Genomic DNA, 54,248 nt, shown 5'->3' with positions numbered 1-54,248 from the left:
ATTGGAATTTTCTGACTATTGCTCTATACGCAATAGTTAAATCATTTTCTTAAGCACCTGCCGGATGTGGATGGATAGTGGAATTTTCTGACTATTGCTCTATACGCAATAGTTAAATCATTTTCTTAAGCGCCTGCCGGATGTGGATGGATAGTGGAATTTTCTGACTATTGCTCTATACGCAATAGTTAAATCATTTTCTCAAGCGCCTGCCGGATGTGGATGAATATTGGAATTTTCTGACTATTGTGTATAGAGCAATAATTTCATTTTATGAAGCATTCGGCAAGATGAGATGAATAATGTACCATTTTAGGTGTGTCGGTTCAGTACTGGATTTCCTTCTTCCTCCTTCTTCAATATGTCAAATCTTCTTGAACAAGCAAAAATTGCAGCCCAACAACAAAATTGGTCTTTAGTTAGTTATTATTTACAGCAATTTATTTCAGAGAGTAACTCAAAAAAAACTACTTCAACATTTCAAAATGATAATGTCGATCTAGATGCAGTAATTGACCTAGGAATAGAAGTTCTGGAAAATGGTGATTTTCAAGAAAAATGGGATATTGATAAACTGTTTAAGCAAATTGGAAAACCAGCTATATCTCCGTTAATTGAAATTCTTAAAGATCGAGACATAGACCTAGAAGAGCGTTGGTTTGTAACTAGGATATTGGCAAAGTTTAACAGTGAAGAAGTCCTAGAAGTTATGGGAAATATAATTGTTAGTTCAGAGGCGGAAGATTTACAGGAAATAGCAGCAGATACTTTGGCAAATTTTGGTGAATCAGGAGTTGATTTATTAACAAATTTATTGTCAAAGCCAGAGTCACGATTATTGGCAACGAAAGCTTTAGCTAAAATTAACTGTATCAGCATAATTACCCCATTGTTAACTGTTGTAAAAGATAAAAATAATGATGTGAGAATTGCAGCGATATCTGCTTTGACTAATTATTCTGATTCACGAATTCCTCTTGTGTTAATTTCTGCTTTAAAAGATACAGTGGCAAAGGTTAGAAAAGCAGCAGTAATTGGTTTAGCTGGTTATGCTAATTTACAGAAAGAATTAGGTTTGGTGAAGTTGCTACAACCTTTACTGTGGGATATAAATTTTGAAGTTTCTCAACAAGCAGCGATCGCTCTGGGAAAAATTGGTACAAATTCAGCAGCGACGGGTTTATTTGAACTGTTAAAAACTGCGACAGTGCCAATTTTTTTAAAGATAGATGCAGTGCGTGCTTTAGGTTGGATTGAAACTCAAGTATCCTTAGAATATTTACAAAATTTGCTGGGATATAATTTCTTAGTTGAAGAAGATGCTCGGGAACAAATTGTAAATGAAATTATCAGGGCATTGGGTAAGTTGGAAAATCCCGAATTAAAACCGCAAGCAACAGATATTTTGATTGAATTTATTGCAAGTAGTAATCCTAGTTTAGAAAGTGCTTGTGTGAAAAAATCTCTAGCTTTAGCTCTGGGATATTTAGGTAATATTCATGCCTTAGATTATCTAATTCAATTATTAGAATATGAGGATAATAGTGTCAGACTTCATTCTGTAGCAGCCATGAAACAATTAAACCTAGAAAAAGCATATCAAAAACTTATTTATTTGTCTGGGCAAGCAACCCTAAACTCACAGTTAAAAACAGGAATAGCAATAGCTATTGCAGAGATGAATAAATTTAATAAAATTTAGACTAGAATCAAAACCAAAATTACTTGACTTATATAGAATATTCCTGGTTAATGTAATACTATTGATAGATGAGAGAATAAATATTTTTTATCTGTTTCCAATCACCTCATATCCTCGTCTCCCTATTTCCCTAAAACCATAAATATATTTACTTTTAGATAGTAAGAAATTGCTGTAAGTAGGTAGGCAAAATTCAACTGAAAATATTTGTACAGGTAATTTATGAACTAGACAGTGCGAAGTTCTTTGAATAACTATTGCTAGCTAAGGCTTTCAGCAACTCAAGCTTAGAAACTATCCATTCATACCTGTAGGTGCTGTAAGCCCTTTCCAGTAAGACTTTCAGTCAGATAAGCAATCGTTTTTTAGAAGAACTTTGTACTCTCCAGTTATGAATTATCACTACTCTTACCAACAGCCTCACAATTTATAGCCAACTTTTTTCCAATTGGGATTATATCCGTCTATCGGCTATATTAACTCTTATGTGATGTGGAATTTTAGGGAGCAGCTCAAATCCTGAATCCCCGATAAAGATCAAGTCTCATTAATTAGCCATAATCAAAATGTTATTCTGTGTCAAATTGCTCCCTATTCCCTATTCCCTATTCCCTATTCCCTATTTCCTATTCCCTAAATTGATAGATGAGAGAATAAATATTTTTTGTCTGTTTCCAATCACCCCATCTCCTCGTCTCCCCATTTCCCTAAAACCATAAATATATTTACTTCCAGAGAGTAAGAAACTGCTGTAAGTAGGTAGGCAAAATTCAACTGAAAATATCTGTACAGGTAATTTATGAATTATCACTACTCTTACCAACAGCCTCATAATTTGTAGCCAACTTTTTTCCAATTGGGATTATATCCGTCTATCGGCTATATTAACTCTTATGTGATGTGGAATTTTAGGGAGCAGCTCAAATCCTGAATCCCCGATAAAGATCAAGTCTCATTTGAAAATATCTGTAGAGGTAATTTATGAATTACCTCTACTCTTACCAACAGCCTCACAATTTGTAGCCAACTTTTTTCCAATTGGAATTAGATCTGTCTATGGGGAATATTAACTCTTATGTGATGTGGAATTTTAGGGAGCAGCTCAAATCCTGAATCCCCGATAAAGATCAAGTCTCATTAATTAGCCATAATCAAAATGTTATTCTGTGTCAAATTGCTCCCTATTCCCTATTCCCTATTCCCTATTCCCTATTTCCTATTCCCTAAATTGATAGATGAGAGAATAAATATTTTTTGTCTGTTTCCAATCACCCCATCTCCTCGTCTCCCCATTTCCCTAAAACCATAAATATATTTACTTCCAGAGAGTAAGAAACTGCTGTAAGTAGGTAGGCAAAATTCAACTGAAAATATCTGTACAGGTAATTTATGAATTATCACTACTCTTACCAACAGCCTCATAATTTGTAGCCAACTTTTTTCCAATTGGGATTATATCCGTCTATCGACTATATTATAGCGCTACTTGAATCGGGAATAGGGAACACTTAACTGGGAACAGGAGACTATCAAAGGATTTGAGGATTTATAAATGTCCTAACCTTAATGCGTAGCGCTATAACTCTTATGTGATGTGGAATTTTAGGGAGCAGCTCAAATCCTGAATCCCCGATTAATATCAAGTCTCATTAATTAGTCATAATAAAAATGTTATTCTGTGTCAAATTGCTCCCTATTCCCTAATATGAAATACTGGAAATCAGGTAAACAACTACAAGATGGTAAATATATCATTCAAGACCTCCTTGGTATTGGTGGTTTTGGTACTACTTATCGTGCTTTAGAACAAAACTATAATCAATTAGTTGCGATTAAAACTCTCAATTATCGAGTACAAAGAAAACCAAATTTTGATAAACTCCAAGAAAATTTTTTAAATGAAGCCTTATGTTTAGCAAAATGTCATCATCCCAATGTAGTAGAAGTTCACCGCCTTTTTAAAGAAAATAAATTATGGTGTATGGTGATGGAATATATAGATGGAGATGACTTAGGAATTTATCGTGAAGAGCAAGGGGGAGTTATATCAGAAAGTGAAGCAATACACATCATTAAACAAGTAGGAAAATCACTAATATTTGTACATAACCAAGGATTTTTGCATCGGGATGTCAAACCTCAAAATATTATTCTCAGGCGGAATACTTTAGAAGCAGTATTAATTGATTTTGGTTTAGCGCGAGAATTTGATAGTGGCAGTGTACAAAGCCATACAACAGATAGTACATTATATTTTGCGCCAATTGAACAGTACGAAAGACGAGCAAAACGGGGAGCTTTTACTGATATTTATGCCTTAGCAGCTACTCTATATGTTTTATTAACAGGTGAAATGCCTACCCCGGCAAAAATTAGACAGGAAGGAAAAATACCATTAATAGCACCAAAAGAATATAATTCCCAAATTAGCGATCGGGTCAATAGTGCAATTATTAGAGGTATGAAATTAGAACCGGAAGAACGCCCTAAATTTGTTGTTGAATGGTTAACTTTATTATCACAACCACAAGAATTTTTCACGACTAATATAGCCTCAAACTTGCCATCAACTCTACCAATGATTACCGAAATTCCCACAGAATTAGTAACTGTTGATGCGAGTTTTGAACCAGAATTACAAACTTTTAAATTTGAAGTTTTAACAATCAAGATTAGCTCTAGATATGAAATATCTGACACAATAAAAGAGCAACGAGAAGCTCAACAATTTATCGAAAATCTTGGCAATGATATTACCTTAGAAATGGTATCTATTCCCGGCAATACTTTCTGGATGGGTTCCCCAGAGACAGGAATAGAAAAATGGGAAATAGAAACCCCCAAACATTTAGTCACAATAGCACCTTTATTGATTAGCAAATATCCCATTACTCAATCACAATGGCAAGCAATTATGGGAAAAAATCCTGCTAATTTTCAAGGAGAAAATAGACCAGTAGAAATGATATCTTGGTATAACGCAATTCAATTCTGTAGTCGTCTGTCTGCTCAGACAGGAAAAGTTTATCGGTTACTATCAGAAGCAGAATGGGAATATGCTTGTCGCGGCGGGACAACTACATTATTTCACTTTGGAAATATTCTGACACCTGAGCTAGCTAACTATAACTCGGAAGAAGCTTTTGCCTGTACATTGCAACAAAATTATTATGAGCAGACAACACACGTAGGTAGTTTTCCTGCCAATGCTTTCGGGTTATACGATTTTCATGGCAATGTCTGGGAATGGTGCGCCGATCCCTGGCATGATAATTATCGGGACGCCCCTTCCGATGGTAGTGTATGGGAAAAAGATGGAAATTCTGCCTACAGAGTATTGAGAGGTGGTGGGTGGTTAAACTATCCCAGGGGTTGTCGGAGTGCAAATCGAAATTACAAAAATCCTAGGGGTAGGTATAAGTCTGTGGGGTTTAGGGTTGCCCTTTCTCATTCCATATAGCTGAAGTCAGAAGTTAGAAGTTGGAAGTTATACCAATTTAATCAATAGACATCTGGTGAAAAAGATATAGACTTTTTGTAAGAGTAGGGAACAGGGAACAAGGAACAGGGAACAGGGAACAGGCAAGATATTTTTAGGAAAAAGTTACGGAAAATGATTTTGCGAGGAACTTTTACTTTTATTACTTGTGCTAAATATAAGGGTAAGTTTATTTTCTGGAGATGTCTAATGTTTGTTACAAATTTTAGGGACGTTGCATAGAACATCCTTCAACAATTAATAATTAATAATTAATAATTAATTATTACTTCTTCTTATAACGGATAGGATTGACATTCAAGGATTTTTTTTCTTCTCTTGGTTGATTGGGGGCCAGCGAGGAGACCTCGCCATCCCTCAACCGCTTTTTTCTCCATGAATGGAGAGGCTTTATACCTTAAGAGTTCCGTAAGTCAGAAGGAAGACCAAAGTTGGAAGGTAAGCATTCAACTATTAGTAATCAGCTCTCAGTTTCTTATGAATTAAGTGAGGATTTGTTTAAGAATGCTTATATTAACTGAATAGCTGCTTACTTATGCTATAAATTATCTAAAATATATCAATAATAATTTATTCGCATAAATACAAGACGAGCCTAATTATAATCTAGCTGATAACGCAGTTTCTCCGTAGGAGGCAGGCTAAAAGCTGACGGCTGAATGCTTACGTTGGAAGAAATATTGAAGAAAAAAAGGTAAAAATGATAGAGATAGTCTTATTAAAGGAATTGAAGAATATCTTTTTAAGTAGATCCAATTGAGATGCACTTTTTGTAGCATTCTCTTTTCATGCCTGGTATTAGAAGTCAGAAGGGGCGAATGGCAATTTGCCTCTATATTCAGCACGGACTAAATTTGAGAGGCGTGAAAATGTACTAAACACCCTAGCAACTGCTATATCATCGTCAAATCTAGATTCCTCACTCCAAAAAGAGTCAGGAAAAAATCATACTGATTAATAGAACTAATTAAGTAGGGCTGGCTGATTAAATCTAAAGGCATTGACAGATAAAGGTAAGTGGCTTTTTATGTCTGACAAAAGTACAAGGAGTTAGGTAGTTGAGGTTCAAAAAGTCAGTATTTTGGGGCAACGCGAGGCAGACAAATCAAGAAACCATTCTGAACGACCACCTCCTCTATAACTCCCATTTCTCCTAACTCTTAACCACTCCCTACTCCCTACCTCAACAAAAAGACTTATTCTTATTCAGCAAACCCTAAGTATTTATGCTTAATATTTTTCTGAGAATTTGACGAATTGACATATTCCCGACGTTGCGCATGGCATGAAAACGCGGGATTCGTAAACCTCGCGGATTAGAGTTTTCTGCTTCTAACGCACCTGCCTCCGAGGCTGAACCTCTTTCTGGTCTTACGGTTTCCAAAGACTTGCCAGCAGGGGTCTAGGGGGTCTCTCCGATGAGCGACTGGCACTGACACTGCTAGCACAGCAGCCTTATTGTATCTAGTATAGTACAAAACTCGTAAAAACCGCAAAACTGATTGGTTTTTCCATGCGACGCTCCCTTCCAGGAGAGCGCGGATCTTCAACCAACGTTGAGATAACAAATATTTTTGGAGGTAGATGCAGAAAAGAAGAGGTTGAAATTTTTGGGTAAAATTTTGGTGAATTGGTATGGGGAGTTTTAAATTTTATTGAAAAAAATTAATTTTTGTAACTTTCAAATCCCTAGTAGTTGGTAGCTTTGCCCCATCTAATCTAAATATTTGACATATTTGGCAAAAATTTCATGCAAGAGTTTTACCAAAAACATTAAATTTTAAGTTTAGTAGACCTTTGGCAAAACTGAAATGACAATAAATTATCGAATGACCTTTGACTTGAAGAAGTTTAGTCATCCACAATTTGGGCCCAATCTGGGAAAGAAGGAGGAAAGAAATTAATATCGTAGTCAGACTCTTCCCACTCATTAACCCATAATGGTACTACCCCTGCTCCTGGTATGGGAGTTCTCGAGAATACCCTTTCCTTAGATTCAATAGTGTGAAATATCTGCTTGAGGGTATCTCCGAGGTTAAGGGTAAAACTTAAGAGTTCGTCCAATTCGGGGTCAAGGCGTTTAACTCTTTGTTTCTCATCCTCAACCCATAATAGTTTTAGGGATTTTAGGGATCTGGGGCTTAGTTGGCTGCGATAATAAACACGTTTAAGTTGGGCTACAGGTTCAAGACTCCTTTCCACCCGGCGAATTTGCTGTAACCGGAGAAAGTGCCACTCTGCAAAACGCTTTCGGTCTTCAGGGGGTATTTTTCCTTTGCTCGTAGAGTGTTGGAAGGCATATCTGGCACAACTACAGCCAAGATTAGCTAAAAGATGGATTAACTGTCTCTCTTTAGGAGTAGCTTGTCTTCTTTCTGCAGTTCTCGTAATAAGCCTTTTTCTGCGTGTAGTAGTTGTTGTGTCCATCATTTTGGTCGATAATACTAATCAGAATATATTAATAGAATAACCGAAGGTAGAACTCTAATCAGTAGCAAAGAGTTCTACCCAGCTCTAAATCTAGTCTAATCTTTCTATTCTGTCTCAAAGAAGTTATTTCGGCTTTCCTTATATTTTATTTGTCTGTGTCTACTGTTGTACATTCCCCGTCCTCATCATTGCCTGTGTAAGGACATTTGCCACCTTTAGCTAATATCTGACTCTCTTCAATGGTCGTCTCATTAGATGGCCTAAAGTTCCAGGCATTGGCCTTTGGTACATGACAAAACGTCAAGCCTGCGGAGGCTATTAACCCTAAAGCAATAATATTCTGTTTCATAGTAGTAGATGAACCCTGTTTAGTTGTTTGGAATTGACTACTGACACTCTTGCAACCTGTAAAAACTGGGTTTTTGCAAAAGCCCTCTTGTATTCCAAAGAATCAGTCTGTAATTATAAAAGAAGCATAGGCACGACCTGATGGATTACAAAAACCGGAAGTGAGGTGTTAGTAGTATTATTACTATCTTCTCCCCAATCCTGGTATTTGGGATGTGGAGACTAAGCCATTAGGGAGTTAAACCATCAGGTAATTAGTCCATCTAGGAGTTATCCATCAGGGGTATCTACTTTTTATTAAACTATCAGGGTGTATCTCCATCTGCAGTTCTGAACTTGCTGTCTACAAGGAAATTAATGATTTAATCATTAATCCAAATAGACAGCTTTTTTTATATATCTAGTTTCCCTTAGTAGGAGGATTAAGGAAAGAGTAAGGTCAAGGACAAGAGCAAGGGCTAAATTTTCAATTTTTCTCCACTTAGTTATTTCGCGGATGAGGTAATTATTAATTATTAATTGTTAATTATTAATTATTGAACCATAAGTCTTGAAACCCTTTTATGATTGGGGGATTAGGGGATTGGCCGAGAAAGAGAGCAAAATTACGGAAAAGCCTCTAATTAAATCTAATTAAATACGTTGACTCTCCCGAAATATACATTTAATGGCAAATACATAACTTCTCTCTTTTGTCAAGTTTTATGTTAAGAAAGATGTGGGTAATGCATAGCCCTGAAGGGCGGGGTTTAAATTAATAGTTATTGCACTCCTAAATATTTATGCAACTGCACAGAGAGTCGGTAATGAGGATATTCCTGAAGTAATTCTAAGACCAATGGTAGAGCCAAATTACGACTATACCATTCAGGCTGTAGATAAACAGGAATATTATTATTGGCTAATAAAATTTTACTATAAAATTCTAATTCTTTGCCAGTTTCTATCACCAATTTTATTTCTGAAGCTCGTTTCCACATTTGCGGTACAACTGGATATTTAGGACTAATATGTTGTTTAGGACTAAGAGTTACCCAAGTTTTAGGAGAAATATTTTGCCAATAGCAACCGGAGGTTTCTATTGAAATTTTTCTACCAGTAGCTTCTATTCTTTTTACTAAAGTAGGTAGTTGTTTATGAATAAAAGGTTCACCACCAGAAATAACAACTCGAGGAGACAATAATTGATTAATTAATTCATCAAAAGTTCTCAGTTGTCTCGGTAAACCAACTCCTCCATCAGCATAACCAGTATCACAATAATGACAACCTACTGGGCAACCAGCAAGACGAATAAAGTCTACTGGTGTACCTGCCCAATAGCCTTCTCCTTGAATAGTTTTTTGGAATGTTTCATGGATGGGAATGATAAAATTTTCTTTCATGTATTAGTCAATAATGAGAATAAAATAATTGATTTTGTTGTAGTTATTAACATCTTCACAATGGGATTATGCTTGTTGAATCAATACATAAAAATTACTTGATAAAAAAAACAGAAATTAATTATGTTTACAATATTTCTGGCAATTTATTATCGATCTTATACATCCATATTTTTGATATCTCATAGGGTGCTTTTTTACATTAGGCCATGGAATATAAGATATTATGTGTGAACCAGTTAGTTGATGAAAAACTATTCCAATTGTATGGATTACATCAATTAATTCATCAAGATTTTTATCCTCAAGTAATTCTTGAAATTCATCATTTACTTGTGCAAGTCTATCTCTAAAAGTTGCAGGATTTTCTCGATCGTATTTTTCTATTCCTTCTTTGTAATATCTAATTGTATCTTTGATGTTCATTTTAATTCAGTTTGAATATGATGTGGCAATATGATTTGAGTTGTGAGATATTGGAGATTTTTAGGGAACAAGGAACAGGAAACAGGGAATAAGAAAAAAATGTATCTTAATGAAAATGAATAAGATAACTGCTATATTCTATACTTTTAAGTAACACCTCAATTCTCACATCTGATTCCTGATTTCTATATATAGGGAATTTTATATCGGTATACTACTAACAGGCAAGATGAACGTGTTACAAAAGTTTTACTATTAATCTTTATGGGTTACATACTTGGAATTTGTTGTATATCCGCCTTAAAAAGAGATTTTTATAAAATTGTAACTTCAGTGTTTTATGTAAGTTATTCATATTATTTGAGGCAGAAATTTTGAATAAAAATATTTACGATAATTCTAAAAATTACTAATTATTTTTCCAAATATTTCAGAAAATTAATCTAATCAATTACAGGTTGAAGCTTTTCCTTTTCAGTTATTAATTTCCTCGGCACCATAACTGCTAAAGCTAAAGGAACTACCTGAAAATTAGCCGGAGTATAAGTAACAATTTCTCCATCAGTATTAATAGGACGAGGTTTACGAGTATAAACACTAATTACAGAGCCAGAGAGAGAACGAAAACCAAAACTTTCTTGATATTTTCCTTGCCATATAGAAGGTAACATACCAATAAATTGCCAACAATATTTCACTTCTAGGCTGTATAAATCTAATCTTTGGTCATCAATTGTAGCATCGTGAGCAATGGTCATACCACCTCCATAATGTCTGCCATTTCCTACAGCAACTTGTAAAGTCTTGACTATTTTTGATTCACCATTACAACGAATTTCTGCTGTAAAAGGGCGACTTTTTAAAATCATTTTACTGGCAGTAATAGCATAAGCTAATACACCCCACCGACGCTTTGCTTCTTTAGTTAAATTATTAGTAATATCTACACTTAATCCGATACTGGCAACATTGAAAAAATATTTGCCATTAACTACACCTAAATCTATATAACGTTTTTTGCCAGTAGCGATCGCTCGGCAAGCTTCAAATAAAGAAACCGGAATTCCTAAAGTTCTAGCTAGATCGTTAGCTGTTCCTAATGGTAAAATTCCCAAGGGTAAACCTGTTTCTACTAGAGCATCTACGGCTAAGTTTAATGTGCCATCTCCACCACCAATAATTATCAGATTTACCTGATTTTTATACTCTTGAATAAAATGGTTAAAATCCTGAGGAGATTCAGTTTCTTTGCAGATAATTTCTAGGCCAAAATCTTGTAAATAGGTTAAGGCTAAATGTAGATTATCTTGAACTTTTCTAGCATGGGGATTTACCAATAAAAGAGATTTTTTTGATTCTATCTTATCTTGGTTCATAAAGAAATTCAAAAGTTAAAAGTCAAAAATCAGAACAAAAGAAAGGATTTAAGCAAGGAAAGTGTTTAAGAATATACTGAGTAAGGTCTGTATTGATGGGAAGTAGCAAATGCGATAACTGTATAACCGGATTTCATATTATTGCTGAGAGCTGACAGCTAATAGCGGAATGGTTACATTTTTTTATCAGAGGTATAAATAATTAACTAATTTCTTGTGTTAAAAAATGTCCACTTCATTAGTCATCAAAAAAACTTTCTCTTTCCTATTTCTATGAAACTTTCCCCCTACTTATGTCAAGTATTATGAAACAACTGTAATAAGAATTTTCCCAACTTTTAGGGAGGTTCTATGGAACGTCCCTAGATTATGGTTAATTAATCTAACTTGATATTATATCAAGTCTTATTACAGCAGATTTCATCAAGGGTGAGGTACATCTATGGCAAGTAAGATAGCCGCGCTACATCAGAAAAAAATTGAGATTGCTTCTCTCCACTTCGTTCCGGTCGCAATGACATAGTTAAGTTTAATTACATTAATTGCCGAATAATCAATTAATTACCGAATAATCAATAATTAATAATTATTAATTAAATAATTCAGCTTTATTAGCCTCCTCTTTCAAGGGGAAAAAAGGTAAGCATTCAGCTATTAGCTGTCAGCTCTCAGCTTTTTAATAAATGAAGCAAGTATGAGTAAAAGCTCATACTTTTAATTCTTTGAAATCACGAAGATGCCAATTCCTTCTCTTAAGATAATGAAATTGATAGCTGAATGCTGACCGCTGAATGCTGACTGCTGAATGCTTACGAAAAAAGTGCTAGGATATTTCCTTATATTCAATTCCGTTGCGGTTTTAACCAGAGGTAATTATCCATTATCCATTATCCATTAATGAATACTCCCAACTCCCCTGAATGTGGATTTATTTCCTGAGCTGAAATCCATCAAATTTTACTACTTCAGAATTAGGATGTCTAGTATCAAAATAGTAACTGCTAACTGTTCCTGTCTCGGTCTCAAAAATACTAAAAACTGTAATATCATTACTGGCAATAAAAGGTTGAGGTTTACGATTTTCATCTAGCAAAGGTGTAATGGTTGGGATTATGGGTTCTAAACCATTAGGATTACCAACTTCAGCATATTTTTCCTGATAATTTAGAGGTACATTTCGCTTTGTTTCTCCTAGATAAGCTCCATAACTATTACCCACATTTGATGTTTCTAGAAAGTGCATTCCACTCGGACTAACAAAACGATTCCAAAGATGAGAATGCCCGTAAAATACTAACTGGACGCCAGCAGTTTCTAATAATGGCAAAATATCTCGAATAATATAGTCATTTTGTTGGGGATATTCATAACGAATTGTGGTGATTTTCCCATTTTCATCTCGGTCAATATATTGGATGGGATTAGTATAGGCAGGAATAATATTTTCACCGAGAGAATGAGGCGGATGGTGAAACATAACTACTTTATATTTTGCTTGTTGAAATTCCTGACTTGCCAATTCTTTTTCTAGCCAATTATATTGCTCGCTACCTTTAATAATAGGTTCAAAAATATGCTGACCGTAACCCCATTCAGCCGGATTATCAAAATTTTTTTTCCGTTCCCGATATTTGCCTCTAGCATTATCATCTAAACGGGGAACTCGCCAGATATTTGTGATATATAAAACCACTAGACGTATATCACCGAAAGTCACGGCATAATAATTTTTTTTCTCCGAACTATTTTGAGGTAGAGTAAAAATTTCTTCGTATGTGTCTGTATTAAAAGAATTATTTTTTAACCAGGTATTGGGATTAATATTTTGAGGATTTTGTGGATATAAATCTTTTGCAGCTTGCCTGGGGTAGGGCTGACTAAATTGATAGTTTAAAGAAGTTTCCATAGAAAATATACCCATAACTTCATGATTGCCAATTGCTGGAAATAAAGGCATATTTTGGATTAACTCCCCACCTTTATAAACAGTTTTTTTGCCATTTTTTTCTAATTCATAATTCGCCCTACCTTGGAGATTCGGAAAAAAAGAATTTCCTCGATTATCGTCAAACCATTCTGAGGCACGGTCGGGAATATTAACTAAATCTCCAGCAAAAAAAATAGCGTCTAATTTATCAAAAGTTTCCGTTACTTTTTGCAGATTTGTCGAACTCATTGGTTTTAATTGATGGTCGGAAGTTAGGAGAATTTTTAAAGGTTTACCAGAGGTTGGTTTAGGAGCCAAAGTAAAAATTTTACTGGTAATTTTTTCCCCATTTTCCCTTTCGCTAATAATTTGGTATGGCACAGAAATATTAGGAGTTAAACCAATAACTTTGGCTTCATGTCGCCAGATATCTCGCATAATAGGTTGTTGATAAATTAAAGCTTTTTCTGTTTGTTTTCCTACCATAGAATCTTGGTCTTCACGAATACGACTAAGTTTAGTAGTATTTGCCTCCACAACTCGATTCAAATTTTCACCATAAACTACAAGATGACGTTTGCCAGGAAATTCAGTAAACCAAACAACTTGTACAGAATTTTCTGTCGGAGCTTGGAGAAAAGGGTCGGTTAAAAATTCCGATTGAGATTCTAGAGAATACATAATTATAAATAGGAAAATAATAACAATAATTAAAATACCAAAAATCCAGGAGTTACGATAAGAATCTCTGGGATCTTCAAATATTTCTGGAGGAGGAATCATTTCAGTTATCAGTTATCAGTTATCAGTATCTCATGGAATAGGGAGGCTTGAAATTCAGTTATCAGTTATCAGTTATCAGTACCGACTACTAAAGTCTCTACCTTGAAATACATATGGTGAATATTTTTTTCATCCCCTTAAAAGGGGAGGCTTTAAACCTTATTTTTTAGTAAGGGATGAGAAGTCATATTTCTCTGTTTCTCAAACTCAGAGATTAAGTGAAAAATTGAGCTAGTCATTTACGAACATGAGGTTGGTTTTTGTTAAGCATACAAAAGTCGGGGATTGATTTTGAAAAAAATTTACCAGGAGGAATTGTATATTCTCAATTTATTGAGGAGTTAAAGTATAAAGTAGATTATCGCACTCGTAAAAAAAGCTATTTCTTTCAGAAAGATGGTGAAATTATAGCTCAAAAACAACTAACAATTACTTTGTTCAGACAGGATGCTTATCAGAAGTTACTTGTAAACTTACTGATTTATTACTTGTTAAATAAAAATCCTTTCCACCATCTCCTCATTCATATAACTCATAATTAACATTACTAATTAATTTGCCTAAGTATTATTTTACAGATTCTTCGCCTACTTTACCTATTTTATAATTAATAAATTTATCAGGAGATAAATACCCATTATACTTGTATGTTAACTCCTCACAAAACCAGTTCAATTTTTCTGCTAATTCATCTTCTTCTAAGTAACCATCATAATCTAAAGAATATAGATGAATAGCCTCATCAAAATCATATTTTTCCCTTGTAAAAGCAGGCATTCTTTCTTTAAGTTTGATAATAAATTCATCTTGTTGTGATTCTAAAATTGTCATCCAATTAACTTCTGGCATTAGATAAATTCTCAGTATTTGACTCAAATTGATTATTTTTAAACGTTAAATTATACAACATTTTAATCAATCCGGTTAACAACTATTCACTGAAGAATTTAAAATCAATACGATGTTATCTATATAGTCTAATTCTCAAATCAATATGCTAATAGTCCAAAAATACGGTGGCACATCAGTCGGGTCTGCAGAAAGAATCAAAGCAGTGGCCCAACGTATTGCTAAAACAGCCAGCGATCGCTCAGTCGTAGTAGTCGTATCGGCGATGGGAAAAACCACAGATGGTTTAGTCAAACTAGCAAACGAAATCTCATCCAACCCCAGTCGTCGAGAAATGGATATGCTACTATCCACAGGCGAACAGGTTACCATTGCTCTAATGAGCATGGCCTTACAAGAGTTGGGAGTGCCAGCTATTTCCCTCACCGGAGCGCAGGTAGGAATAGTCACAGAAGCCGAACATTCTCGCGCCCGCATTTTACATATTCAAACCGAACGTATACAAGAACATCTGCAATTAGGAGAAGTTGTAGTTGTTGCAGGTTTCCAAGGCATTAGTCAGACTCGCCACCAGGAAATTACAACATTAGGTAGAGGCGGTTCGGATACTTCGGCAGTCGCTTTAGCAGCAGCACTCCAAGCAGAAAAGTGCGAAATATATACAGATGTACCAGGAATATTGACAACCGACCCCCGGATAGTACCCGAAGCGCAGTTAATGTCAGAAATTACCTGTGATGAAATGTTGGAGTTGGCAAGTCTCGGTGCAAAAGTGCTACATCCTAGGGCAGTCGAAATTGCTCGAAATTATGGAATGCCATTAGTAGTCTTATCCAGTTGGAGCGACGCACCAGGTACTCGCGTAGTTTCGGCAATACCCAAACGTCGCGCTTTGCAAGATTTAGAATTAACCAAACCCGTAGACGCCATAGAATATGACACTAACCAAGCAGGAATTTCCATGTTGCGCGTTCCCGATCGCCCTGGTGTGGCAGCCCAATTATTTTCTGGTATTGCGGTACAAAATATAGATGTAGATTTAATTATTCAATCTATTCACGAAAGCAATACTAATGATATTGCCTTTACCGTCGGGAAAGATACTTTGAAACAAGCAGCAGCAGTAGCGGATGCCATACTACCTGCTTTAGGCAAAAATTCTGACCCTAGTTTGGGCGAACCAGAAGTCAAAATAGAAGAGCGACCTATTGCTAAAGTCAGTCTTGTGGGTGCGGGAATGATCGGGCGACCGCGAGTAGCAGCCAAAATGTTTGAAACTTTGGCAGCAGCAGGAATAAATATAGTAATGATTTCGACTTCGGAAGTTAAAGTCAGTTGTGTGGTTGATGCAGAAGACTGTGAAAAGGCAGTTAATTCTTTGTGTCAAGCATTTGATGTAGATGTTGCAGATATTTCTAGTAGTGGCGATTTCCTGCGGAATGCTACGCAAACGCGAATCGCCACTACTGAGTCGTCGGAAGAAGTTCCCCCACCAGTGCGAGCAGTTGCTTTAGACATGAAGCAAGCAAGACTAGCGGTGCGTCACATTCCCGATCGCCCAGGAATGGCAGCCAAAATATCTGGTTTGTTGGCAGAGCAGAATATTAGTTTAGATATGATTATTCAATCCCAACGTTGTCATAGTGTGGATGGAGTTTTGACTCGTGATATTGCTTTTACTGTCTCTCAACCAGAGGGAGAAACTGCATATCAAATTTTGGCAAATGCAGCATTAGAGTTTGGTTGGGGAGAAGTAGTTTTAGAGAGTGCTATTGCCAAAGTGAGTGTGGTCGGTTCAGGAATGATTGCTCATCCAGGGGTAGCAGCACAGATGTTTGAAGCATTGGCAGCAAGTAAAATCAATATTTTGATGATTGCAACTTCAGAAATTAAAATTAGTTGTGTGGTAAAAGAAGAGGATGGCGTGAAAGCATTGCAAGCTATTCATAAAGCTTTTGGTTTGTCTGGAAATGAGGTGGTTAAAGTTCCAGCTTAAGGGACTGAAAAATCAAAAATCCAGTAGGGTGCGTTACATTTCATTAACGCACCCTACTAGACTGTACGGATGTTGCATGCAACGTCCCTACCTACTCGCTTTTTTAAGGTATTATGTATTAATTCATTATGTACCATTCAGCAATCTGTTATAAGCTATTGCATAAATCCTGAATGTTCTAATCCTCAAAATAGTGGCACTCCTTTATTTTTTGACATCCTCTCTTGGCTAAAGCACAAGAGATTCCCATCCATCAATCAAACAAACTAAGTTGCTTGAATGACTCAGGGCGGGTTGACACATCATTGCTGGCTGCTGGCTTTTTACGACCAGTCTGACGCTTGCTCCGTGTCCGTTTTTGTTGAGTCTCCGGCGGTCCGTCGGCGACTATATTGAAAAGGCTCAATTGAATTGGGGTTTCTAGTTCAACAGTTTTTTCAACTTTGGTTATCAGTTGAGGTTCTACTGTTTCTACTACAGATTGACCTGCTTCTAGAATATTGATAGCAGCATTTACATCCCGGTCGTGAACTGTACCACAATTTAAGCAAGTCCATTCTCTTACATTTAACTCTTTCTTACCTCCTTTAAAGCCACAAACTGAACATTTCTGAGAAGTAGGTTCCCATCTATCAATAACACGAAATTCTCTGCCGTACTTTTCACATTTATTTTCTGTTAAAGTTCTGAATTGCTTCCAACCTAAATCTGAAATAGCTTTAGATAATTTACGATTCTTAATCATACCAGAAACGTTAAGGTCTTCTAGTACAATTTCATCGTATTGTTTGGATAACTTAGTCGATAGCTTGTGTAGAAAATCAGTTCTAATATCCTTGATTTTTGCGTTTAACTTTGCAACTCTTAATCTAGCTTTTTCTCTACGCTTGCTGCCTTTTTCAGTATGGGCCAATTTACGTTGAAACTTAGCTAATTTCTTAAGAGACTGTTTGTAAAATAAGTCTTAACAGAGCAAATAATGACTAAAATCTAAAAGCGGTAGTACTTCAAGAGATTGAAATTTCCTAGATACCAGAGGTTTAAAGGTACATATATTCCCAGATTTTTAACTTACAAATAGTTGTCTTGATTTCTTCCTCCCTCCATACCTATTCCCTATTCCCTGTTCCCTGTTCCCTGTTCCCTATATCCTTTTTATATTTCCTTTACAAACAGTCTCTAAGATTATTTTTGAGAGGTTTAGGGGCAAAAATCTTTTCACCATTAGATAGAGTAGCAAAAGTTGAAATACCTAAATCAATGCCAATAGAATTATCAGTTTTAGGTAATATTTCAGCAGATGTTTCTACAACAAAACTCAGAAAATATCTGCCAGCACTATCCTTAATTATTGTTACTGAACTAGGTTCAGATGGTAAAGATCTTGACCAATGTGCTTTAAGTTTTCCAATCTTGGTTAGATCAACTTTATCTTGACCAATCTTAAATCCTCCTTTTCTAAATCTAGCAGTTTGCTTTGACCTACGCTTTTTAAATCTTGGGAGTCTAATTTTTGCTCCTTTACGTTTACCTGTGACTGAATTGAAAAAATTTTGATATGCTTGATGCAAATCATTTAAGGATTGTTGCAATGGAATGTTAGAAACTTCTGCTAACCAGCTTCTCTCAATTGTTTTTTTAGCTTGAGTAATAAATACTTTTTGCAAGTCTGAATTGCTAGGCTTTTGCTTGTTGGTTTTAAATTCCTGAATACAATGACTTAAAGCATCGTTCCAAACTACTCTACAACAACCAAACAGTTTGGCTAATTGTACTTGTTGTATTAGATTTGGATAACATCTATACTTGTACCTTGCTTTCATGTTTTGTTGTCCATAAATTCCCTACTTTTTGACCGCGTAGCGCTTTTGCTATCTGTCTCTTATAATATAAACGGTTACACATTAGGGATAAATATGAAAAATAATCAATTAAGATTACGGATGAATGATGAAAGAATGGATAAGTTGAGATTATACGCAAGAGTGAAAGGGAAAACAATGACTCAAGTAGTAGAAGAATTGATTGATAGTTTGCCAGAAGTTGTTGTTGAACAGACTGAACAAAAAAGAATGTTTGTTGAATAATTAAAAGTCCCCCTTTTAGGGCTTTAGATAATATTATTCTGATAATTCCAATGGTGTTATTAGGTACAATAATTTTCAATGACTATTCAATATATTTTTTTATATCTTTGATAGATTGGGTATCTTTATATATAACCACAGGAATTTTCGGTATTATTTTGAACTCTTATTTTTTTGGTGGATTTTTTATACCTTTATTATTTGAATCTATAAAATTTCTAACGTTTATATTATTCATTACTATATTAAAATGGTTTTATTTTACGCGACTTGAAAGTTTACCAATAAAAACAACTTTTTGGAAAAAAATCATGGGAATTGTCGTCACAGACTTAAATGGAAATACCATATCATTTGGTCGTGCTAATAGAAGGTATTTCGCCAAAAAAATTTCGTTAATAACTCTGCTAATTGGGTTTATCATGGCAGCTTTTACCAAAAAAAAGCAAGGATTACATGACAGGATAGCTGGTACTTTAGTTGTTAAAAAAAAGCCATAGTTAAAAGTTAAAAGTTAAAATTAAAAATTCAGATTTTACATACAATCCGGTTATATAACAATACGGTTTCCTACGGAATGCTGCGCAAACAGATAAGACTAAAATTCATAAGGTATCGATCTATAAACTCATGTACTTTCTTTCCTCCTTACTCCTTCCTGCTTCTTCCTTCCTCCTTCTTCCTTCCCTGCGGTTCAGATAAGACCAAAACTCATAAGGTATCTATCTATATATTCATGTACTTTTCTTCCTCCTTCCTTCTTCCTCCTTTTTCCCTCCTCCTTCTTCCCTCTTCCTTCTTCCTTCTTCCTTCCCTAAAAATCACTACCTAATAATGCGTGCTTAAATTCTTTAGCAGTTTTAAAATAAATTTCTGGTTCATCAATTAATGCTAAATCAATTACTTCTGCCAATGATTGAGGAATAGCAATATTTCTCTTTCTAATCGGTACAGGTTTAGTTTGCAATACAGTCAAAATTGGGTCTTTACCAACAAAATCACGGGGATATACACCAGTTAACATATTATATAAAGTTGCTGCTATTGCCCAAACATCTACTTCCGGTTTTACATATTTAAAATCAATCATCTGTTGTCTTGGCATAAACGGAAAAGTACCCCCTTTATTTCCCGTAATTGTTTGCCCACTTAAACCAGCTAAATCAAAAGCTTTGGCTAACCCATAATCTGCTATTTTCACCACTGTTGAAGTATTTATATTACTCAAAAAAATATTAGCTGGTTTAATATCCCGGTGAACCAAACCTTTCCCTTTACCAAAACTACCATCTGCTTTTTTAACATAAGGAATTTCTGCATTATGAGCATATTCTAAACCATCTAAAGCTTGTAGAATAATTGGCACTGCCATATTAATAGATAATCGATAACCACAACGCTCCAACAAATTCAAAATACTACCACCATTGCAATATTCTAAAGTAAAAAAAAATTGGCGATCGCTATAACTATAATCTTTCAATTGTACAACATTCTTATGATTTAAAGCTTTAGTATTTTCTATTTCTCTGACAAAACGATTTATAGCCTGAGGATGGGTAGCAAATTCTGGCAACATTGTTTTTAAAGCTATTAATTTTTGAGTGGAATTATTTCTGGCTAAATAAACTTCTCCACAACCACCTTTACCTAATAATTTAATTGTTCTATACCCAGGAATTGTCATCAGATTATTACTTCCTAATCTTGGCGGAGACACAGATAATTCAACAGTTTCTGCCTGAGAATTTTTTGGTATAGAAAGCATCTCTGGTGGCATCTCTGTTTCAGCTTCAATACTCACCTGAAAAATAGTTTTACCCAATTGAATTTTGTCTCCTGATTTTAAATCATATTCAGGAAACTGAATTTTTGCTGCTGCTTCAGGGGTATGGTGTGGTTGACGTTGCCCAATTTTTTTACCATTAACATAAGTGCCATTTCTACTGCCAAAATCACGCACTCGCACATCTGGAGGATTAATATCAAGTATGCAATGATAACGAGAAATAGTACGATGTTGTTGATCGCTTGGTAGTCTAGGATTACAGTCTTTATGACGACCGATAATACAGATAGTTCTTTCTTCAAATATAAATTCTTTGCCGATCAGACTTCCTTGAATAATAGTCAGTTTGACTTGAGCAGACATAAGATAATTACAACTTTAATATTTTCTGGATTGGTTATATTAATTATCTTATAAATTATCTTCTGTGAATACTACGAAAGTCTGAGTGGAAGATGATATCCTGGTAGCTTTAACTGTTATCAGCCATCGAATCTGCATAATATATATATTGAACCTTGGAGTGAAAAAGAACATACTTTTTGCACTAAGTACACAAGAGACACTTATGCAAGATATCTTCACACTAATTAGCTATGAAATTAGCTATGAAAAAAGATTGAGAGAGTCAGGAATACAAAAGAATTTAATTTTAGGTACAAGGTTGCTCAAGTGCGAGTGAGAAAAAAGCTTATACAATTTTGAACAAAGAATGCTACAAAAAGGTACATCTCGAGCGGAGATGTTTAAAAATAGCCGATGCAATTTATTTTAGATAGCTTTATCTATCATTTTAATCTTTTTTTTTTATATTTACTCCTTCTCTCCTAGATAACTAAAGCCTTATTCCTTTTTCCTTCTTACTTCTTACTTACTTCTACCATTTGTAATAAACATTTATCAAATTGGTATTATTTACTTTTTGGAGAGGTAGATTATACCATTTATTATGTATCAATGCTTTAGCCTGACAATTACTTTATTTTTTGGTCTTTTTCTTGATGGATAATACCAAGTTTGAAAACATAATGTTATGAATCATCAGGGCGATCAAAATAGTTTACAGGAGATGTTCCTTTGACTAATAAGATAAGTTATAAACTAAGAAATGGTATCGAATCTATTCATTCTGACTCCTGACTCCTAAAAAATTCCCTAGCTATTTGTAGCAAAGATTTATCCTGCTTGGTATAATCTGGCTTTTTTATTACCTGCTTATTTCAGAGAGTTACAGAGCTGATTTATTAAGTAAATATTAATAAGCTTAATTCCTTGCTATACTTAGAGTTTGCGAGTTATTGTCCAGTCAGCGCCAAATTATTAAAAGCTAGGTAATAAATATAAGACTTTTAGCTAAGTTTACAAATCAGCTCACAGAAGAAGGTTAAGGTGGGACTTATTAATTTAATTATCTGTTTATTTACTCCCAGCAAAATTTATACTAAAATTCTTGCCAGAATAATTTTATGATAACAAATTTTTTGTCCATAATTTGTTAACAAAAAACTCTTGACTGTCCACTCTTATGCAGGAAGAAAACAATGCCCCCACAACTTGTGAAAATTCTCAATGATAGCTATCAAGCTGTCAAAAATGATGGACAAGATGTAATTGCTGGATTAACTAAAAATCCCAAGACTTTACCCCCAAAATATTTTTATGACGATTATGGCTCTGAATTATTTGAACAAATCTGTGCATTACCTGAATATTATCCGACTCGTACAGAAACTTCAATTCTCAAAGAATATGCTAATGAAATTTCCGAACTAACTGGTAGTAGGGAATTAGTAGAATTAGGTAGTGGCAGTTCTACTAAAACTCGTTTATTATTAGATGCTTATCAAAAAATAGGTAATTCGTTTACATATATACCGACTGATGTGAGTGGAGGAATACTTAAAACTAGCGTCTTAGAGCTACAAGAAAAATATCCATATTTCTCTATTCAGGGATTATTAGGAACTTACCAACAAACTTTAGCGTATCTAGAGTCAACTCCTAAAGCATTAAGAACAATTTGTTTTCTCGGAAGTTCTGCTGGCAATTTTTCTCCACAAGAATTTGATAACTTATTGACTAAAGTTACTAGAAGTTTACAGCCAGGAAATTATTTCTTACTAGGGATTGATTTAGACAAATCTCAAGAAATTTTAGAACCTGCTTATAACGACAGTGAAGGAGTTACGGCTGCTTTTAATTTGAATATGTTATCCCATTTGAATTGGCGTTTCCAAGGAAATTTTGATCTGGATGTATTTAATCATAAAGCGATTTACAATCAAGCTGAATCTCAAATAGAAATGCGTCTCTATTGCCAAGAAAATGTGACATTTTCTTTGGAAACTCTAGATTTAAAAGTAAATTTTCAGGCAGGGGAAAGTATTATGACTGAAATTTCTCGCAAATTTGATTTGGGAATTTTACAAACAAAACTTGAGGCGAAAGAGTTGAAACTTAAGAAAGTTTGGACAGACCCTAAAAAGTGGTTTGGATTAATTCTTTGCCAAGCTTAACTTGAAGGAAGAAGAAATAATAAAAAAGAAAGAAGTATGTTCAATAATTAATAATTAACAATTAATAATTAATAATTACCTCCCACCGCTTTTTCTCCATGAATGGAGAGGCTTTATACCTTAATTTTTTGGTAAGCATTTCCTGCGTAATGCTGCCCCAACAGTCGTCATATTTCAGCCATTAGCTGCTGAGAAAATGAATTCCTCTGGCAGTTTTGAGAGACTGAAATCCCATTTTGAACTATGGATTAAAGTACATCAACTAACCTTAGCTATCCATAAAAATATGTTTTCGTAATTCACAAAAAAAGTTGAGTATGACTACTAAGAATTCAATTTTTACAAAAGCCAATGTGTTTTCGCAATTCAAAAAAAAGTTGAATGCTGACTCCTAATACCTAAATATATACTTGCTAAGTCTCTAAATATTAAATTAAATATAGCACTACGCAAATAGGTTAGGAAATTTATAAATGCTCAAACTCAGTCAGAGAATATTTTTGACTTTTGACTTGCGCGTAGAGCTATGTATTGCAAAAATTACCGATTAAATTTTTTCCCGTTTCTAACACGATGAATACGATAAAATCTACTACTCCACCAAAACTTAATAGTTGTCATACTAACAGTAATCTACGCCAAGATATCCTTGAATATTTTGAGAATACTTGGCAACTTGAAGATATTTTGATGAATAGTTTAGTGGGAGAAGAAACATTTTATTTCAATCCCGATCCTTTGAGAAATCCTCTAATTTTTTATCTCGGACATTCAGCAGTTTTCTACATCAATAAATTAATTCACGTAGAATTATTAGAAAAACGTATTAACTCAAACTACGAAATATTATTTGAATTAGGAGTAGACCCAAAAAAACCAGAAGAGTTAGACCAAGCGATCGCTCACATTAATTGGCCTAAACTTGAAGATGTTTGGCAGTATCGAGAAAAAGTCTATCAAATCATTATAGACCTGATTGAGAAAACTCCTCTAAATCTCCCCATCCATCAAAATCATCCTTTGTGGGCATTAATGATGGGTATCGAACATCAACGCATTCATATCGAAACTTCCTCAATGTTGTTTCGGCAACTACCTGTAGAAAAACTAAGACACCCTAGTAATTGGGAATATGCTCCTACTAATGGTGAGATAGTTAAAAATGAAATGATAGAAGTTTCTGGTGGAATAGTCAAACTGGGCAAACCACAAGATTATCCTACTTTTGGTTGGGATATTGAATATGGCGATCGGCAAGTTGAAGTTGCACCTTTTGTCGCTAGTAAATATTTAATTACTAATGCAGAATTTTTAGAATTTGTCAAGACTGGTGGTTACGAAAATCAAGATTATTGGACTCCAGAATCTTGGCATTGGAAAACTGAAAATAATATCAAACATCCAAAATTTTGGATAGCTGAAAATGGTACATCTATATATAGATATCGAGCCATGTTTGATGAAATGGAATTACCTTTAGATTGGCCTGTAGAAGTTAATCATTATGAAGCAATGGCTTATTGTAGTTGGAGAGGTAAAAATATTCGGTTAATGACTGAAGCTGAATATAATTTTGCAACTTATGAAAATGGTAAAGAAGTAGAGGCAGATAATTACAATCTAAATTTAAAATTTGGTTCTCCTTCTCCAGTTGGTTTCTTAGAAACTGCAAAAAATGGATCGGGATTATATGATTTACGGGGTAATGTTTGGGAATGGTTGAATGATAATCTAAACCCTCTTTCGGGATATAAAACTCATCAACTATATCAAGATTATTCGGCTCCATTTTTTGATACTAAACATAATATGATGTTAGGAGGATGTTGGATAACTAGCGGTACAGAAGCATTAAAATATTATCGTAATTGGTTCCGTCCGAATTTTTATCAACATGCTGGTTTTCGGGTTGTTCAAACAAAGTTGGAGTATATACATTAATGAGAGACCTTGACAACATTAAACTAACAGCATTTCAACAGCCGATTCGTTGTTGTAACGTTACAGCTGTTGCCTATGCTATGACTGCATTAGGCTTTTCCGTAACGATCGACGATATTTTCTATGTCACCAAATTACCTATTGCTTCGGTTTTAGATGATGGCATGACATTAGCTGAAACATACGATACCTGCTTACAATATGTTGAAAATACTAACTTACCACTTACGGTTAGTATGGAATACTTTGATAATCCATCTATGACGATAGAGGAGTTTGTAGAATCTTTGCAAAAAGCGGTTTCAGATCCAGATGATATTCACATTCTTAACTTCAATACTAAAATAGCTCACGATAACCCTAACCTAGAAGGAGGACATTTTTCTCTGGTGGCAGACTATAATCCTGATTCTCAGGAAATTACGGTCGCAGATACAAATCCTAAGCGATATACTCGTTTTTGGAAATGTCCAATAGAGCGGATGTATAAAGCCTGTGTGGATAAAGATTCTGCAAGTGAGCGTTCTCGTGGGATGATTATTTTGCGCAAGAATCACAACTAAAATTATTCAGTTGGGATGGAATCATTAAAATATTACCTTAACTGATTCCCTCTCAATTTTTATCAATATGCTGGTTTAATAATATAGCAATCCTATTTAAGCGGATTGCTATAGTTAAGGGAAGAATAATAAATTTCAGCATAATTATAGACTAACAGAAGTTATGACTCAGAAAAAGTTTTACCTATTAACTGACCCAACTATTATTTGTTCTTATCTGGTATCTAAGTAGATTGAAGCTTTTGTAAAAATGCCAGAATTTCAAGGAATATTAGTTAAAGAGGAGGTTTAATCAAACAGAGTAGCCAAAGAGAGGAAAACTTTTCATCAAAAATACTTTGGTCAAAAACATTTGACTGATGAAATGTATGAATTATTAATTGATTTGTATGCTGGTTTAGATAAGACAGTAAAGATCAATGATAGAGCTATATGGTGTATCTCAGTATTCTACTACTTAGCATTCTAAAACCATTTTTATTAGGGATAATTTGAATGGAGAATATGCCAATAATTGGTTAATTGAAGTGGCTGAAAATTCCCCAGTATATATTTTTGTTTTTGTCACTCAAATACTTAAACTTTGGTGGTTAGAAATAACTAAACATCAAATGTTTAATTGTCATACAGCCGTTCTACCTTATGCTCAAGGAATGTACGCTATTGAGAATATGGCAATTAATAAAAATATTAATCAGTTTAGACAAGCTGCAGGCGTAACTATACATTATGTTGATGAAGGGGTAGATACAGGTTCAATCATTAGAATAGAAAGAATTGTCGATCTGTTTCGCTTTAATTCCATTTGGGACTTAAGAGGAAGTTACCCTTTTCTACACCAATATTAATGAATATCCTGATGCTGAAACTTTTGTTTAATTGTTTAATTGGGGTGATAAGTTTACAAGATTACTCCAAAAATTTTCTTACCATTAATGCAATTCTACAAAATGGAAAAATTGCTAGATAAATTAACATGAAATACTCTCAAATTACATCCTCAGAAGAATTTCAAATAGCAGGATACTTTTTGCAGGAAAATTTTCTTTCTCAGACAGAATGCGATTCCTTGTTACAACTAATTACCGATTATCGCCAGAAAAACTCTATTCCTAAAATTTATCGCAATATTAAACCCATACCCTTAAGTTATTTTGTTATAAATGGAAAAATAATTCAGTCTCAGATTCCAGAAATTCAAAAACTATACAAAACGGTAAATAAAGTTATTAACAACCTAACAAATAGACAACTTTTTCCTTTAAAAGATATTCAAGTAGGGTGCAATATTAATATTACTGAAAAAGGAGGAACATATCGCTGGCATTATGACCGAAATGCTATTACAGCTCTTTTATATTTGAACAAAGTTGATGGAGGAGAAATTGAATTTTATCCCAACTATAGAATTATCTTACCAAAAGCTAAATTTTCTAGATTTCAGAGTGTGATAGATCGGGTACAACAATTAAGCTTTTTTCGTCACACCTTTGGAAAACAAATTATTATTAAACCTCAACCAGGTCTACTATTAGTTATGGCGGGCGATAAATGTCTACATAGCGTTCGTCCAGTCACAGAAGCAACTGAGCGAATTAATATTGTTATGGCTTACGATTTACCTAATGCTAATTTTGTAGTTAAAGACCAACTAAATACTTATTTATATAGTTCAGAAGAGGTATTAAATACAGATCCAAATTACTCTTAATTAGGTAAGACTCACTCAAACGAAAGTTAAATATACAGGACTTACCCATGAGGTACGAAAAACTAGGATTTGAGATTGCTTCCCTGTCGGTCGCAATGACGAAAATACCTTGTACTGCGTAAGTCCTAATATAGATAAGTCAATCTAAAAAATCTATAATTTTTCTCTATTTTTGATTCTCTATAACTTTAGGTATATAATTTGTAATATCCTGCTTTCAAAATGGCAAAATATAATAGACCTCTCCGAAAAAGATATAGATTTTTTGGGCATAGTAGGGAATAGGGAACAGGTAAGATATTTTTACGAAAAAGGCAGAAAAAAGAATTTTTTCTGGTGACTTTTTTTTCTTTAGCTAATATAACTAAAAGGTTTATTTATTTTCCGGAGATGTCTAATATAGCAATCCTATTTTATTCCTGTCAAAAATCTTACTACTTTTTAGGGAACAGAGAACAGGGAACAGGTAAGAGTTTCAGTTTTTTTATTTACTTTTTGATTACCCGCGACCTATGGGCGGATTGCTATAGTTTAGGTATATTAAAATTAGGAGATTATTGAAAATGAGACCAAATCCAATTCCACCCAAACCAGGTCAAGAATCAGTTTGGGATTATCCACGTCCACCTCGTTTAGAAGATACAGATAAATCTATTCGAGTCATATTTAATAATGTAGTTTTGGCAGAAACAAATAAAGCAAAAAGAGTATTAGAAACTAGCCATCCTCCTTGTTATTACATCCCACCTGAAGATGTTAAAGTAGAGTATTTAATTTCTAATCCTAGAAAAACTTTTTGTGAGTGGAAAGGTTACGCTTCCTATTTCGATGTTTCAGTAAAGGATAAATATGTAAATCATCCAGTTTGGCAATATTTAGAGCCAACTCCTACTTTTCTCGCCATAAAAGGATATTATAGTTTCTATGCTAATTTAATGGACGCTTGTTATGTTAATGATGAGTTAGTAAAGCCTCAAGCTGGTAATCTTTACGGAGGATGGATTACTTCTGATATTGTCGGACCATTTAAAGGTGAGCCTGGTACAAGAGGTTGGTAAATAATTAATAATTAATAATGAATAATTAATAATTACCTCTCCTTGAAAAGAAGAGGATTCACTAATCATGAAAATTTTTATTTATTATCCCCTTAAAAGGGGAGGCTTTAAACCAAAATTTTTCGGTAAATAATGAAAATATAAGTAATTAAAAATTGACGATCGACGGAATTATATTACTCCGAAAAGAATGGATTTGATATCATTACTTATTTACCACTACAAAATGAAAAATAATATTAGCTCAATAACTGATAATTCCGATCTTTCAAAATCTTACTATCAAGCAGAAAAGCTAGACCTAGATTCATGGTTTCAAGTAGCTCAGATAGATTACGAAAAATTAATAGAAGAATATTCATTTAATAATCTATTTAAAACATTTGCTAAAAATCAACTCAAGCTTCTAGATGTAGGATGTGGTACTGCTAAGTTTCCTAGTTTATTAGACAAAAAAATCGATGGGGATATTCATTTATTAGCAGATTTACTCGACATTTCAGAATACAGTCTATAGTTTTCAGCATTTTAGTACAAATAAAACCTACTTATCTGCGACAGAAAATATTCAGCAATTAGTTTTTTCAACTAATTGCTACGATATTATAGCAGTTATCATATTAATGAGGTACAGTATTTTTTTCTATTCCTTATTCCCTATTCGCTGTTGCCTAAAATCGAAAATTTGTGTATCTCACCAATTTGAGAAATGCTATATATGGGCAATTCATTCTCTTTATACTGTTGATAAAAATAGAATGGCAGATGTCTATCTTTATTGTTTAAATTTATTAGGTGATAATGGTAAGTTTTTAATTTATCAACCTGCTGAAAAATCTTATTACCACAACTTATATGATTTTTATCTTATACCAATTCCCATGCATTAATGCTATACTTGGGTAAAACTTCAGTTATTAAATAATTAATACAGAAAAATAACTTATTCCTTAATTATTAGCTAGTTAATGTTAATTATTCCTATTTTGTAGGGAGGTTGTATGCAACGTCTCTACCCCCACATCCCACACTCTCCACACTCCCCCACCTAATCAAATATAGCAAGATTTTTGATAAATGGTATTAGCTATTATCCAGAAGGAAGAAAGTATACATATTTTTTAAAATCTGAAGAATACAAACAGATTTTGGATAGATTAGAAATAAATTATGAAAATATTAGATTGTATTTTTCCCACAGTATAAGTTTTGAAAGTAAAAATATACTTGAAATATATTTAAGAAAATGTGTTTTAGATGATACATTAGATCTATTTAATTTTTTTGAACCTATATTACAAGAGTGTTTCGAGCCAGAAACTAATCAATACAAATTTGAGCAGATAGTTGATTTGGTTATTATTGAAAAAGCTAGCAATATTTAGCAATACAAGGAAGAGAAGAAATAATGATAAATAGTTCACAAAAATCGGCGATCGCTAATTTAATATCAGACCCAAAACTCAAGCTAGTCAAACCTAATGAGCAAGAATATATGGAAGGACTAATTGCTTATCGCAGTCAGCATAATTAACAAGAGATAATGATTGAAGCTACATTTCAGGCCATAGAAAAATATAAGTCTTCACAAGAAAGTTACACTATCCTTAGTATAGGTTGTGGCAGTGGAATTTTTGAGAAACCTTTTTTGACAAAGCTGATTGAGTTGAACAAATCTATTCATTTTGTTGGAATAGATCCCAAAAAATTAAAATGTCTAAAAACAGAAGAATGGTGTCAGGAACTTAGGACAATTCAACCAGATAAATTTAGGTTTAAAATTCATCCAGTTGAATTGGAAAAATTTGAATCATCCCAAAGTTTCGACATAGTATTGTTAATTCATTCATTTTACTATTTTTCAGAAATTGAATCCTCCTTTCAGAAAATTTACAAACTTCTTGGAGAAGAAGGGATAGCAATTATTGTAATAGCTGTCAAAACAGAATTAAGGGAACCTCCTTACTATGTAAATCAGCGACTTTATCAAAGGTCAATGCTTTTTAGTGACGATTTAGATAAATTTTTTTCTGAACATAATATTTCTGTTCATCAAAAAATTATAGAATCTCCAGTAAATATTACAAAATGTTTTCAGAAAGATTCTCAGTTGGCTAAACATTTACTAGATTTTATAGTTGGTGCTAATACGACATATTTTTCTCCTTCCCAATTACAAGTATTACTGGATTATTTTAGAACTAATTCCCAAAAGTTGGAGAGTGGAGAAATTATGATTCCAAGTTCTATAAGCTTTTATTATTTTCAAAACCATAAGGAAGAAGAAACAGAGAAGAAGGAAGAAGGAGGAATATTTTAGTTATCTAGGAGAGAGGGAAGAAGGCTTAAAAGTCAGAAAAAACTTAAATTTCCTGTAGATATTCACAGTTTGCTTTACACAAACCATACCAGCGGATAGGATACAAAAAAAGAGTTTTTAAGCGTTGTCTATAATCTGGTATTACCTATAATAATCTCTAATTAGAGCTTGCTGAAAAATTTTATGGGTGAGGATAGGGAATAGAGAATAGAGAATAGGCACTCTTGCAATGGTTTGACTATTAATTTTTCTACATTTTCCCCCCATTAGACTAGGAAAAATTCCTAGTTTTTGATATTGATTTAGTCATTTTATCGCACTTCCTGCCAGGGAATTCAGCACTTAAAAATCTGAACATTATGGGTCTATATATTTATTCACTAGAACATAATTATCTATTTTATGCTACTAAGATTCAAAACAGATTATTGTAGATTTCTAAGAACGGAACTCAGGAAAAATTCTGAATCTAATCAGTAATCAATCTATGAATTAAACTATGCCAAATTAAACCAACAAGAATTAACCCTAAACCTACTAACCATATTTGCTGTTCTACCCAAAAAGCTAAAAATAAACAGAAGCTAAACCTACCCAACCTAACTATTGAGGATAAAGTCTTTCTATCGCTACAACAATAATTATCGACAGACTTGCAATATCAGTATCAACACCAAATACTTACAAATACTCCAGTACCAAGAATTGAACCTAAACCCATAAGGATAGCACCGAACAAGCCAATTTCTCCTCTCAGTTGAGGTGTAGATGCCATTTAATTTTTGTCCTTCTCAAACAAGTAACGATAGAGTCCAAAAATTGGGATAATTTATTTTTTGCTACACTCTTAAATCAATCTTGATAGACCACTAACCCGCTGCACTCTTTAAATTTATGTGGAATTGAATCAATTACATGATAATATTATCTTGATCCCTATAAAAATATGGAGAATAAATTTAGATGAAATATTCTTTTCGTGCAACTTGGGCTTTAATACTACTTGCCATCAACTTTGTTGTTGCAGGCTACTATTTTGGTATTATCCAGTAGTCTTCGGACTTCTAAACCAGTAAATCTGTGCCACTCTTATGAATATTATTCAGAGTGGCATTGAAACTATGTTTCAGTATCAGTAGACCTCTCCGGAAAAGAGGGAGTAGGGAGTAAGGATCAGGAAGTAGGGGGAAAGAATTGATAATTTTTGCGTATGGGATTGATTTGATTTTTGATTATCGGAGATGTCTAATAGGTATACAGTAATTCCCATGCTCGTGAGGTACAAAATTCGTTGGTTTTAGGGAACAGGGAACGGGAAATAGAATACAAATTAAAGATAGGTGTACTTCATTAGGCTGAGAAACGCTACCTCATAACTTAACCTAATAGTTTAATAGTTAGGGATAAGTTTAAACTTTTGTCCCTTCGTGACTTGAAAAAATCAACTATTAAACTTAACTGGCGTTGCTGATTTTAGGTATGAAATTCCCAATAATGTAAGTTTTTATCCAAAATAAGAGTGTAAATCATAGCTATTTATCCCTAGTGGCGTGTCTAGACTAAAATTGTGAGTTAGGAGCGAAGACCTAGAAGACCTCTCCCCCAACCCCTCTCCTACAACTATCCATTACCCATAACTCCTGAAAAGCTTGTGGGGAGAGGGGGAGAAGGGAGCAGGGGAGAAAGGAGAAAGAATCATAGTAGCTAAATAAAACTACTTAAATTATCACAAAAAAATGTATTTTTTCATACATTTATCTCCGAAAAAAGCCGAAGTCAGACTTAATTCATAACTTGTCAATTTTGTCAAATTTTATATTAAGAAATATGTGGGTAATGAATAGCTTTCACTCGTGGGGTAAGGGGGGATAGTTGTGGGGTTGGGGGGTTAGGTTTTTTAACTCACATTTTCAAGCTAGGCACGCCACTACTTAGTTAGGAAAAAAACTTCTTTCTACCTCCTGACTTCTGACTCCTATAAGATAATACATTTATTCAACAACGCCTTTTTTTATGGATACCCTCTATAGTTTCTATAATGCAGATAAATTTAGGCGAAAAATTCAACAAGAAACTGCTGAAAAATCTAATCAGTTATAAATCTATGAATCAAACTATGCCAAATTAAACCAACAAGAATTAACCCTAAACCAACTAACCATATTTGCTGTTCTACCCAAAAAGCTAAAAATAAACAAGAAGCTAAACCTACCCAACCTAACCATTGAGGATAAAGCCTTTCTTCGGGAGAAAGTTGGAGAGCAGCAAAATTAGTAATAGCATAATAAATCAAAACATTAAAAGCACTAAAAGACCAAGTAGTTTTCACATCCCCAATTAAAACTAAAAAAGCGATCGCTACTCCTACTGCTACCACAGCTATATAAGGTGTAGTTTGCCCACTATTCAACCTAGCAACAACTTTAGGTACATCTCGCCTCCTCCCCATTGCCAACAAAACTCGCGACAAACCCAAAATCAGATTTAACAGCACTCCCAACATTGCCGTAATAGCACCAACAGCAATTAACTTAGGAATTACAGGAACACCTAAACCCGATCTGGCAATAACTTCTAGAGGTGCAGCTAGACTTACATCTGCTTGAGATAATTTTTGAATTACTTCTTGACCAACTACCACAGTAATTAGAGCGCTCGATATATATAAAATACAGGTAACAATCATAGTTACGGCGATCGCTCTGGGAATAGTACGTCGTGGTTCCTTAACTTCCTCACCTAAAGTTGCAATACGACCATAACCAGTATAAGCAACAAACATTAGAGCAGCAGCTTGTAGTAAAGATGCTATAGGTTTATCCCCTGGAAAAAAAGGCGTTAAATTTGTTTCTCCAGACAAGACTACTTTAGGTATTCCTGCCAAAATAAATACAGCTAGAGAAAATAACGTAATCGAAACAATAATAATATTAGTAAAATTAGAGCGACGAATTCCACTTAACACAACAATAGTTAATACAACCACAGCACTTAAAGCAGTCAACACCAACCAAGTTTGACTATTCACACCAAAAGCATTAAGCAAATAACCAGCAAAACCCAAAGCAGCAGTAGCAGCAGAAGCACTTTTCGCAAGGAGAAACATCCATCCAGCAATAAAACCCAACCAATGATTTAGATATTTGTAACCATATTCGTAAGTACCGCCACTCACAGGATGGTTTGCTGCTAACTGGGCGCTGTTAAAAGCATTACAGGTAGCAACAACAGCACCTATCGCTACAGCAATAATTACCGATGGACCCGCAAGACCAGCAGCAATGCCAATACTGACAAATACTCCAGTACCGACAATTGAACCTAAACCCATAAGGGTAGCGCCGAACACGCCAATTTCTCGTCGAAGTAGAGGCGGAGAGGTCATTAGATTTTTATCCTTAGTACATTTGTGTTTTATATAGCAGAAGGCAGAAGGAAAAATCTGGCGTTTTCTGAATTTTAAGCATTTGATATGTCCCCGCCTTTTGGTTTGACTGCTATAGAACCTATTTGGTATCTTTGCACGCGGTACAGGTTTTTGGCAAAGGAGTCATTTCACCAGGGGTTATATCAAATTCGCTCGAGTTTGGTATAAAAAAATGTTCCATCTGAGTGCCATCTCCCCATCTCCCCACCTCCCCATCTCTCAACCCTCTTTCTTCCTTCTAACTTCTGACTTCAGAAGCATCTCCACCAACAACAACATTCCTAAGACGTAAACTTGGTCCGCCACAACCAACAGGTAAACCATTTTGCCCACCTTTGCCACAACCACCAGACTCATCCCAATAAAAATCATCCGCGATCGCTTCAATATCTGCCAAAGTATTAAACACATTTCCAGAAAGAGTCACATCCCGCACCGGTTCAGCTAACTCACCATTTCTAATCATCCAAGCTTCCCCAGCACTAAAAGTAAACATTTCCCCATTAGTCATGCCACCAAACCAGTTACGAGCATAAACTCCCTCCTTAATATCAGCAAATAAATCTGAAACAGGAGTATTTCCTGGTGCTATCCAAGTATTAGTCATTCTAACTAGAGGTGGATAATGATAATCAAGACAACGTGCATTACCTGTAGGTGTCTCCCCCAGTTTCCCCGCAGTTTCTCGCGAATGCAAACGCCCGACCAAAACTCCATCTTTAATCAACTGAGTAGTAGTTGCTAAAGTACCTTCATCATCATAAATATAACTACCTCGATGTACTTCTCCCTCTTCTCCATTTAGTATAGGTGGTACCATCGCACCATCAAATATTTGTAAGTTCTCAGGACCAAATCTCCGACCAATTGTCATAACTTCTAATAGATCGGGATTTTCGTATGCCATATCCGCTTCCGAGAGATGACCAAAAGCTTCGTGAACAAATAGACCCGTAAGAATAGGGTCAATAACTACGGTATAAGTATTACCTTGAACGATCGGTAAAGCTAGAGAATTAACAGCTCTCTCCGCAGCACTACGAACTTGATTGTCCAAATTAGTTAAATCTTCATAGGCTTTGCGAGAACCAGTAGTTTCCCTACCAGTTTGTACGGTTTCCCCATTCCTGGCAGTAGCAGCAAAGCGCATTTCCATATCTGTCCAAGATTGTTCTAGCATGGTTCCTTCCGAAGTAGCAAGAATTACTTTCTGGGTACTATCGCCATAACGCACAGATACAGTAGTAATTCGAGGGTCAACACTCCGCAGAACTTGGCCATAATGTTCGCAGAGTTCTTTTTTATTGGCTAAAGATATTTGACGAGGGTCTTTACCTATGAGAGAAACTACATGAGTTGCTTGAATAATTGGTATGGGAGCTAGAATAGTCTCTTCTTTCCCAATAAGTTTGGCTGCAGCGATCGCCTCTTCTATTCTCTCTTTCAAGGTAGATATTTGATTAAAACTGGCAAAACCCCAGGCTCCTTTATAACAAGCTCGGACTTGGCCGCCAATGGAAATACCTTCACTCAGGGTTTCTATTTTGTGGCCTCGCAAGAGAATATCTGTTCCTTGGGATTCTTCTAGGCGAATGGCCAAATAATCTACTTGATGACTATAATTAGCGAGCAGGTCAGATAATAGATTTTTGGCTTCAGTTAGTGATATGGGCATTTATATTCTTACTGTTAACTAACATTAGTATAATAGGAGGTGATTATTTTAATTTTTATATACCCTTAAATATTAGAAATTATCAGCTTTAGCGTTGATATCTTTGAAACCTTGATCGAGATTCTTTAAACTTTGCTATTAGACTCAAGTATTAACTGAATTTCAACCTTCACTATACTACTTTCCTCAACTATGGTTAGATTTTTTGTCGATCAATCATTGTGGAAAAAAGGAGCATCAGTCAGGAATAATATATTCAGAAACAATTGAGTAATAATTCATTGATTATTTGCTTGACCTTAAATAGTTTTTATATTCTATAAACTCATAGTTATACGAGTTTGATAAATGTTTGGTACAAATAAATTTTAGTTGGTAGGTTTTAGGTTTTAGGCAGTAAGTAAATTTTCATATTGCCAGCATCGTAAATGAAGTTTCTATATCCTATTAGTAATTTGTAAGATTCTTTTTTCATCCATAGTATTATCAAGTTTTTTCGGCGTTGCTGAAGTGCGAGTATAATTGTCAAATTATGGACTATAGCAATCCTATTTAAGTTGTAATATTTTGGTGGTAGGGGCGTTAGGGGAGCTTTGCGCCAGCAAAGGGCTGTTTAGCTAACGCATAACGCACGTTTCGGCTGTCGCCGACATGAAAAACGCGGAGCGAAATGAAACGCCCGTACAGAAGTCAGGAGTCAGGTAGGGAAGCCGTCTCCTTGGCGACGTACAGAATTTTCAAGGTTTTCAGCTCAAATTAACTATTATAAAAATTGTCACAATCAATGGGCAGATTGCTATATATTATCTGTTGTTAAATAGTTATAAATAAATAGTTATAGGAAACTTCTGTTAGCCAGATATAAAAATTATCAAATTTAATTTTTCTAGTTTCCCATTCCTTATTCCCTATTCCCTATTCCCTATTTCCTATTACTGAAAAATTGTGGTCACTAGCCTCCCTTTTTAAAGGGATAAAAAAAAGAGACTATTCCTGATGTTAATCCCGATGCTTCAGCTAGAGGTACTGTTAACCCAGTTCCGACCATAGGAGGTTAACTGATAACTGATAACTGAAATGACTCGATCATAATAGCGGAGATTGCGGTGATTTAGTTCGGTTATACCAACATAAGTAATGGATGAATGCCGATACCCTAAGTATTAAGTAAAGTCTACTTCTATAGAGACAACTAATCAGAGAATATTAAAGACTCTGTAGAAGTATGAATTTATTAATTAATAAATTAAAATTATTTATTCATTTATTTTTGGAAAAAAATGGACAACTACAAATATGTATTACCAACTTTAAGTGACATTTTTGCCCTAGAGAGGTCAAATAATGATTTGTCTGCAATAAAAATAGAACTGGCAAGGGAAAATCCTCCTCCTTCTATAACAGAGAGAAATCAACATTTATATTTAAAGGCTCAAAAGGAATGGTATAGTGCCATTGCTGCAGTTAATCAACTCTTGGAAAAGTCACTACAAATCTCAGATTCTCAAGATTCAAAAAATCAAGAGATGATGAAAACTGACAAAAATAAAGGAATCCACAAAACTACTCCTTTGCTCGAAAATTGGGAATCTCAAACTAGTTCAAAATTCCCTACTTCTAATTCCTTAATTTCTCATCTCAAATCATATCGTGGATTAGTATTATCTAGTCCTACTCCTGTCTTAACAAATCCTGTTTTAACTAGCAGTTTTTCTACATCAATATTTACAAGTGAAATACCAGAAGGTTTAGACTGGTTATCCATCTTGAGATGGCAAACTTTACCTCTATTACCAGCAGCAGATAGTATTAATTCCTTACCTGCTACTATACCAATATTACCTTTATCGACTAAAGATCCAATAACAAATGAGCAGTTTTGTTTAGTTTTAACTGCTGAATTTAGTTTAATAATGGTCTTAGGCAAAAATTTAGATAATACACCAGCTTTTCTATTTTCTTTTGACCCAGAGATAGTCAAAAAAGCATGGATTGTCTTGCGCAAAAGAATAGTATTGCCGACATATTTTCAGGCTATAAATATTGATAAACAGCAAAAATTTATTTCTCAATATTCTCAGCGATTAGCTATTTTTGATAATCTGTTTGATGAGTTTTCACCTCTTGCTCCTGACTACAAAATTGTCATGGAGTTTAGTCGTTTGTTATTGGATAATTTACCAAATGTAGATAGTAAAAATGAAGCATTAGAAGTTAATAATCCTAGCAAAAATAGAGAAAATAAAGAAACTACTACATCACTAAAATCTACTATTAACAATCTAAAAACTCCTGATGTGGAATTGTTACAAGCGATCGCCCACGAAGTCAAAACTCCTTTAGCAACAATTCAGACTTTAACTCGCCTTTTATTAAAACGTCCTAATCTAAATCAGGAAGTAATCAAAAAGCGTTTACAAATGATTGATGCTGAATGTACTTCTCAAATAGAACGTTTTAATCTGATTTTTAGAGCAGTAGAATTAGAAACTCAGCAACCCTTTAAGCAACAACATCCATACCTACAATTAACAACTATTCCTCTAGCTCAAGTCTTTCAAAAGAGTATACCTCGTTGGCAACAAAAAGCAAATCAAAGAAATCATACTTTGAAAGTTATTTTACCTCCAAAAATGCCAACCGTTATTAGTGACCCTACTATGCTTGACCAAGTATTAGGAAATTTGATTGAAAATTTTTCCCGAAATTTACCTCCCGATAATTTTATACAGGTAGAGGTAATGTTAGCTGGAAATCAACTCAAATTACAGCTTAAATCTGATTCTGATGTAGGTGGAAAAAGTCACTCACCTTTCACCAGTTCCACAAAAACACCTTTTAAATCTATTGGTCATTTATTAATGTTTCAACCAGAAACAGGTAGTCTAAGTTTGAATTTAAAAGTGACTAAAAATTTGTTTCAAGCAATAGGAGGAAAATTAGTAATTCGACAACGACCAACTAAGGGAGAAATAATGACTATTTTCTTACCAGTTCAATAATTTATCCAGGTTTTAGGTGGTAGGATTTTGGGAAAAATACTAAAGTAAAAGAAATTGTCAAATAAAGTATTACCTTATTATAAGTTTTATTTTTGATAGGAGACGATTTTTAAAGTTAAAATTTATCCTAAGTTCCTTCATATTAAGTACAGCTCTGAATCAAGCAAAATTTTTCCCTAAATCAGAAAGCTATAGATAAAAATCCGATTAATTTTGCTACCGAAAACTCCTGATATGAATCTAATTTGCTACGAATTTTTATCCTAAACTTAATTTATGATATTTAGATGATTTATTGTAATAATTTATGAGTAGTAGTAATTACCGAATAATTAAGGTTTAAAGCCTCTCCTTATTTCCTCCTTTTCTTACTTCTTTCTTTCTTTAGCTGATAGCTGAAAGCTGACGGCTGAATGCTTACTTTGTGAGATATTGGAAATTTTTAGGGAACAGGGAACAGAGAAGAAGGAAAAAATGAATATATATAAATAAGATAACTGCTATAATCTATTCTTTTAAGAAAAACTTCAATTCTCACATCTGATTCCTGATTGTTATATACCTCACTATTGAGGAAAAATATTTGACCGCAGTTTTCAGGTCAATGAACCACATTAAAAAAAAATGATAAACCTGTAGAGAAGTTGTATACAACTTCCCTACTTTGTTGTCTACTAATCATAAAAATTACTCTAATTCAGTAAGAATCAGAGATTACCGAATAATTAATTATTAATTGTTCATTATTATTAATTGTTCATTGTTAATTGCTTAATTTTAACTTTTAATTTTTAAATTTTGACTTTTAACTGTCTTGAGTGCGTCTTACATTCTGAGGTCTACTCAGAATTACGCACTCGCTTTTAACTTTTGACTTGCGCGTAGCGCTATACTTGCTATTTTCAAGTTAATTAATTACGATCAAAATCATCCCCTTCGAGAGAAATTTCTTCCAGGTCAATATAATTTACTTCCCCTAATTTAACTTCCTTGGGTACATGAGTTACTTCATATTTAGTACCTTTAGGAACTAATACCTCTCTTTCACTATACATAGCCGAGAAATCACTGATGGGAACTCCTGAATGATTATGTTTTACCCGAATTACTACTGGGTAACAATGACCGGAATAAGTCTCAGCAACTTTTGGATCGGAAGTAAAACTGGTAACCGAATCTAAAGTATAATCTCCGTGTGGTTTTAATTTTTGAATAAAAGATTTTATTGATTTTTCACTAAAAGACATACCCCGATAAATATCACCATCATAATAGGGCATTTTGTGCATAAAATTGTTAAGCTTTTTAACGTTGCCTTCGTTTTTTCCTTCTCTATCTGCCCGTCTCATTTTGCGGAAATCTGCAGTGGTAAATCTTTCTAGTGCTGCTAATGATTCTGCGGCTTCAACAGAACTCATTCCACTTAATTTAGCGACCTTAGCAACAAGTTTGTTGTTTCGGCCGAGTACAACATTGTTCATAAAATGAACCTCAACCCGATACTTATTATTATCCCCTAAAATTACTCCTAAAGTAACCTATTTATTCACACTTATTTACATAAATTTCGCCTCAATCATATAAGTATATTCACCTATAAAAAATTAGATATTTTCAAATATTTAGTAATTCGTAAATAATTATTTCAGAAAATCACTAATTTAACTTAATTATGTTATTGCATAGAATATAGCAATCCCCTGTATATTTGTGTATAAAAATCTTATCGCTTTTAGGGAACAGCGGTGCGACCCCGCGTCGGCGACAGACGCAAGGGAACGCGCACCAAGAGAGGGAACACTTAACTGGGAACAGGTGGGAGTTTCAGTTTTTTTATCTACTTTTTGATTACCCGCAACCTATGCGCGGATTGCTATATATATAGTTTTTCTCAGACTAATGAGGTACACCTATCTTTAATTTATTCTCTATTCCCTATTCCCTCTTCCCTGTTCCCTGTTCCCTAATATCAAAAAGAATGCTACGAATAATTTTCTGGCTTAAAAGACTTTACTTGGAAATTCGATTTGACTAAAAACAGAATTAAACTCTAATAAATAAATGATATATAGGCTATTTCTACTGAATCGTGACTCCTTAAAATAGCCTAAGTATTTGTAGCAAAAATTTTAGTATTTCATATTAATTTAAGCCTAGGCAAGGAAATTAAGTCTACTAGCGCGTCCAGACTAAAATTGTGGGCAAAATCTTTCCCCTCTCCTTGCAGGAGAGGGGTTGGGGGAGAGGTCTTCATTGACTCGCTCTTTACCCACATTTTCAAGCTAGACGAGGTACTACATACTGCCTCAATTAAAGTGCGGTCGAGTCCCCATTCTCTAACTGCCTACTACCTACTCACCTTTTCCAGAGCTTTCTTAGCCAAAATACTACTACCATAAGCTGCATCTGTATAAACAGCTTTCATCGTAGGTACTCCTAAATACCGTCCCCGAATTTCTGTAAAAGTAGAATTTTTAGCACCGCCTCCAGCAGTATAGACCTTTGCGAGGGTAGCTGCGCCTAATGCTTGCAACAATTCATAACCTCGTAATTCAATTTTGGCAATACCTTCAAGTAAACCATGAAGAAACATCACGGGATTTTCTGGTTTAGGGTGTAATCTTGGTAATAATTCCGGGTCATTAATAGGAAAGCGATCGCCCTTCTCCAACAAAGGATAATAATCTAACCCACTTTTAATATTAGGAGCTATTTGTTTACTCAAACTTTCCAACTCCGCATCAGTAAAAAAATGTCGTAAAACAGCACCTCCAGTATTAGAAGCACCACCGACTAACCACAAATCTCCCAGACGATGACTATAAATACCATATTTAGCATCATCAACTCTAGTACGACTCAAAAGTTTTAACACCAGAGTCGAACCCAAAGAAGTTACTGCTTCTCCTGGAGTATTAGCACCACTGGCGATAAAAGCAGCAATGCTATCTGTTGTACCTGCACAAACAACACATTCAGGAGACAAACCAAAATTATTAACTACTTCTGTTGTAATATTCCCGACAGTCGCACCTGGTGTAACTACTTCTGGTAACCGGATATTTTTCCCAACTTCAGAATTAATAAAATTAGTCAACCAGTCTGGATAAGATAATTCGCCCACATCATAACCCATTTTCAAAACATTGTTATAGTCACTCACTCCTAGCTTTCCATGCAGCAAAAACCCTAACCAGTCAGCTTGATGCAAAAAATAATAACTTTGATTTGACAAAGAAATATTTTCAAGCAACCATAAAAACTTTGCCAAACTGGAAGTCGCACTAATAACAGGATGATTATCAGGAGCAATACTTTTTAACTTATCCATCATTGCCACTCCCCTACTATCATTGTAAAGAAGTGCTTCCGTCACAGGTTTACCATAACTATTGCACAATAGTACAGTTGCCGAAGTACCATCAATAGCGATCGCTTGAATCTCTCTTCGCATTTCCTGGGGAATATTGGAAATGAGACAAAATAAAGCTTTTTGCCAAACATGAGGCAATTTATTTTCCTGAGCATTTTCCCAAACATACTGTGTTTGTGCTTTAACTTGATGATTAGAGTCAATAACCACAGCACGCGCTCCCGAAGTACCAAAATCCAGTCCTAAGTATAAGTTCATTTTGAGTAAATATTTGCTATAATCTAAAAATAGGTTAGTATATGCAAAAACTATAACGTCTTAGTTTTTAGTAAGTCGGGTTGAAGGCATTTCAGTTATTAGCGATCGCTGAAAGTTAAATTAGGTGACACTACTCCTCTACTAAACGAAAATCTAAATTAGAACAAGCTGGATTTTCAGATTCAAAAACTTCAACAAGAATTGCTTGACCAGTAGTTTCACCGTCTGGATTAAATCTTAGATTTTGTCCAGAGGTTTCATTAGATTGAAGATTTACTTCTTTAAGTCTTTTCAAAACTGTAGACCTGCTGGGATTATCCCCTGACTTAGACAAAGCATAAATAAAAGCCTTTGCTGCATCATAACTGGTAGCAGTACGCCAACCAACTTCTCCTCCCCACTGACCTATTGCTCGATCTACAAATGGTTTTGCTGTTGGTAATTTTTTAAACCACGGTACTGCCAAAATCAAACCTTTAACTGCTTGCTGACCTTTGTTTAAGGTCTCACAATTATAAAGAGTATCGCCACCTAATAACCTTAATTTTTGGTTTTCTGGCAATGTATAATTAGCTATAGCAATCTTAATTGCTAAGTCAATTGTGCTTAAATCAGAAAAGATCATACCAACATTAACTTGGTTATCTGCGGCAACTCGAAGTTCTTTGTTGATATCAAAAAACGGTTGTTTTAAGTATATACTCTTAACCTGTATGCTAGGCTTCAAACCCTTTAAGTAAAACTCAAAAAATTCCTTTATAATTTTACTAAATGAACTTTGCTGGTTATAAAAAATCACAATTTTTTCTATAGGTAGAGATTGGACATATTCAGCTAGTTTTTTACTTAGTACAGAGTTATCAATCACTGTTCTAAAAAAAGTGTCACTTTTCAATTCTGTGCTTGTGCTAGTAGAAGAAATAACTGGCAATTTTTCTTTTTCATATACTTTTAATGCTGCCTTAGTAGCATTACTAGAATTATGTCCTATTACCCCTAAAATTTCTTGATTTGTAACTATTCCTTGAGCTACTTTTGGAGATACTTTATCGTCATTACTATCATTGGCAATAATAATTTCCACCGACCTAACAGTTGGTGAGAAGTATTTACTTTGGTTATGTTCATTTTGTGCCTGAGCAACACCTCGCAAAATTGCTTTGGCTCTTTCACTATTCTTATCTACTGGTACAACTACAGCTATAGTTAGAGGATTATCAAGCTTACGAGCCAGAGAATTGTTATAGTAAATCAACGGTTCTGGTTCGTTCCGATTAGCATTGACAAGTTCTTGAAAACAATTACCTGCTTCATCGTAATTCTTATTTTTAAATTTTTGATTACAACTTAAAAATTTATCATTATAATTTTCATTAATAGTCTTATCAAATAGTGTTCGTTCTCCACTACTAAATCTTTCTCTTATTTGCTTCCAGTCTAATCTTCCGGATAAATAATCTGGAACTGGTTGAAGTTTTAATCCCACAAATATTCCTATTCCAATCAGTAGGGGGACTGCTAAAGCTGCTGTCAAAATTAGCAAACTAATTGGTATTTGCTTCGACTTTTTATCATCAGAAACTGGAATATTTATATATTTTTCCTTAGCTTTCAGGAGTTCAAGTTTCTCTAGGACTTCTGTATTCTTAGGATCAATTTCTAATACTCTTTCATAGAGCCTTTTAACTAAGCTGAAATTTCTCTCAAGTAAACGATAATTTTGGGAAAATTTATCACCATAACCTAGTAATGATTCTATGTATTTCTCTTCCACACGTTGCGGATTAATTTTGTAAGCTCGTTCATATAGTTCTAATGCTTCCGGAAATGTTTGATTTCTTCGATATGCTTCAGCCAAGCGAAATAAAGCACTAAAATGGTTAGGATTAAGTTCTAGAGCTTTACGATAGTGGTATAACTCATCATCTATATTCCCTCGGTTCTTCCATATATTAGCTCTTTCGTAGTAATAATCAGCTTCAGGATCGAGTTTCTCCAGTTCCCATATTTGTGACTGTAGTGGGTAATATTTGACAAACCAACGACGAACAAACTCAACTGTAACTCTATTACCATCTGCATCTAAAAAATCATTGTCAATCAAATTTTGTTGTGCTTGACGTAATTGCTCTATATTAACTCCAATAGTTGTTAGCAGCTTTAGAGGGTCTTCTGGGGGTGACATTTTTTGCCTAGCTTTCTCTTGAGCTACTGCTGCTGCTGAGAATACTACTCTTTCTGGAATCAATAATCCCTCCCGAAACCAAACTAACCCTGCTTCGCTCAACTCAATGGCATTATCTATAACTCTGTCTACATCACTCGCTAAAATCTCACCTTTTCCCTTTTCCCGTGCTTGTGCAAACAGAGCGTAACATATAGCTTGTGTAAAGTAAGGATGTCCTGCTGAAAGTTTGATAATTTCGTTTATTGCTCTCTCATTGTATTGCAGTAAACCCATAACAGGTCTTGTAATCAACCTCTGCGTACTTAATCTATCTAGCAATCCTATTCTCAGGTGAGGCGCACCTTTAAACAATTCCAAAAGTTTCGGCATATCACTTAGTCGCCTTCCTACAACTGGAATAATAAAAAGTTGCTTCTCCTGAAATACAATTCGCTTTAAGTATCCAAAGAATTCTTCAAATCCTGAGTCATTATTGTTGCTGTTTAACACATCAAACTCATCCAGTAATAATACTAAATTTCTATTACCCAATTGTTGGAATATCGGATTTAATAATTGACTGAATTTATCTGCGTCTTGCTCTAAATCTTGAATTGAAGCTAAGTCATTTGTAGATATTTCCAGATGCTCAAAAATTTCTTGAGCAAGTTTATAGATAATTTGATAGACAGACCATTGACTTTTATCTTGAAAATCTGACAGGATAAAAACAAATTTATTACCCAAATTTACCATTTTAGGAATTTGCTGTAATACAGAAGATTTACCTGTGCGTCTTTGACCATGGAGTAGAATAACTTTTTGATTATTATTCAAATTATCTTCAATAAAGCGAAACAGACTTTCTCGACCAAAAAACAGTTCTGGTTCATCAATAGAACGACCAATAATATAAGGATTTCGCTTGTTTATTACCGATTTCATATTAATTATTAGTTTTTGTAGGAATTATATTTTTACTATTACCAACTAACAGAAAAATAATCTTTTCCATATCTAAATTAAGGAACTATAAAAATTATGCAAAGCATCTTGATAGCTTCCATTCCCATTTCACGATAGATTTTGTAGCTTCTTTATTTTCTGACAAATACTTAATCACATTTGTTACTTTTTGTGCTTGTTGATGACTCATCAAATTGAGAAATACTTTCTCTCTCTGTTTAAGTGTTTCTGCATTAGTATTTTCAATTTCTTTAATTACCCACCACTCCATAATTGTTGAAGAAAATAAATAAACTTGATTTTCTTGTTCTATACTTCGTTTAATTACTCCCCTTTGTTCTAAATCAATCAATTCTCGTTCTTTCTGACTAAAAATAACATTAATATCACCTAAATCATAGCGTTTATTTTGCACACGGCCTGCCAACTTAGACAATGCAATTAACATTAACAGAGTTTGCTCTAATTCATTAGCAAGTTGCCATGTATCTTGAAAAAAATGCTCTGTTGCTGCTACAAAATCTCTAGCAAGTATCTCAGCAGTGATAGTTTCTCCAGAGCGTCTCTTATTGTGTAAAATAAACCCCGAATTTTGTAGTAAAGCTGGATTACCACCAGCAATTTCTTCAATTCCTTCTCTTAGTTTCGATGTTAATTCTATCTTATTCAATAAACTATCTACATTTTCTTGAGTCAATGGTTTTAATTGTTGAAATGCGTAATGATTATACCAAGGAGATTTTTCTGGTGTTAGACTCGGGCCAGTTTCATTCAAGCGTCGTAATGAAGTTACAATCATTGATAGATACTTTCTTTCTGAGGAGTGATAAGCTAAATTTCTACACTCACTCAAGAATATTTCTACATCAGTTTCAGTATACTGAGAATGGGAACGAAAAGTCGCATCATAATCATCTAAAAGTAGCACTAAAAATTTGTTTTGCTCACCTAATTTTTTCAGAATATAGCGCAGGTGATCTTTAGCTAACTTTGGCTTTTTTAATAACTCTCTAGTTATATGTTGTAGAGTAGGATTACCTTCAGTTTTTTCTCTTTACGATACTGCCAAAGGCTGAGAAAAACTATCACTTATAGAAATAGACATCTCCAATAATAAAAAATCAAATCAACTATGAGACATAAATCATCAATTCTTTCTACCTGCTACCTCTTTTCTGGAGATGTTTAATATACAAAACTAGCCAAACATAGCTTTTATCTGAGGCAATAATATTTTAAAAGCTTGACCGCGATGAGAGAGCGATCGCTTCATTTCCCCAGACATTTCCGCAAAAGTCTTTTCTTCAGCAGGAACATAAAAAATCGGGTCGTAACCAAACCCACCATTGCCACGAGGAGTATATAAGATTTCTCCACCACAAATTCCCTCTGTTTCCAAGGCAACTGTACCATCAGGTCTCGCAATAACTAAAGCACAAACAAACTGTGCTTGACGATTAGAGTTATCTCCCAACTCTGTCAAGACTCGCTCTATTTGTTCGGCAACAGTAGGAGCATAACGAGCAGAATAAATTCCCGGTCTACCATCCAAAGCATCAACTGCTAATCCTGAATCATCAGCGATCGCCCATTCCCCAGTAAATTTTGCCACTTCAGTTGCTTTGAGGCGAGCATTTGCCAGAAAAGTTTCTCCAGTTTCTTCAATTTCTAAATCTTTGGGTTTTAATTGTAATTGTAAATTCAAATCTGCTAGATATTCCTGCATTTCTTGAAGTTTTCCAGGATTACCAGTAGCGACAACTAGCAATTTAGGAGTTGTTTGTGTGAGAGTAATATTTGTCATTCTTCTATATAAATATTTATTCTGTTAAAGATACTTATATCATATCTCTATTGAGTAGTAGAATGAGCAAACATTATGATTAACATGAATGGTAAATAGACCTAATATTTGCCCAAAATATCCATGATAATCATCCACCACAACTACCACAGTCTGGACTACAATCTAAGTTACAACTACCACATTCTAATTCAGGAAAACAATCATCACATTCCAATATTTCATAGGAGCAACAATCAATATTTTTTCTAACTCTACTACAATTTGATTTTCTCTTGTAATTATCTTTTAATTTCAACTTAGGCGGTTTATTTTTCACCAAATTTTCTTTATCTTTCAAATCAAAATCTTCTTCATTTTCAGAATTACTAATTGCCCCTAACTTCAAAATTTGATTAGCTTCTTTGCAAGCTTTAAACCTTTGATTTGCTGCTGTAATAGCTCCAGAAAAATCTTGTTCTATAAACATGCGTTTAATGTAATGGGAACAAGACTCATCACCATACAAGATTCTATGAGCACAAGAAAAACCTTTTCTAGGAGAAATGTATTGTTGATATCCACTAATTAAAGCAACAGCAATTTTATTCATAAGTTAAGCAAGAAATTTTGATCTTAGGCTAACTTAGACTACAAAAATTAAACCTTCATTTCGTATTTTTCTATAAATTTAGTAATAGGGTGAGCAAATCTTTACCCACCCTATCTATTCTTCAAATTTATAACAATATCATGTCCGCTTAATTAGCAAGTAACAGTATGAAATGATTTGTGAAAAAATTGTAAGTTTGGTCTTTTCATCCCATTTTTGTTTAGGTTTGGAGACCAAACCCCTACAATCAAATATTACAAACTATTTAGGATTGTCATGTACAAAAGTGAATAAATTCTTTCTATCCCTCCTGACTCCTGACTCCTAAATACTATTCGCCCAATTTTTCGCCCATTCCAAAGTTTGCTTCACCTTCTGCATATCCGCAGCTTCACAATAAAGTCGTAAAACAGGTTCAGTACCACTAAACCGAATCAATAACCAACGACCATCAGCTAACCGAAACTTATACCCATCTATAGTCAAACAATCAACTACTTTTTCTCCCGCAACCTCCGTCACAGGATTATTTGTTAACTCCTCCAACAGCCGCCCTCGCACCTCCATATTAGCCAAAGGCAAATCTATCCGATCATAAATGGAACTAAAACCCGTTTTTTCCTGCAACTTGCCATAAATAACACTCAAATCTTCACCAGACATTACCACTGCTTCCAACAAATAGAGCGCCGACAACAAAGCATCCCTTTCTGGAATATGAGTACCATAACCAATACCCCCAGACTCTTCACCACCCACAAGCACCTGAGCTGACAACATCCGATCGGCAATATACTTATAACCAATAGGAGTTTCAAATATTGGCATTTTGTATAACTCTGCCACTTTCGGAAATAGATCGGAACCACTAATAGTCTTCACCACCTCCCCACTAAACCCATGTCTAGTTGTCAAATGTTCAATCAAAATTGGAATTAAAATTTGAGAACTGAGAAAATTACCCTCACCATCCACAGCAGCAATGCGATCGCTATCTCCATCAAACACTAACCCAATAGCTAACTTTCCTGAATTTGTCGCTCGATAACTTTTAATTTCCTTAAAAAGTTTACTCAAATAACGAGGCAAAGGTTCAGGTGCTCCACCATCAAATAAAGGGTCCCTATTACCATTAACCTCTTCAATTTCTACACCCAATATTTGTTGTAAACCTCCAGCAGCAGCACCGTGCATTACATCGGCAAAAACTTTTAATTTTCCTTCATTAATTGCCGACTTAATTTTGTCAATCTCTACCATTTTTTGTAGAGTTTCGCAATAACTCGGCCAAGGATTAAAACTTTCTATCTTGGTTCCTTGAACCTGAGCTTTTTCAGCTTCAACTGTTAATAAATCTTCTATTTGCTTAGTTATTTCTGGAGGCACCGACCCACCAAAAGCACCCTTTACTTTTAACCCTAAATATTTCCCTGGATTATGACTAGCAGTCATCACAATTGCCCCAAGAGCTTGTTTTTGAAATGCTGCCAAACTAAAAGCAGGAGTAGGAGCATAATTATCCGTTAACAGAACATCAAATCCTGCATTTTGAACAGCTTCGGCAGCAACTTGAGCAAATTCTTCAGCCATAAACCTCCGGTCATGGCCGACAATTACTGTTTTACTATTATTAGTAGAATCAGCATAATTTTTTTCTAAGATTTGTGCTGCAATGGGGGCTACTAAAGCAACCCTTTCAAAAGTAAAATCATCAGCTATGACACCGCGCCAGCCATCTGTTCCAAATTTGATTGGTTTAGCCATATCAGAAATCTCTTGATGTGTATATTTTTTTTGGGCTTTGTTATTTACTTTGAATCTCAGCTTGTCAACCTGGTTTCCTATAAATAATTGTAGAAGAGAAGGGAAAATAAGAAAAGTTACCAAGAAAGAATTCAGGAGTCAGAATTTATTTGGCGAATTCTTTCAGACTGGCAGATGTAGCTTGCTTCTAGTAAAGGAGTATCAATGGGTTTAAGAATTCCACCAAATTTGATGATTTGGTGGTTTTCAATTAATACAGACCGCTAATTATTCTAGCTTCTGTCTTCCGTCTTCTGACTCCTTATTCAATTCCTTAGTCCCACTAAATTCAGTTACTACTTATGAAAAGAATGTAGGTTGATGGCGAATTAAGCTTAGGTATTCCTCTCTTGTTTTCTGATCTTCTTCAAAAACACCAAGCATCGCACTGGTAACAGTCCAAGAACCAGGTTTTTGAACCCCCCGCATTACCATACACATATGAGTAGCCTCAATTACAACTGCTACACCCTTTGGTTCTAAAATTGTTTGAATTGCCTCAGCAATTTGGCGATTTAGTCGCTCCTGGACTTGCAATCTGCGAGAGTACATCTCGACAATCCTAGCTAGCTTACTTAATCCTACTACTTTTTGATTAGGAATATAAGCTACATGAGCTTTTCCCATGAAAGGTAGCATATGATGTTCACAAAGACTAAAAAGATTGATATCTCTAACTAGAACCATTTCATTATGACCTTCATCAAAGATAGCATTATTCACAATTTCTTCAAGGGATTGACTGTAGCCACTAGTCAGAAACTGCATTGCTTCTGCAACCCGCTTAGGAGTTTTAAGTAATCCTTCTCGCTCAGGATTTTCTCCTACTGATAGTAGCATTGTCCGCACTGCTTCCATCATTGCTTCATTACTCTCTTCAGCAGAAGGTTGTTGCCTAATTAATTGACCATTGGATGAAGAGCTACGGTCAGGTCTATAGGAAATTTTACCTGTTACATCTGCATCAGAAGTTTTAACACCATTGATGCTAAGTTTTTTGCTAGAATTGGAGCCGTTGGAAAAAGTTTGAGTCATAATAGATTCGGATCGAATTTCAAAAAAGCACGTTGTATCTTGACCTAACCTGGGCTAGGCCATTTAGCTTAAATCATAATTGTTTAGTTCATTGGTACTAATTAGTTTGTGTTATTAACAAGCAATGAACTGTAACTATGAGAGTTTTTCAATTTCTCTGCTGTAAGTTTGACATCGACCAAGAATCCATTTTCACAAGTCATTAGTTATCAGAAAATAGGTAAATTACTGTCTGAATTGGTATCAGGAAAGTATTGAGAATTGACTCCTCAACTATATTTGGAATTTTATCATAGTTAATATAGTTAAGATAGATCCCAATAAGTTTCTCTATCCTATAGAGGGGTATTGACAAGACTGGATATAACTAGCTGTAACACTAATTAATTAGTTCTTGATTTTCTTGTCATTATTTCATAAGGAGCTATAAAGCCAAATTTACTTGACACTTTAGACATCCCTCTTGTGAAAATACTTGGTCATTAACGAAACCATAGATACTACTATAATAATTATGCCAGAAAGTCTGTCCTGAATAGCGAATTAAGATTGCTTTAATTAATTTCAAAAGAATTATTGAGTTGAGTTGACATCCTCAATGCTGTTCTGGTATAATATGTACTTATCCAAATTGTTTTGAGTTTTGCAAATTCTTCTCTGCTTTATTGAGAACTACCTCAGCAATTTTTTACCTAATTTCCTACACAAACTTAAATATTGTGGGGAATTCACCTCAACAAACACATATCAACAAATCCATAGAGTTCGTGTTTTGACGGAGGTGTTAAAATATCTGTCTGGTCATAGACGATTATAACTAGATCGATCAAGTTCTCAAGTGTAACGCCATTTTATGTCTATGTCCACATTGAGAACATGGCTGAGAAATAGGATAAAATCTATTTGCTTCAAGCCTCTCAATAAACTCCTACATTCCTCAATTATACAAAATATCTAGCTATAAGCCTATCTTTGATATTTTACTTTATTCAGACCTTTTGGTTTTAGAAATACTCTCTATTATATCATAATAGCCATTCAACAATCATACCTTTAAAAAATACTTTCTGACCGTTGTTCAGGATTTTCACCAACAAACTACAATATATAGTTTATCACGTTAATGATTGCTTGGTTATAGGATATTTGTCCTTACTTAAAACCCATCTGTGGTTATTCAACTAGCCATTAAACCTACATTCCGCACCAGAAAATGTAGTATAAAATATAAGTCAAAAGCGAGTGCGTAATTCTGAGGTCTCCTACGGGGCGTATAAAGTGCGGAAGTAATTCCACACACAGCCCCTCCAGAATCTAAGACGCACTCAAGACAATCAAAATTCAAAAGCAAGAAGAAAGAAGAAAATTATAGTGGTCAATAGGAGTCAAGGATTCAATCAGTATTTGTGCTTAATATTTAACTGATAATTTGACTCCCGATCGAGGTAAATGAAGATAATTTATATAGTATAAATACGGGATAGGCTAAGGATTTTATACTAATTTTCATGTTACCAATTTAAGTGCGGAATGTGGGATTAAAACTTCTGAGAATTTTCATAGTCTTCCTTTTTAGGTTTCCACAAATACTCCTATAGAACGGAATTTTTGATAACGCTGTTTTCGACGTTCTTGACTGCTTAACTGGCTTAATTCGTCTAGACTTTTCAATATGGCCTTTTTGAGATTTTCCGCTGCTTGTAACGGGTTAGCATGAGCGCCACCATTGGGTTCTGGAACTACATCATCAATAATTCCTATCTTTTTTAAATCCCAGGAAGTTATCTTCAAGGCATCTGCTGCTTGAGAAGCTTTGCCAGCATCTTTCCAGAGAATAGCTGCACAAGCTTCAGGGCTAGCAACTGTATATATAGAATGCTCTAGCATCAGTAATCGATCACCTACTCCCACGCCTAACGCTCCACCTGAACCACCTTCTCCAATCACTGTACAAATTATTGGTACATCAAAATGAAACATTTCTCGTAGATTATAGGCGATCGCTTCTCCTTGTCCTAATTTTTCTGCTTCTATACCTGGCCATGCCCCTGGAGTATCAATAAATGTCAAAATTGGCATTCCAAAGCGATTGCCATGATCCATAAATCTGATTGATTTTCGATATCCTCCTGCTGAGGCCATACCAAAATTACGAGCTACATTATCTTTTGTATCTCGTCCTTTTTGATGACCAATTATTACTACAGGTCTTCCATTTATTCTGGCCAAACCTCCTACTATTGCTGGGTCATCACTACCACCACGATCCCCATGCAACTCTATCCACTCATCACCAATAGCTTGAATATAATCAAGAGTGCTTGGTCGCCTGGGATGGCGCGCTAACTGTAGTCTTTGTACAGGGGAAAGACCACTAAAAATTTCTTGACGTAGTTGAGTTGCTTTTGCTTCTAGTTGATGAATTTGCTCAGAAACATCTACACTACTGCAATCTTTAGCTAGTTCACGAATCTGATTTATACGGTTTTCTAATTCTGCCAGAGGCTTTTCAAAATCTAGTAGAATTTTACGTTCTGATTTAGGCACACGGAGTTTCTTATTTTAGGTTGCACAATTACATCTTTGACATCCTCCAGGGCTGTTAGGCCAGGAAATTCCTACTGAGCCTTAGCTCAAGGAGAGGTTGACGTTTCATCGGCTGCTGCTAACATATCAGCTAGTCTTACACTTGCCTTTACGTCCGTTTAATGTCTCGGACTGCCTTCCCGCGACAATAATACTATAGCTTATCTCTCCTACTTAATCAATCAAAAGTGGCCCTAAAAGGGCGAGGCTTTAGATCGAATTTTTTGGTAAGCTTACCACATTTGACCAGTTTTTTGATTAACGTAGTAAAGTCATCCATAGAGAAGCATCTACAATTCCATTTGGCTGTTGTTGATATTTTCTTTGAGCAGCCTTAACAGCAGCTTGAGTGTTCGGGCCAAATACTCCATCAACTTTTCCCTTTAAAAAACCTTGGACTTTTAGGCGTTGTTGTAATCCTCTAACTGCATCACCTCTCATACCAATTTTTAGAATTGGCAAATGAATATTAGAGGTTTCTGTATCTGATTCAATTTTTAGGTGAGAGTCGTTAGTTGTGGCAGGTGAAGTTTGATTTTGGGAACAATTACAATTTGAGTTTGTATCTTCTAGAATTGTAGTTCCATTGGTATAATTATAATTTTTGGCTGCTGGTAATAAACGGTTCCAGGTATTTTGGTCAACTATTCCATTTGGCATTAATCCTACAGATTTTTGAAATTTAACAACTGCAGCAGCAGTAGTGTCAGAATATACTCCATCTACCTGTCCAAAGTAATATCCTAATAACTTTAAAACTCCTTGTAATTGTAATACTTCTTCTCCCTGACTACCTGCTTTAGAGACTGTTTGTAAAACAAATCTTAAGAAGACCCAGAGCTTTTAGCAGCAAG

41 protein-coding genes and 2 pseudogenes are annotated in these 54,248 nt (G+C 34.6%); 19 read left to right on the top strand and 24 right to left on the bottom strand.

Annotated features, from left to right (window positions below; all coding sequences use genetic code 11):
* Window positions 1–361: 361 nt before the first annotated feature.
* Both ACP6PM_RS13885 and ACP6PM_RS13880 read left to right on the top strand, forming a co-directional pair.
* A complete protein-coding gene (locus tag ACP6PM_RS13885) occupies window positions 362–1,702 on the top strand; it encodes a HEAT repeat domain-containing protein (protein WP_426585527.1) in 1,341 nt (446 codons plus the stop codon).
* Window positions 1,703–3,407: 1,705 nt separating this feature from the next.
* Window positions 3,408–5,162, top strand: coding sequence for an SUMF1/EgtB/PvdO family nonheme iron enzyme (locus ACP6PM_RS13880; RefSeq protein ID WP_426585525.1), 1,755 nt, complete (start codon window positions 3,408–3,410; stop codon window positions 5,160–5,162).
* Between the two features lie 1,255 nt (window positions 5,163–6,417).
* Here ACP6PM_RS13880 and ACP6PM_RS13875 read toward each other — a convergent pair.
* The 7 genes from ACP6PM_RS13875 to ACP6PM_RS13845 form a co-directional block, all read right to left on the bottom strand.
* The gene (locus ACP6PM_RS13875) at window positions 6,418–6,585 is read right to left on the bottom strand and encodes a hypothetical protein (protein ID WP_426585523.1); all 168 of its coding nucleotides are present in this window, start codon (window positions 6,583–6,585) and stop codon (window positions 6,418–6,420) included.
* Between the two features lie 467 nt (window positions 6,586–7,052).
* Window positions 7,053–7,631 carry a hypothetical protein gene (locus ACP6PM_RS13870; protein ID WP_426585521.1) on the bottom strand — a complete coding sequence of 193 codons (579 nt, stop codon included), beginning with the start codon at window positions 7,629–7,631 and terminating at the stop codon, window positions 7,053–7,055.
* Between the two features lie 145 nt (window positions 7,632–7,776).
* Window positions 7,777–7,980, bottom strand: a complete 204-nt coding sequence (locus ACP6PM_RS13865) for a hypothetical protein (RefSeq protein ID WP_426585519.1) — start codon at window positions 7,978–7,980, stop codon at window positions 7,777–7,779.
* A 760-nt stretch (window positions 7,981–8,740) separates the two neighbouring features.
* Window positions 8,741–9,364 carry a 7-carboxy-7-deazaguanine synthase QueE gene (locus tag ACP6PM_RS13860; protein WP_426585517.1) on the bottom strand — a complete coding sequence of 208 codons (624 nt, stop codon included), beginning with the start codon at window positions 9,362–9,364 and terminating at the stop codon, window positions 8,741–8,743.
* A 117-nt stretch (window positions 9,365–9,481) separates the two neighbouring features.
* A complete protein-coding gene (locus tag ACP6PM_RS13855) occupies window positions 9,482–9,790 on the bottom strand; it encodes a hypothetical protein (protein WP_426585515.1) in 309 nt (102 codons plus the stop codon).
* Between the two features lie 443 nt (window positions 9,791–10,233).
* Window positions 10,234–11,166, bottom strand: a complete 933-nt coding sequence (locus ACP6PM_RS13850; protein WP_426585513.1) for a lipid kinase — start codon at window positions 11,164–11,166, stop codon at window positions 10,234–10,236.
* Between the two features lie 928 nt (window positions 11,167–12,094).
* Window positions 12,095–13,876 carry a metallophosphoesterase family protein gene (locus ACP6PM_RS13845; RefSeq protein WP_426585511.1) on the bottom strand — a complete coding sequence of 594 codons (1,782 nt, stop codon included), beginning with the start codon at window positions 13,874–13,876 and terminating at the stop codon, window positions 12,095–12,097.
* Window positions 13,877–14,136: 260 nt separating this feature from the next.
* Here ACP6PM_RS13845 and ACP6PM_RS13840 point away from each other — a divergent pair, with 260 nt between their 5' ends.
* Window positions 14,137–14,418: a hypothetical protein gene (locus ACP6PM_RS13840; protein ID WP_426585509.1), complete on the top strand. Its 282-nt coding sequence runs from the start codon at window positions 14,137–14,139 to the stop codon at window positions 14,416–14,418.
* Window positions 14,419–14,443: 25 nt separating this feature from the next.
* On the opposite strand, the gene ACP6PM_RS13835 is transcribed toward ACP6PM_RS13840, so the two are convergent.
* Complete coding sequence (locus ACP6PM_RS13835) at window positions 14,444–14,752, bottom strand: hypothetical protein (protein WP_426585507.1); 309 nt, start codon at window positions 14,750–14,752, stop codon at window positions 14,444–14,446.
* Between the two features lie 118 nt (window positions 14,753–14,870).
* On the opposite strand from ACP6PM_RS13835, the gene ACP6PM_RS13830 reads away from it, so the two are divergent.
* Window positions 14,871–16,721 carry an aspartate kinase gene (locus tag ACP6PM_RS13830; protein WP_426585504.1) on the top strand — a complete coding sequence of 617 codons (1,851 nt, stop codon included), beginning with the start codon at window positions 14,871–14,873 and terminating at the stop codon, window positions 16,719–16,721.
* A gap of 69 nt (window positions 16,722–16,790) precedes the next feature.
* A complete protein-coding gene (locus tag ACP6PM_RS13825) occupies window positions 16,791–16,991 on the top strand; it encodes a 4-Cys prefix domain-containing protein (protein WP_426585502.1) in 201 nt (66 codons plus the stop codon).
* Here ACP6PM_RS13825 and ACP6PM_RS13820 read toward each other — a convergent pair.
* A pseudogene (locus ACP6PM_RS13820) lies at window positions 16,975–17,667 on the bottom strand (RNA-guided endonuclease InsQ/TnpB family protein); the annotation flags it as partial. The gene ACP6PM_RS13825 and the pseudogene ACP6PM_RS13820 overlap by 17 nt on opposite strands.
* 220 nt (window positions 17,668–17,887) lie before the next feature.
* Entirely contained in the window at window positions 17,888–18,544 is a 657-nt protein-coding gene (locus ACP6PM_RS13815) for an RNA-guided endonuclease InsQ/TnpB family protein (protein WP_426585501.1), read from the bottom strand.
* 93 nt (window positions 18,545–18,637) lie between these two features.
* On the opposite strand from ACP6PM_RS13815, the gene ACP6PM_RS13810 reads away from it, so the two are divergent.
* Together ACP6PM_RS13810 and ACP6PM_RS13805 are read left to right on the top strand one after the other, a co-directional pair.
* On the top strand, window positions 18,638–18,808 hold the full coding sequence (locus tag ACP6PM_RS13810) for a hypothetical protein (protein ID WP_426585499.1): 171 nt from the start codon (window positions 18,638–18,640) through the stop codon (window positions 18,806–18,808).
* A gap of 50 nt (window positions 18,809–18,858) precedes the next feature.
* A complete protein-coding gene (locus tag ACP6PM_RS13805) occupies window positions 18,859–19,308 on the top strand; it encodes an RDD family protein (RefSeq protein WP_472847520.1) in 450 nt (149 codons plus the stop codon).
* Window positions 19,309–19,622: 314 nt separating this feature from the next.
* On the opposite strand, the gene ACP6PM_RS13800 is transcribed toward ACP6PM_RS13805, so the two are convergent.
* The gene (locus ACP6PM_RS13800) at window positions 19,623–20,960 is read right to left on the bottom strand and encodes a protein kinase domain-containing protein (RefSeq protein ID WP_426585497.1); all 1,338 of its coding nucleotides are present in this window, start codon (window positions 20,958–20,960) and stop codon (window positions 19,623–19,625) included.
* 1,178 nt (window positions 20,961–22,138) lie between these two features.
* Between ACP6PM_RS13800 and egtD the strand changes: the two genes are divergently transcribed.
* From egtD to psaX, 11 genes are all read left to right on the top strand, one after another.
* Window positions 22,139–23,113 (top strand): L-histidine N(alpha)-methyltransferase, encoded by a 975-nt coding sequence (gene egtD, locus ACP6PM_RS13795; protein ID WP_426585495.1) that lies wholly within the window; start codon window positions 22,139–22,141, stop codon window positions 23,111–23,113.
* 573 nt (window positions 23,114–23,686) lie between these two features.
* Complete coding sequence (gene ovoA, locus ACP6PM_RS13790; protein WP_426585493.1) at window positions 23,687–25,054, top strand: 5-histidylcysteine sulfoxide synthase; 1,368 nt, start codon at window positions 23,687–23,689, stop codon at window positions 25,052–25,054.
* A complete protein-coding gene (locus ACP6PM_RS13785; RefSeq protein WP_426585491.1) occupies window positions 25,054–25,617 on the top strand; it encodes a phytochelatin synthase family protein in 564 nt (187 codons plus the stop codon). Before ovoA ends, ACP6PM_RS13785 begins: the two co-directional genes overlap by 1 nt.
* Before the next feature lie 491 nt (window positions 25,618–26,108).
* Window positions 26,109–26,465 (top strand): formyltransferase family protein, encoded by a 357-nt coding sequence (locus ACP6PM_RS13780; RefSeq protein ID WP_426585489.1) that lies wholly within the window; start codon window positions 26,109–26,111, stop codon window positions 26,463–26,465.
* A gap of 128 nt (window positions 26,466–26,593) precedes the next feature.
* Complete coding sequence (locus ACP6PM_RS13775; RefSeq protein ID WP_426585488.1) at window positions 26,594–27,328, top strand: 2OG-Fe(II) oxygenase; 735 nt, start codon at window positions 26,594–26,596, stop codon at window positions 27,326–27,328.
* Window positions 27,329–27,891: 563 nt separating this feature from the next.
* Window positions 27,892–28,386 (top strand): DUF427 domain-containing protein, encoded by a 495-nt coding sequence (locus ACP6PM_RS13770; protein WP_426585486.1) that lies wholly within the window; start codon window positions 27,892–27,894, stop codon window positions 28,384–28,386.
* Between the two features lie 226 nt (window positions 28,387–28,612).
* Window positions 28,613–28,903, top strand: a complete 291-nt coding sequence (locus ACP6PM_RS13765; RefSeq protein WP_426585484.1) for a hypothetical protein — start codon at window positions 28,613–28,615, stop codon at window positions 28,901–28,903.
* A 553-nt stretch (window positions 28,904–29,456) separates the two neighbouring features.
* Complete coding sequence (locus ACP6PM_RS13760) at window positions 29,457–29,771, top strand: hypothetical protein (protein ID WP_426585482.1); 315 nt, start codon at window positions 29,457–29,459, stop codon at window positions 29,769–29,771.
* Window positions 29,772–29,794: 23 nt separating this feature from the next.
* Window positions 29,795–29,920 carry a hypothetical protein gene (locus ACP6PM_RS13755; RefSeq protein WP_426585480.1) on the top strand — a complete coding sequence of 42 codons (126 nt, stop codon included), beginning with the start codon at window positions 29,795–29,797 and terminating at the stop codon, window positions 29,918–29,920.
* A gap of 9 nt (window positions 29,921–29,929) precedes the next feature.
* Entirely contained in the window at window positions 29,930–30,706 is a 777-nt protein-coding gene (locus ACP6PM_RS13750) for a class I SAM-dependent methyltransferase (RefSeq protein WP_426585479.1), read from the top strand.
* A 963-nt stretch (window positions 30,707–31,669) separates the two neighbouring features.
* Window positions 31,670–31,759: a photosystem I protein PsaX gene (gene psaX / locus ACP6PM_RS13745; RefSeq protein ID WP_293109045.1), complete on the top strand. Its 90-nt coding sequence runs from the start codon at window positions 31,670–31,672 to the stop codon at window positions 31,757–31,759.
* A gap of 1,033 nt (window positions 31,760–32,792) precedes the next feature.
* Here psaX and ACP6PM_RS13740 read toward each other — a convergent pair.
* Both ACP6PM_RS13740 and ACP6PM_RS13735 read right to left on the bottom strand, forming a co-directional pair.
* Complete coding sequence (locus ACP6PM_RS13740) at window positions 32,793–34,091, bottom strand: APC family permease (RefSeq protein ID WP_426585477.1); 1,299 nt, start codon at window positions 34,089–34,091, stop codon at window positions 32,793–32,795.
* A 280-nt stretch (window positions 34,092–34,371) separates the two neighbouring features.
* Window positions 34,372–35,808 carry a TldD/PmbA family protein gene (locus ACP6PM_RS13735; RefSeq protein WP_426585475.1) on the bottom strand — a complete coding sequence of 479 codons (1,437 nt, stop codon included), beginning with the start codon at window positions 35,806–35,808 and terminating at the stop codon, window positions 34,372–34,374.
* Window positions 35,809–37,088: 1,280 nt separating this feature from the next.
* On the opposite strand from ACP6PM_RS13735, the gene ACP6PM_RS13730 reads away from it, so the two are divergent.
* Window positions 37,089–38,810, top strand: coding sequence for a sensor histidine kinase (locus ACP6PM_RS13730; protein WP_426585473.1), 1,722 nt, complete (start codon window positions 37,089–37,091; stop codon window positions 38,808–38,810).
* Window positions 38,811–39,721: 911 nt separating this feature from the next.
* Here the strand turns inward: ACP6PM_RS13730 and ACP6PM_RS13725 are convergent.
* The 11 genes and pseudogenes from ACP6PM_RS13725 to ACP6PM_RS13675 form a co-directional block, all read right to left on the bottom strand.
* The gene (locus tag ACP6PM_RS13725; RefSeq protein WP_426585471.1) at window positions 39,722–40,291 is read right to left on the bottom strand and encodes an ADP-ribosyltransferase; all 570 of its coding nucleotides are present in this window, start codon (window positions 40,289–40,291) and stop codon (window positions 39,722–39,724) included.
* Between the two features lie 866 nt (window positions 40,292–41,157).
* On the bottom strand, window positions 41,158–42,441 hold the full coding sequence (locus ACP6PM_RS13720; RefSeq protein WP_426585469.1) for an FGGY-family carbohydrate kinase: 1,284 nt from the start codon (window positions 42,439–42,441) through the stop codon (window positions 41,158–41,160).
* Between the two features lie 130 nt (window positions 42,442–42,571).
* A complete protein-coding gene (locus ACP6PM_RS13715; RefSeq protein ID WP_426585467.1) occupies window positions 42,572–45,553 on the bottom strand; it encodes an ABC transporter substrate-binding protein in 2,982 nt (993 codons plus the stop codon).
* 94 nt (window positions 45,554–45,647) lie between these two features.
* Window positions 45,648–46,502: an ATP-binding protein gene (locus tag ACP6PM_RS13710; protein ID WP_426585466.1), complete on the bottom strand. Its 855-nt coding sequence runs from the start codon at window positions 46,500–46,502 to the stop codon at window positions 45,648–45,650.
* Window positions 46,503–46,772: 270 nt separating this feature from the next.
* Window positions 46,773–47,378 carry an RdgB/HAM1 family non-canonical purine NTP pyrophosphatase gene (gene rdgB, locus ACP6PM_RS13705; RefSeq protein WP_426585464.1) on the bottom strand — a complete coding sequence of 202 codons (606 nt, stop codon included), beginning with the start codon at window positions 47,376–47,378 and terminating at the stop codon, window positions 46,773–46,775.
* Between the two features lie 130 nt (window positions 47,379–47,508).
* Complete coding sequence (gene yidD, locus ACP6PM_RS13700) at window positions 47,509–47,970, bottom strand: membrane protein insertion efficiency factor YidD (protein WP_426585462.1); 462 nt, start codon at window positions 47,968–47,970, stop codon at window positions 47,509–47,511.
* Window positions 47,971–48,294: 324 nt separating this feature from the next.
* On the bottom strand, window positions 48,295–49,734 hold the full coding sequence (locus tag ACP6PM_RS13695) for a phosphoglucomutase/phosphomannomutase family protein (protein WP_426585460.1): 1,440 nt from the start codon (window positions 49,732–49,734) through the stop codon (window positions 48,295–48,297).
* A gap of 339 nt (window positions 49,735–50,073) precedes the next feature.
* Window positions 50,074–50,808 carry a GTP cyclohydrolase I FolE gene (gene folE / locus ACP6PM_RS13690; RefSeq protein ID WP_426585458.1) on the bottom strand — a complete coding sequence of 245 codons (735 nt, stop codon included), beginning with the start codon at window positions 50,806–50,808 and terminating at the stop codon, window positions 50,074–50,076.
* 1,572 nt (window positions 50,809–52,380) lie between these two features.
* Entirely contained in the window at window positions 52,381–53,355 is a 975-nt protein-coding gene (accA, locus tag ACP6PM_RS13685) for an acetyl-CoA carboxylase carboxyl transferase subunit alpha (protein ID WP_426585456.1), read from the bottom strand.
* Between the two features lie 297 nt (window positions 53,356–53,652).
* On the bottom strand, window positions 53,653–53,835 hold the full coding sequence (locus ACP6PM_RS13680) for a peptidoglycan-binding domain-containing protein (protein WP_426585529.1): 183 nt from the start codon (window positions 53,833–53,835) through the stop codon (window positions 53,653–53,655).
* Window positions 53,836–54,024: 189 nt separating this feature from the next.
* Window positions 54,025–54,171 (bottom strand): annotated as a pseudogene (locus tag ACP6PM_RS13675) (peptidoglycan-binding domain-containing protein); the annotation flags it as partial.
* Between the last annotated feature and the right edge of the window lie 77 nt (window positions 54,172–54,248).

Origin of the sequence: Dapis brunnea BLCC-M229 (assembly GCF_050015995.1) — a bacterium.
Classification (GTDB): Bacteria; Cyanobacteriota; Cyanobacteriia; order Cyanobacteriales; family Microcoleaceae; genus Trichodesmium.
The sequence above is the reverse complement of the archived record's forward strand: the minus strand, read 5'-3'. Positions and strand labels throughout refer to the sequence as shown.

Coding starts and splice junctions, on each gene's coding strand:
- ACP6PM_RS13885 (WP_426585527.1), top strand. CDS start 362: ATGTCAAATCTTCTTGAACAAGCAAAAATTGCAGCCCAACAACAAAAT.
- ACP6PM_RS13880 (WP_426585525.1), top strand. CDS start 3,408: ATGAAATACTGGAAATCAGGTAAACAACTACAAGATGGTAAATATATC.
- ACP6PM_RS13870 (WP_426585521.1), bottom strand. CDS start 7,631: ATGATGGACACAACAACTACTACACGCAGAAAAAGGCTTATTACGAGA.
- ACP6PM_RS13865 (WP_426585519.1), bottom strand. CDS start 7,980: ATGAAACAGAATATTATTGCTTTAGGGTTAATAGCCTCCGCAGGCTTG.
- ACP6PM_RS13860 (WP_426585517.1), bottom strand. CDS start 9,364: ATGAAAGAAAATTTTATCATTCCCATCCATGAAACATTCCAAAAAACT.
- ACP6PM_RS13855 (WP_426585515.1), bottom strand. CDS start 9,790: ATGAACATCAAAGATACAATTAGATATTACAAAGAAGGAATAGAAAAA.
- ACP6PM_RS13850 (WP_426585513.1), bottom strand. CDS start 11,166: ATGAACCAAGATAAGATAGAATCAAAAAAATCTCTTTTATTGGTAAAT.
- ACP6PM_RS13845 (WP_426585511.1), bottom strand. CDS start 13,876: ATGATTCCTCCTCCAGAAATATTTGAAGATCCCAGAGATTCTTATCGT.
- ACP6PM_RS13830 (WP_426585504.1), top strand. CDS start 14,871: ATGCTAATAGTCCAAAAATACGGTGGCACATCAGTCGGGTCTGCAGAA.
- ACP6PM_RS13825 (WP_426585502.1), top strand. CDS start 16,791: ATGTTGCATGCAACGTCCCTACCTACTCGCTTTTTTAAGGTATTATGT.
- ACP6PM_RS13815 (WP_426585501.1), bottom strand. CDS start 18,544: ATGAAAGCAAGGTACAAGTATAGATGTTATCCAAATCTAATACAACAA.
- ACP6PM_RS13810 (WP_426585499.1), top strand. CDS start 18,638: ATGAAAAATAATCAATTAAGATTACGGATGAATGATGAAAGAATGGAT.
- ACP6PM_RS13805 (WP_472847520.1), top strand. CDS start 18,859: ATGGTGTTATTAGGTACAATAATTTTCAATGACTATTCAATATATTTT.
- ACP6PM_RS13800 (WP_426585497.1), bottom strand. CDS start 20,960: ATGTCTGCTCAAGTCAAACTGACTATTATTCAAGGAAGTCTGATCGGC.
- egtD (WP_426585495.1), top strand. CDS start 22,139: ATGCCCCCACAACTTGTGAAAATTCTCAATGATAGCTATCAAGCTGTC.
- ovoA (WP_426585493.1), top strand. CDS start 23,687: ATGAATACGATAAAATCTACTACTCCACCAAAACTTAATAGTTGTCAT.
- ACP6PM_RS13785 (WP_426585491.1), top strand. CDS start 25,054: ATGAGAGACCTTGACAACATTAAACTAACAGCATTTCAACAGCCGATT.
- ACP6PM_RS13775 (WP_426585488.1), top strand. CDS start 26,594: ATGAAATACTCTCAAATTACATCCTCAGAAGAATTTCAAATAGCAGGA.
- ACP6PM_RS13770 (WP_426585486.1), top strand. CDS start 27,892: ATGAGACCAAATCCAATTCCACCCAAACCAGGTCAAGAATCAGTTTGG.
- ACP6PM_RS13765 (WP_426585484.1), top strand. CDS start 28,613: ATGAAAAATAATATTAGCTCAATAACTGATAATTCCGATCTTTCAAAA.
- ACP6PM_RS13755 (WP_426585480.1), top strand. CDS start 29,795: ATGATAAATAGTTCACAAAAATCGGCGATCGCTAATTTAATATCAGAC.
- ACP6PM_RS13750 (WP_426585479.1), top strand. CDS start 29,930: ATGATTGAAGCTACATTTCAGGCCATAGAAAAATATAAGTCTTCACAA.
- psaX (WP_293109045.1), top strand. CDS start 31,670: ATGAAATATTCTTTTCGTGCAACTTGGGCTTTAATACTACTTGCCATC.
- ACP6PM_RS13740 (WP_426585477.1), bottom strand. CDS start 34,091: ATGACCTCTCCGCCTCTACTTCGACGAGAAATTGGCGTGTTCGGCGCT.
- ACP6PM_RS13735 (WP_426585475.1), bottom strand. CDS start 35,808: ATGCCCATATCACTAACTGAAGCCAAAAATCTATTATCTGACCTGCTC.
- ACP6PM_RS13730 (WP_426585473.1), top strand. CDS start 37,089: ATGGACAACTACAAATATGTATTACCAACTTTAAGTGACATTTTTGCC.
- ACP6PM_RS13725 (WP_426585471.1), bottom strand. CDS start 40,291: ATGAACAATGTTGTACTCGGCCGAAACAACAAACTTGTTGCTAAGGTC.
- ACP6PM_RS13720 (WP_426585469.1), bottom strand. CDS start 42,441: ATGAACTTATACTTAGGACTGGATTTTGGTACTTCGGGAGCGCGTGCT.
- ACP6PM_RS13715 (WP_426585467.1), bottom strand. CDS start 45,553: ATGAAATCGGTAATAAACAAGCGAAATCCTTATATTATTGGTCGTTCT.
- rdgB (WP_426585464.1), bottom strand. CDS start 47,378: ATGACAAATATTACTCTCACACAAACAACTCCTAAATTGCTAGTTGTC.
- yidD (WP_426585462.1), bottom strand. CDS start 47,970: ATGAATAAAATTGCTGTTGCTTTAATTAGTGGATATCAACAATACATT.
- ACP6PM_RS13695 (WP_426585460.1), bottom strand. CDS start 49,734: ATGGCTAAACCAATCAAATTTGGAACAGATGGCTGGCGCGGTGTCATA.
- folE (WP_426585458.1), bottom strand. CDS start 50,808: ATGACTCAAACTTTTTCCAACGGCTCCAATTCTAGCAAAAAACTTAGC.
- ACP6PM_RS13680 (WP_426585529.1), bottom strand. CDS start 53,835: ATGAGAGGTGATGCAGTTAGAGGATTACAACAACGCCTAAAAGTCCAA.